This is a genomic window from Asanoa sp. NPDC049573 (assembly GCF_040676615.1).
Taxonomy (GTDB): domain Bacteria; phylum Actinomycetota; class Actinomycetes; order Mycobacteriales; family Micromonosporaceae; genus Asanoa.
On record NZ_JBFAPI010000009.1, the window covers coordinates 115,343 to 171,890 of the forward strand.

Sequence of the window (56,548 nt, forward strand, 5' to 3'; positions counted from 1 at the left end):
TGCGCACCCAGGTGGTGCCGGAGCTGGAGGGGATCGACGGCGTCCGCACGGTCAACGTCTCCGGCGCCCGCGACCCGATCGTCAAGATCACGCCGAACCCGGCGAAGCTGGCCGCGGCGAAGGTGAGCCCGGCTTCGATCCCGGCGGCGTTGCAGGCCAACGGCGTGACGATCCCGGCCGGCTCGATCACCGACGCCGGCAAGACCTACGCGGTGCAGACCGGCGGCCAGATCGACTCGCTCGACAAGCTCAAGGGCATCTACCTGCCCGCCGCGACCGGCACCCCGCCGGCGAAGCTCGGCGACGTCACCGACGTGGTCGAAGACCTGGCGCCGGCGACCTCGTTCACCCGCACCAACGGCACCGCGAGCCTGGGCATCGAGGTCTTCGGAACGCCCGACAGCAACGCCGTCGAGATCTCCCACCAGGTCAACGACAAGCTCGCCGACCTCGGCACCACGGTCAACTCGGATCTGACCGTCGTGTTCGACCAGGCGCCGTTCGTCGAGAAGTCGATCGACAGCCTGACCACCGAGGGCCTGCTCGGCCTCTTGATGGCCGTGATCGTGATCCTGGTCTTCCTGCTCTCGGTGCGCTCCACACTGGTCACCGCGGTGTCGATCCCGCTGTCGGTGCTGGTCGCGCTGATCGTGCTCTACCTGGGCGACTACTCGCTCAACCTGCTCACGCTCGGCGCGCTGACGATCGCCGTGGGCCGGGTGGTCGACGACTCGATCGTCGTGCTGGAAAACATCAAACGACATCTCGGGTACGGCGAGAACAAGCGCACCGCGATCCTCACCGGCGTACGCGAGGTCGCCGGCGCCGTGACGGCCTCCACGCTGACCACGGTCGCCGTGTTCGCGCCGATCGCGCTGGTCGGCGGCTTCGTCGGGCAGCTCTTCGCGCCGTTCGCCATCACCGTCACGGTCGCGCTGCTCGCCTCGCTGCTGGTCTCGCTGACCGTGATCCCGGTGCTGGCCTACTGGTTCCTGCGGCCGGCCGGCACCGGCGCCGACGAGGAGCGGGTCCGCGCCGAGGCCGAGGCCAAGGAGCGCGACAACAAGCTGCAGAAGGCCTACCTGCCGGTGATCCGGTTCGCGACGGCCCGCCGCTGGACCACGGTGGCCATCGGCCTGCTGGTGCTGATCGGCACGTTCGCGCTCGGCACCCGACTGGAAACCAACTTCCTGGACGACAGCGGCGGCAACAGCCTGGCGATCCAGCAGGAGCTGCCGGTCGGCAGCGGCCTCGCGCAGACCGACCAGGCCGCAGGCCAGGTCGAGGCGATCCTCGGCCGCACCGACGGCATCGAGTCCTACCAGGTCAGCGCCGGCGGTTCGGGGCTGCCGTGGGAAGGCGCGGCCGGCGGTCGCACGGCCAGCTACTCGCTGACCCTGCGCGAGGGCGTCGAGTCCAAGGACGTGGAAGCGACCCTGCGCGACGAGTTCGGCAAGCTGAGCAACGCCGGCGAGTTCACCTTCGGCCAGGGCAACTCGGATACCAACCAGCTCGCGGTCGTGGTCCGGGCCGCCGACCAGGACGCCCTCGCGGCGGCCGCCGAGCAGGTGCGCGCCGCGATGGCGGACACGCCCGACGTGGCCGACGTGCAGAGCGGGCTGGCCGACAGCTCCACCCGCTTCGACGTCACGCTCGACCGGTCGATGGCCGCCGCCTACGGGCTGACGGACCAGTCGGTGGGCCAGATCGTCGCCGCCGCGATGCGGGGCGCGCCGCTCGGCCAGGTCACCGTCGACGGCCAGCGGGTCGACGTCGTGCTGCAGACCGGCACCCCGCCGACCACCGTGGAGGAACTGCGCGCGCTGCCGGTCGGCCCGATGAAGTGGAACGGGCCGCTGACGCTGGGCCAGGTCGCGCAGGTGCAGACCGTCGAGGGCCCGCTGGCGATCGACCGGATCGACGGCGACCGCAGCGTCACGGTGACCGGCACGGCCACCGGGTCCAACCTCGGCGCGACGACCAAGGCGCTCAAGGCGAAGCTCGGCGGGCTGACCCTCAAGGACGGCGCGACCTGGGAGGTCGGCGGTGTCAGCGCCGACCAGGCCGACGCGTTCCGCAAGCTGATCATGGCGGTGCTGGCGGCCATCGCGATCGTCTTCGTGATCATGGTGGCCACCTTCCGCAGCCTGGTGCAGCCGCTGATCCTGTTGGTCTCGGTGCCGTTCGCGGCGACCGGCGCGCTCGGCCTGCTGCTGCTGACCGGCACCCCGCTGGGCGTGCCGGCGCTGATCGGCATGCTGATGCTGGTCGGCATCGTGGTCACCAACGCGATCGTCCTGATGGACCTGATCAACCAATACCGCGACCAGGGTATGAGCGTCCGGGACGCGGTGGTCGAGGGCGGCCGGCGCCGGCTGCGGCCGATCCTGATGACCGCGGTGGCGACGATCTTCGCGCTGCTGCCGATGGCGCTCGGCCTGACCGGCGAGGGCGGGTTCATCTCGCAGCCGCTGGCCGTGGTCGTGATCGGCGGCCTGGTCACCTCGACGCTGCTGACGCTGGTGCTGGTGCCGACGCTCTACACGATGGTCGAGGGCACCAAGGAGCGGTTCCGGCTGCGCCGGGCCGGTGTGGCCCCGGCACCGAGCCCGTCGTCCAACGGCCACAAGACCTTCGACGACATCGCACCCAACCAGGTCGCGACGCCGGCCGGCTCGCCGTTGCAGCGCACCGCCGACCCGGACCCGAGCCGGCCGTCGGCGGCGCTGCTGGAGGGCACCGACCAGTTCGAGGTGTTGCGGCTCCCGCGCAACCGGCCCCGCCCGCCCAGCGAGGACTGAGCACAACGGGAGTCGGGGGTAACGTCTGGCGGTGCCCCGGCTCCTTGCCCTGTTGTTGCGCAACCCCGACTTCCGCCGGCTGTTCGTCGCCGAGTTGGTGGTCTTCGGCTCCGACTGGTTCGTCATGGTGCCGTTGCTGGTGCTCCTCCCGGAGCTGACCGGCAGCGGCACCTGGGGTGCCTTCGTGCTGGCCGCCGACACCGGCATCACCGCGCTGGTGCTGCCCTACGCCGGCACGGTCGCCGACCGGCTCGACCGCAAGAAAGTCATGGTCACCGCCAACCTGGCCTGTCTCGCCGTGCTGCTGCTCCTGTTGCTGGTGCGCACCCCCGGCACCGCCTGGCTGGCTGTCGTAGTCGTCGGCGGGATGGCGGTGGCCAAGGGCTTCTACTCGCCGGCGGCCTCGGCGTCGCTGCCCAATGTGGTCACGCCCGAGGAGTTGGGCCTGGCGACCACGCTCGCCGGCGCGGCCTGGGGGACCATGGCGGTGCTCGGCGCCTCCCTGGGCGGGATCCTGAGCGCGGTGCTCAGCCCGTACGCCTGCTTCTGGATCGCGGCCGGCGCGCTGGCCGGCGCGGCGGTGCTGGCGGGGCGGATCCGCCGGCCGCTGCAGGCGCCGCGCGACGCGGCGGAGCCGGCGGCCCGGGCGTTCGCGGCCATCGGCGAGGCGCTCGGCTACATCGCCGGGCGCCCGAGCGTGCGGGCGCTGGTCACCGTGAAGTCGGCGGTCGGCCTGGGCAACGGGGTGCTGACCGTCTTCCCGCTGCTGGCCGCCGTTTACGGTGTCGGGCCGATCGGCGCCGGCCTGCTGTTCGCGGTGCGCGGGCTGGGCGCGCTGGTCGGCCCGTTCGCGCTGCGGCCGTTGCTGACCCGGCGGGCGCTGCTGCTGCCGGGGCTGGCGCTGTCGATGTCGACCTACGGGCTCGCGTACCTCGGCGTCTCGGTCCTGACCTGGTTCCCGCTCGTGCTCGTGCTGGTCTTCCTGGCCCACTTCGCGGCCGGCAGCAACTGGACGATGTCCAACTACGCGCTGCAGACCGAGGTGCCGGACCGGCTGCGCGGCCGGGTGTTCGCCACCGACCTGATGCTGGCGACGCTGGCGATCTCGGTCAGCCAACTCGGCGTCGCCGCCGTCGTCGACAGCCTCGACGAACGGGTCATCCTGGCCGGCTGTGGCGCCGTCACGCTGCTCTACGCGGTGGGCTGGTGGCTGTCGACCCGGCGGCTTTCGCTGACGAGAGCGTCCGCGGTATCGTAGTGATATCACTTTGATACTGGGAGGCTATCGATGGAGAAGCGAGCGTTCCGGATCCCCGGATTCGTCGCCCTGTTGCTGGTGGTGGTGCTGGCCGCCGTCGCGGTGGTGATCGGTCTCGTGGTGCCCGGCCCGGCCACGGCCGCCGTCGCCAGCGTCCTGGGCGTGATCGTGGTCCTCGGCGCCACCGGCTTCGTCGTGGTCAACCCCAACGACGCGCAGGTCGTGCAGTTCTTCGGCCGCTACGTCGGCTCGATCCGGGAGGCGGGTTTTCACTGGACCTGGCCGCTGACCGGGCGCCGCCGGATCACGCTGCGGGTGCGCAACTTCGAGACCGCCAAGCTCAAGGTCTCCGACGCCGACGGCAACCCCGTCGAGATCGCGGCGCGGCAGCAGGCCTCGGCCATCGTCGCGGCCCGATTCAAGATCGTCGACGGTGCTGTCGGCATGGTCTCCAGCGCCCTGGAGAAGCTGCGCGAGCAGCACGTCGTCGAGCTCGACGAGGAGCGCAAGGCCCAGATGGTGGCCAACCTGCTGGTCGTGCTCTGCGGCGACCGGTCGGTGTCGCCGGTGGTCAACGCCGGAACGCTCTACTGACGGCATGGCCGAGCGTAAGAAGCTGCTGCTGCGCCTCGATCCACACGTCTACGACGCGCTGGCCCGATGGGCGGCCGACGACCTGCGCAGCGTCAACGCACAGATCGAGTACGCGCTGCGGCAGGCGTTGCGCGCGGCCGGCCGCCCGGTCCGGGCGTCGCCGGAGGCCGAGCCCGAGTTCCGCTCTGTGGACGATTCCTGACCCGCCGAAACCTGTCGGTCCGTGGCTTTAGAGTGCGGGCATGGGAGTGACCTTCGTCGAAGGTGCCGCGCGGGTGCGGGTGCCGGCGACCAGCGCCAACCTCGGCCCGGGCTTCGACTCGCTCGGGCTGGCCCTCGGCCTGCACGACGACGTGGCTGCCTGGGCGACCGATCGGGGCTGGCATGTCGACGTCTTCGGTGAGGGTGCCGGCGAGCTGCCGACCGGCGCCGACCACCTGGTGGCCAAGGCGATGGCGGCGACGTTCGAGCGGCTCGGCGGCGCGCCACCGGGCGTGGCCGTCGAGTGTGTCAACCGCATCCCGCAGGCCCGCGGCCTGGGCTCGTCGTCGGCGGCGATCGTGGCCGGCGTGCAACTCGCCCGTGCGCTGGTCCGCGACGGCACCACGATCCTCGACGACGCGGCCGCGCTCGCCCTGGCCGCCGAGCTCGAAGGCCATCCCGACAACGTGGCGCCCTGCCTGTTGGGCGGTTTCGTGATCGCGTGGACCGACGCCGGCGTCGCGCGGGCGGTGCGGCTGGAGCCGGCAGCACGGGTCCGGCCGACCGTCTTCATCCCCACCGACCGCGGGCTGACGGCCGAGGCCCGGGCGGCCCTGCCGGCGACGGTGCCGCACCACGACGCGGCCTTCACGGCCGGCCGCGCGGCCCTGCTCGTGCACGCCCTGACCAGGGCGCCTGACCTGCTGTTTCCGGCCACGGCCGACCGGTTGCACCAGCACTACCGGGCGCCGGCGATGCCAGCGGCCGCGGCCCTCGTCGACGAGCTGCGTGGTCGAGGCGTGGCCGCCGTGGTCAGTGGGGCCGGGCCGGCCGTTCTGGCGCTGACCAGGCCCCCCGACGACCTCGACGTGGGAATAGATTGGCGCCAGGTCGAGTTGGCGATAGACGTAGCCGGCGCCAGGATTGGTTCAGGTAGACTCGGACACGCCGAGCGGGCCCCTGTTGCCGCAGGTCGGAAGAGTTGATTACGCTCTAGACCTAGCACAGCCGCGAAGCATGCGATCTGCGGGGCGGCGCATCCCCGAAGCTATCGACGGTCGATCCGTCAATCTCCTGCCTCGGCTTACGCCGCACCACATGTCACGCACCGCGATGAGTTGGCGTGCGAAAACCCGTGACGTGTCAAGCGAGGCGGGTTGCACCGAGGCCGCCCGGCCACCTGATCTACCCAACCCGGGCAGCCCCGGCCTATCGAGGGAAGGAATCCATTGAGCGACACCACCGACGTGACGTCGGATGTCACCAACGTCGCTGACGACGCCACGACCACCGGCACCCGACGCCGGCGCGGCAGCGGGCTGTCTGCGATGCTCCTGCCGGAGCTGCAGAGCCTGGCCGCGTCCCTCGGCATTTCCGGCACCGCCCGGATGCGCAAGGGCGAGCTGATCACGGCGATTTCCGAGAAGCAGAACGGTTCCGCGACGACCGGCAGCACCCCTCGGCCGCGCGCCGAGTCCGAGAAGGCCGCCGCGCCCGAGAGCGCGCCGGCGGGCTCGTCCGCCCCGACTCCGGCGGGTGTGGCCGCCGCGCCGGCCGCAGCGAGTTCCGCGCAGACCGCCAGCGCGCCGTCCGCCGTCGCGACCATCGACGACGCCGGTGCCGCGGTGGTCGAGGGCGGCCAGCGCACCCGGCGCAGCCGCACGACGGCCGCCGCTTCAGCTTCCGCCTCGGCTCCGCCCGAGCCGCGGGTCGACGAGCGCGACGACCGGGAGTCCCGGGGCGACCGTGACTCCAGGGGTGATCGTGACACCCGCGACCGTGGCGACCGCCACGAGCGCGGCGACGAGCGGTCCAGCCGCAACGACCGGGGCGACCGCGCGGAGCGCGGCGACCGTGGCGACCGGTCCGACCGCGGCGACCGCGGCAACGACCGGTCAGACCGCGGCAACGAGCGTGGCCAGCGCGACGGTGGCCAGCGCGACGGTCGCCGGGGCGAGAGCCAGGGCGACAGCCGCCGCGACGGTGGCCAGCCCGACGGTCAGCGCGACGGCGGCCACCGTGACATCGACGGTGACGACGACGGCGAGGGCGGCGGCCGGCGGAGCCGGCGCAGCCGTTTCCGCGACCGGCGCCGGGGCCGGGGCGACCGCCCGGAGGGCGGCGAGACCCGCGACGGCGGCGGTGAGCGCGGTCGGGAGACCCGCGAGCCCCAGGTCAGCGACGACGACGTGCTCGTGCCCGTGGCCGGCATCGTCGACGTGCTCGACAACTACGCGTTCGTCCGCACCACCGGCTACCTGTCCGGCCCCAACGACGTCTACGTCTCCATGTCCCAGGTCAAGAAATACGGCCTGCGGCGCGGCGACGCCGTCACCGGTGCCGTCCGGGCGGCCCGCGAGGGCGAGCAGCGGCGCGACAAGTACAACCCGCTGGTCCGGCTCGACACGGTCAACGGCATGGACCCGGAGGAGGCCAAGCGCCGCCCCGAGTTCTACAAGCTGACCCCGCTCTACCCGCAGGAGCGCCTGCGGCTGGAGACCGAGCCGCACATCCTGACCACCCGGGTGATCGACCTGATCATGCCGATCGGCAAGGGTCAGCGGGCGCTCATCGTGTCGCCGCCGAAGGCCGGCAAGACGATGATCCAGCAGGCGGTCGCCAACGCGATCACCCGCAACCACCCCGAGGTGCACCTCATGGTCGTGCTCATCGACGAGCGCCCCGAAGAGGTCACCGACATGCAGCGCTCGGTCAAGGGCGAGGTCATCTCGTCCACGTTCGACCGGCCGCCGCAAGACCACACCACGGTCGCCGAGCTCGCCATCGAGCGGGCCAAGCGGCTGGTCGAGCTCGGCCACGACGTGGTCGTGCTGCTCGACTCGATCACCCGCCTCGGCCGCGCCTACAACCTGGCGGCCCCGGCGAGCGGCCGGATCCTCTCCGGCGGTATCGACTCGACAGCGCTCTACCCGCCGAAGCGCTTCCTCGGCGCGGCCCGCAACATCGAAAACGGCGGGTCGCTGACCATCATCGCCAACGCGCTGGTGGAGACCGGTTCCATGATGGACACGGTCATCTTCGAGGAGTTCAAGGGCACCGGCAACGCCGAGCTCAAGCTGGATCGGAAGATCGCCGACAAGCGGGTGTTCCCCGCGATCGACATCCACCCGTCCAGCACCCGCAAGGAGGAGATCCTGCTCGCGCCCGACGAGCTGGCGATCACGCACAAGCTCCGCAAGGTGCTGCACTCGCTCGAGTCGCAGGCCGCGCTCGATCTCCTGCTCGACCGGCTCAAGCAGAGCCGCACCAACATCGAGTTCCTGCGTCAGATCGCGAAGTCGACCCCGGGAGAGTGACCCCGGTCGCCGACCAGCGACATCGAAACCGGCCCCACCCGCCCAGGGTGGGGCCGGTTTCATGTTTTCCCAGGCCACTGCGGTCGCACAAAATGTCCGCTTCCTCAATGACCCCAGGTGAAACTCTCCTCACACTGTGCTCCCGGGAGCTGCCCCTGGCTGCGGCGGCATCACCGTGCGCGCAGTGGCAACGACGTCATCAATCTGGGAGGCGAGATGACGACACCTGGTTACCGTGACATGCCCCCCGAGGCATGGGACCCACAGGCGCCGGTCGACTTCGCGGAGGCGGAGGAGTTCCTCCGGATGTGCTACGCCGACAACAGCAAGCTGGGCCCGGTGGAGCCCAGGCTGGCCGTGGTCCGGGCGCAGATCGCGGCGACGGGCACCTACGTGCACACACCCGACGAGCTCGCCTACGGCGCCCGGATCGCCTGGCGCAACTCCAGCCGCTGCATCGGCCGGCTCTACTGGCGCAGCCTGGTGGTGCTCGACCGGCGCCGTGCGCGTACCCCCGAGGAGATCTTCGCCCTGGTCGTGCGGCACCTGTGCATGGCCGGCGGCACGGCCGCGGCCAACCGCGAGCCCGGCGCGATCCGCCCGGTGATCTCGGTGTTCCCGCAGGCGCAGCCCGGCCGCCCCTACGCCCGCATCTGGAACGACCAGCTGATCCGCTACGCCGGCTACCGCGACGTCAACGGCGGCGTGACCGGCGACCCGCGCTCGGTCGGCTTCACCGAGTCGATGCGCGACCTGGGTTGGCGCGGCAAGGGCGACGCGTTCGACGTGTTGCCGATCGCGATCGAGACCCCGAGCGAGGGGGTACGCCTCTTCGAGCTCCCGGAGCGGGCCGTGCTCGAGGTGCCGCTGGCCCATCCGGAGTTCGGCTGGTTCGCCGAACTGGGGCTGCGCTGGCACGCGGTGCCGGCGATCTCCAACATGCGGCTGACGATCGGCGGCGTGCACTACCCGCTGGCGCCGTTCAACGGTTGGTACATGGGCACCGAGATCGGCGCCCGCAACCTCGCCGACCCGGAGCGCTACAACATGGTGCCGGTGGTGGCCCGGATGATGGGCCTCGACACCAGCAAGCCCAACACGCTCTGGCGCGACCGGGTGCTGGTCGAGCTCAACCGCGCGGTGCTCTGGTCGTTCGAGCGGGCCGGCGTGAAGATCACCGACCACCACACCGAGTCCGACCGCTTCCTGGCCCACATCCGCAACGAGACCCGAGCGGGCCGCGAGGTCCCCGCCGACTGGAGCTGGATCGTCCCACCCATGTCCGGCGCGGCGACGGGCGTCTTCCACCGCTACTACCACGAGGCCGACCAACGCCCGAACTTCTACCTCGACGCCGACGCCCGCGAACTCGCCACCAAGGGCCACCGCGCCCACCCGGCCAGCCTCCCGGTTCCGCAAGACCGGGCCGCCGTCGCCGCGGAGCGACCGCTGGCGTCACATGGCGCACGCCGGATGCCGGACCCGCCGGCGCCGGCCCAGCGCTCCGGGTCGACGGTATCCACCCAGCCCAGGACGATCCCGTCACCGACCCTGCGCCCCGCTTGCCCGGTCCGCCACTGACGGCCGGTGCTCAGTTCCTTTCCGGTTGCCGAGCCCGACGGCGCGCGGGCGTCATGGGTGCAACGAGGTGGACCATGTCGCCGCGGCGTACATGACAAAACGTGTAGCTACATGTTTTGGCATGTACGCCCGTGTGGACATACCCGCCGGTGGCGAGACCCGCGGGGGAGGGGCGTAGGCCCGAGCCGGCGGCGCGGCGCCGCCTCGGTCGGCCACCGCGGGCCTGGCAGCGAAGCGGTCCCTCGCGGGAGGAGCGGTCCGGACCACCGCGGACCCGAGTAACAGGCTAAAAATCGCCTTCGGCGACTTGAAAGACCGTGAGCCCGAGGTCGCGCCACATGCGGACGACGTGTTGGCGGTCGTCGAAGACGCCGATGACGTGGTACGCCGGCGCGATCTCGCGCTGAAAGATCTCGCGTTTGACGACCGCGTCGCGGCGGGGGTCGCCGTAGTCGCGCATGTGCAGCGCCAGGTAGGGGACGCCGACGTGCTCGGCCAGCCACTGCTCGGTGTCGGCCCGGGCCGTGTCTTCGCGGCCGGTGCAGTAGATGACGCCGTAGCCGGCCGAGTGCATGGCCCGGACCGCGGCGATCACCGCGTGGTTGGGTTCGTCGTCGGCCACCCGGTCGAAGTCGAGGTGGTGGCGGTCGCCGAGCAGGGCGACCGTGCCGTCGATGTCGACCAGCACCACCTCGGGGGCGTCGGCGGGCGGCTCGTAGCGGTGGGTCGGCGGTGCGGCGGCCACCGCCGGCACCGGCAGCGGCAGCGTGCGGCCCTCCAGGTAGCGGTGGTGCATCGAGCGGATCGCGGCCTCGCCGACCCGTTCCTCCTTGGGCCGGGTGGCGTCGCGGCGGACGCACTCCTCCAGCGGCACGTCGGTGAAGTCGTGCACCTCGAAGCTGGCGCCGTGCCGGGTGGCCAGGCCCGCCCAGTCGCGCACCACGCGACCGCGCAGGTTGGTGTCGTCGACGCAGACGTCGACCCCGGCCTGGAGCAGGCTGTCGACCAGGGCGAACGAGGCGATCGTGACCTGGCGTTCGGCCCGGTCGGTGAGCAGCGGCTCGCCGTGCAGCATCCGGCGCAGGTCGTCGCGGTTGACCCGGACCACCCAGGGCTGCAGGCCCCGCGCGAAGGTGGTCTTTCCCGAGGCCGGCAGGCCGCGAGTGATGATCAACCGGGGCGCTCGCGGTGACATGAGCTCAATGATGGCGCACGGGAATGCGCACCATGGGGGTCGCGTTACACCCGTCGGACCAGTGCATGGCAGACTGGTCAATCGGCCAAGGTTCCGGTTCACGTCCCGATGGACGACCCGGCGACCATCGACGAAAGGACCGAGGCGGCATGAAGCCCGACATCCACCCGCAGTACGTGACTACTGAGGTCACCTGTTCCTGCGGCAACACTTTCACCACCCGTAGCACGGCGAAGAGTGGTCAGATCCACGTCGAGACCTGCAGCGCGTGCCACCCGTTCTACACGGGCAAGCAGCGCGTTCTCGACACCGCCGGCCGCGTGGCGAAGTTCCAGCAGAAGTACGCCAAGGTTCAGGCCCAGGCCAAGAAGAAGTAGCTGCGCTGACGGCGCCCCCCTCGCGACCGCGGGGGTGGGCGCCGTCGTCTGTTCAGGGCCGGATCGACCGAAGGACAGGTTCAAATGAGCGTGGATCGACTCGCGGGGCTGCTCGACGAGTACGGCGAGCTGGAGAAGCGGCTGGCCGACCCGGCGATCCACGCTGACCAGAACACGGCCCGCCGGGTCGGTCGCCGGTTCGCCGAGCTGACCCCGATCCGCAAGGCCAACGACGAGCTCGAGCAGGCCCGCGCCGATCTGATAGCGGCGCGTGAACTGGCCGCCGAGGACCCGTCGTTCGCCGGCGAGGTGGACGCACTGGCGGGCACCATCCCGGCGCTCGAGGAGCGCCTCGCCGAGCTGCTCGCGCCGCGTGATCCGCACGACGCCAAGGACGTGATCCTGGAGATCAAGGCCGGCGAGGGCGGTGAGGAGTCGGCGCTGTTCGCCGGCGACCTCCTGCGGATGTACAGCCGTTACGCCGAGCGGCACGGCTGGGTCACCGAGGTGATCGACGCGCAGGACTCCGACCTCGGCGGCGTCAAGGACGTCTCGCTGGCGATCAAGACCAAGGGCGTGCCCGAGGGCGGCAACGGCGTCTGGTCGCGACTCAAGTGGGAGGGCGGCGTCCACCGCGTGCAGCGGGTGCCGGTCACCGAGTCGCAGGGCCGGATCCACACGTCGGCCGCGGGCGTGCTGGTGCTCCCCGAGGCCGAAGACGTCGACGTGAGCATCGACCCGGGCGACATCCGGGTCGACGTGTTCCGCTCGTCCGGCCCCGGCGGGCAGTCGGTCAACACCACGGACTCGGCGGTACGCATCACCCACCTGCCCACCGGCATCGTGGTGAGCTGCCAGAACGAGAAGAGCCAGCTGCAGAACCGGGAGCAGGCGATGCGGATCCTGCGCGCCCGGCTGCTGGCCGCGGCGCAGGAGCAGGCCGACGCGGCCGCCTCCGACGCCCGCAAGGCGCAGGTGCGCACCGTCGACCGCTCCGAGCGGATCCGCACCTACAACTTCCCGCAGAACCGGATCAGCGACCACCGGATCGGCTACACCGCCTACAACCTCGACCTGGCCCTGGCCGGTGACCTCGACGGCGTGCTCGACGCGCTCAGCGAGGCCGACCGGGCCGCGCGGCTGGCGGGGGAGACCGAACTATCCCGGCACTGACCGGGCCAACCGGTCGACCCGGCGCAGTGCGTCGGGAATCCGGTGCGGCCCCGCCATGGCGCTGACCAGGGCGGCCGCGTCGCCGACCGGGAGACCCGCCGCGGTCACGTAGAGCGGCCGGGCACCGGTGCCGCGGACGACCGGCACCGCGTGCGTCGCCGACCGGAACGCGGTCTTGGCGACACCGATCACCGGCTTGCCGATCTCGGCGTGCACGCGGGCGCCCAGCCCGGGCCGACCCGCCGGGTCCAGGTCGACGTAGCCGTCGATCACGAGCAGGTCGACCGGCGCCAGCACCGCTCGGATCGCCGGCAGTTCCCGCTCGAAGAAGAAGCCCGGGCGGTAGGCCGGCACCGCGTCGACGACCGCCACCCGCTCCTCGACGATCGTGGCGAAGAGCGGGTCGTCGGCCACGACGAGCGCGGCCCGGGCGCCGCCCTCGTCGGGATAGTGCACGTCGACCGCACCGTAGCGGACGGTGCTCACCCCTTGATGCGGTGCTGGAGACCGGCCAGGGCGGCCTGCGTGGTCTTCTTGGTGTCGTCGTAGGTGAAGCCCGCATCGGTCAGCAGCCGGCCGGCCACGCTGTCGGGCATCCGCAGCAGGCCGAGCAGCAGGTGCTCGGTGCCGACGTAGTTGTGGCCCAGGTCGAGGGCGGCCTGGGTGGTCTCTTCCAGCAACTGCTTCGAGCCGCTGGAGAACGGCACGTGCTCGGGCACGCTGTCGGCCGGCTGCGGCAGCCGGGCCCTGGCGGTCTCGGCCAGGGCGTCGGGATGGCCGAGCACGCCGATCAGCTTGGCGGCCAGCGCCTCGCGTGCTTCGAGCAGCGCCACCAACACGTGCTCAGGCTCGACCGACGGGTTGCCGCGGTCACGCGCCAGGGCCTGCGCGGCGCTGACGACGCCCGCCGCGCGAGCGGTGAAGCGCGCGAACCGGCCCGTGCCGCGTTGCTGCGCGGCCTGTTTCGAGACGCCCATGGCGTCGCCGATCTGGCTCCAGGAAGCGCCGTTCGCCCGGGCCGCACGGATGAAGTGGTCGATGAGTTGGTCGCCGAGGTCGCCGAGGGCCCGCGCGCGGGAGCGGGCCTCGCCGACGCGGGCCACCGGGTCGGCGTCGGGAAGGTCCTGCTCCAACTGGGCGATCAGGTCGTCGACGCTGAGGTTGAAGGGTGCCATGCGTCAAGCATGGGTTGACGTCTGGCATTCGTCAAGGGCGAGTTGACGATCAAACCTGAGATTCTTGTCCGGTTATGTGGCTAATGTGGCAGGCGTGAGGTGGTTTCGGTTCGCTGCCGCTTCCTTGCTCGTGGGCCTGCTGCTCGTGCTGCCCGCGCCGGCGTTGGCGGTGCCGCTGCCGGCCACCGCGAACATCGCGGTGACCGGCCACGTGACGCCGGCCGTGGTGAAACCCGGCCGGGACGCCACGCTCACCGTCACGGCCCGCAACGCGGGCTTCCTACCGGCTACCGGCGTACGCGTCGCGGTGCCGCTGCCCTCCCGCCTGACGGTGACCAGGGCGACCGCCGACCACGGCGCCTTCGACGGTCTCGTGTGGACCGTCGGGGCGCTGCCGGTCGGCGCTGCCGCGAAGCTGACGCTGCTGACCCGGGGCGCCGAGCCGACGACCGTCACGGCCGCGGCCGCGCTGGTCGCCTCGACACCAGTGGACGGCGACCAGCGCGACGACCTGGCCACCGCGCCGCTGCGGATCGACGGCAAGCGGGGCCGGGCCGACCTGGCCCTCGCGGCGCGCGTCGAACCCGCGGCGGTGCCGGTCGGCACCCCGGTCAGCTACGCAGTGACGATCACCAACAAGGGCCCCGACCCGGCGGCCGGCGTGGAGGTCGCCGACCCGGTGCTCACCGGCAGCGTGCTGACCTCCGCGACGTCCGCCGGCACCGTGACCGGGCCGGCCCCGGGCGGCGGGCCGGTCGCCACCGCGGCCCGGTGGCGGGTGGGCACCCTCGCGGCCGGCGCGAGTGCGACGTGGACGGTCCACGCGCCGGCGACCCTCGGTTGGAGCGGCAGCCCCCGCCTGCTGGTCACCCAGAGCAGCGCCGACGACCCGGTGGCGGGCGACAACGTCGCGCGGGTCGCGCCGACGGTGGCGGGGGCCGACCTCACGCTGACCCGCGACGTCAGCAACCTGACCCCGGTGCTGGGCGGCGAGGTCGAGGTCACGCTGACCGCCAGCAACGCCGGGCCGGACCCGGCCCACCAGGTGATCGTCGCCGACCCGCCCGGCCGGGGGTTGGAGTTCGTCTCGGCGCGTTACGACGCGGGCCGCTACGACGAGGAGAGCGGCCGGTGGGAGATCGGCGACCTGGCGGCCGGCGCCGAGGCCACGCTGAGGCTGCTGGCCCGCGTCGCGGCGACCGGGCGGCTGCCCAGCCGGGCGACGATCCAGGGTACGCCCGCCGACCCGGACGGCGCCGGCAACGCCGTCGAGACCGTGCTGACGGCCAGCGGCGACCCGCCGGCACCGGCACCGGTCTTCCGGTCGGGCTTCCCCCTGCCGTACACCCAGATCCGGCTCTCCACGATGGAGGCATCGATCGTGGGCGGCCTGCTGATCGCGGGCGGCCTCGTGCTGTTGTTCCTCAGGACGCCGCCTTCGGGCGGCGCTTGGAGCGCAGCATCTCCCGGTCGGCGATCTCGAAGGCCTGGCCCAGGGCGTCACGCAGCGCCGGCCCGGAGCCGTTGACCTCGGCGAAGCCGACGCTGACGCCGACCGGCGTGCCGGGGACGAGGGCGTGCCAGTCTTCGGCGGCCACCGCGATCGCGATGCGGCGGGCCACGTCGGCCGCCTCGGCCATACCTGCCCCGGGGAGCACCACGACGAACTCGTCGCCGCCGTAGCGGGCCACGAAATCGCCGCGCCGCATCACCCGGTGGATCACCCCGGCGATGCGTTGCAGCACCAGGTCGCCGGAGTGGTGGCCGTGCTCGGTGTTGACCGCCTTGAAGCCGTCGAGGTCGCAGACGCCGATCACGGCCTGCTCGCCGCGCGCCACCATCGCCGCGACGTAGCGCTCGAGTTGGCGCCGGTTGGGCAGGCCGGTCAGCGGGTCGGTGAGCGCCTCGCCGGCGTATTGCGCGGCCGTGCGGCGCAACTCCTCGCGCTCGATCTGGGCGGCGATGCCGTCGACGTAGACCGTCTGCAGGCGGTCGCTGCGCTGCGCCGCGAGCCGGAACGCGTGCCGGTCGGCCCGGTGGGCGGCGGCGTGGTCGCCGGCCCGGGCGAAGGTCAGGCTGCGCAACCGCTCCGGCTCGGCCGGGCCGAGCGTCTGCGGCGAGACGGCGACCGTGCTGAGCCGGGCCAGCGCCTCGATCGGCCGGCCGGCGGCGATGGCCACGCAGACGTCGCCGAGTTGGCGCAGGTCGCGGGCGCGGGCCCCGTCGCCGCCCGCGGCCAGCAGGGCGTGCACGTCGACACCGGGGTCGACGTCTTCACCGAGCGCGGCGCGGCGCGCGGCCGCGTAGCCGTAGGCCGTCACCGTTGACGGTCGCAACCGGACACCGCCGTCGGCGTTGAGGAACCGGTCGAGGTCGGCGCCGATGTCGCGGAGCACCCGCAGGCAGCCGTCGGAGTCGCCGGAATGGTCGAGCGCGACGGCGTTGCGCAGCCGGATGCCCGGCGCGGCGAACATCTCCTCGCGCAACCCGGCGGCGGTGCCGATCTGCCGGGCCCGCTCGATCGCGCCCAGCGCGTACCCGTGGAAGCTCAGATATGAATAGGCCATCGCCAGGTCGTGCCAGCCCCACGCCGTGTCGCCGTCTGGGTCCTGCACCCGGCCCAGATAGCTGGCGCTCTGCACGAAGTGGGTGACGCACCGGTCGAGCGCGCCCTGGTGGTGTGCCGCCAGCGCGGCCAGCGCGTGGGCATGCCCGAGGACGTAGGGTTCGCCGGCCTCGCGGGCGGCCTCCAGGGCCCGGTCGACCGCGTTCGCGTATTCGGCGGTGCGGCCCAGGTTGAGCACCGCGGACAGCCGCTGGATCAGCGCGTCGGCGCGGGTGTGCGGCTCGTCGCTGGCGTCGAGCACCCGGTCGAGCACCAGGCAGGCGTCAGCCGAGCGACTCTGCATCATCAGCGCGCGCGCCTGACGCAGCGCGTCAACCTGGTCGGGGACCCGGTCGAGCCAACCCACCAGGTGACCCCCTTCTGCAACCGTCGAGTGGTGGAGCGTCAATGATTATCGCGTGACGGGCCGCCGACAACAGCCGACCGAAGGTACGACGATCCGCATCGCACCAATGATCGCCGATGCGGCCGAGACGTTGGAGTCCGCGGGGGTCGAATCGGCCCGAAACGACGCGGAACTGCTCGCCGCCCACGCGCTCGGTGTGTCGCGCGGGCGCCTGGCGCTGCTCGACCGGGCCACCTCAGCGCAGCGCGATGCCTTCCAGGCGCTGGTGGCCCGCCGCCGCGACCGCGAACCCCTCCAATACGTCCTTGGTACGGCGGCCTTCCGCTACCTGGACCTCGCGGTCGGCCCCGGCGCGTTCGTGCCCCGGCCGGAAACCGAACTTCTCGCCGGCTGGGGCATCGACCTGGCCCGCGAGTCGCCGGCGCCGGTGGTGGTCGACCTGTGCGCCGGGCCCGGCCCGATCGCGCTGTCGGTCGCGCACGAGGTGCCGGCCGCGACCGTATGGGCGGTGGAGAAGTCGCCGGCCGCGCTGGCCTGGCTGCGCCGCAACGCCGCCGACCTGGCACCGCGAACCCATGTGGTGGCCGGCGACGTCACCGATCCCGCGCTGCTGGCCGACCTTCGCGGCCGGGTCGACGTGCTGCTGAGCAACCCGCCCTACGTCCCGGAGGGCACGCCGGTGCCGCCCGAGGTGGCCCGGTTCGACCCGGCGACCGCGGTGTTCGGTGGGCCGGACGGGCTCGCCGTGGTACGCCCGGTGATCGAACGGGCGGCCGAGTTGTTGCGCGCCGGTGGCGGGCTGGCCATCGAGCACGACGAGGAGCACGCGGCGGCGCTACCGGAACTGCTGCGCGCCGACGGCCGGTTTGACCGGATTGAGGGGCATCTGGACCTCACCGGCCGTCCTCGATTCACCACTGGTCGGCGCCGCGCCAGCGGTGCCGCATCGCGGACTGGCCGGAATGTCGACGGCGTCGCGTGGCAGACTGGCTCCTCGTGATGCTCTATGACTGCCGGTCGATCGCCGACCGCGACCGGGGGATCGCCGCGGCGATCGAGGCGGTCAAATCCGGTGAGCTGGTGGTAATGCCCACCGACACGGTCTACGGGCTGGGCGCCGACGCGTTCACGCCGCACGCGGTGTCGCAGTTGCAGACCACCAAGGGGCGTGACCGCGGTGCCGCGCCGCCGGTGATGGTCGGCTCCCGGCACACCCTCGACGGCCTGGTCTTCTCGTTGCCGCAGGCGGCGCGCGACCTGGTCGAGGCGTTCTGGCCGGGCCCGCTGACGATCATCATCGAGCACTCGCCCACCCTGCAGTGGGACCTCGGCGAGACCGGCGGCCAGATCGCGGTGCGGATGCCGCTGCACCCGGTCGCCCTGGAGGTGCTCCGCGAGACCGGCCCGATGGCGGTGCTGGCGGCCAACAAGGCGGGCCGGCCCGCGCCGACGACCGCCGAGGAAGCGCGCGAACAACTCGACTACGCCGTCCGGGTCTACCTCGAGGCCGGCCCGAGCGCCGACCCGGTGCCGAGTGCGATGGTCGACGTGACCGGTGACGTGCCGCGCCTGCTGCGCGAGGGCGGCATCCCGATCGAGAAACTGCGCGACGTGGTGCCCGGCCTGGCCGGTCCGGGGATGTGACCGTGCCGCCGTTCACCGTCCTGCACGTGTGCATGGGCAACATCTGCCGGTCGCCGATGGCCGAGCGGCTGCTCGCCCTGGCCGTCCGGCAGCGGTTGGCGCGCGCCGGGGCGGAGGCCGCCGACCCGCAGGCGCTGGTGCTCAGCCACAGCGCCGGCACCGGCGGCTGGCACGACGGCGAGGAGATGAACCCGCCGGCGGCCCGGCAGGTGCGCGCCCGCGGAGGCGACCCGACCGGCTTCGCCGCCCGCAAGTTGCTCTCGGAGCACATCGACGCGGCCGACCTGGTGCTCACCGCGACCGCCGACCAGCAGGACTACGTCGTGGCCCTGCGCGGCGACGCCGACCGGCGCACGTTCGTCCTCGGCGAGTTCGGCCGGCTGCTGCCGATGGTCGACCCGGCCGCGCTGCCCGGCGACGGAAACACACCCGACGCGGTGTACGCCCGGGGCGTCGCCCTGGTCGGCGCCGTCGACGCGGCCCGCCGGGGCGCCGCACCCCTGGCCGCCGACGACCTCGACGACCCGTGGGGGCGCGGCGACCAGACGTTCAGCCGGGTGGCCGACGAGATCGAGGAGACCGTCGTGCCGCTCGCCCGCCTGCTCATCGCGGTTTAGGGGATACTCATGGTCAACGCCCGCTGGCTGGCGCCGGGGTCGCCGTCCGGCCTGCTCAGGCTCGCCGACGCGGAGATGGTCGCGCAGGTGCTCACCGGGGGTGGGCTCGCCGTGCTGCCCACCGAGACCGGCTACATGCTCGCCGCCGCCGCGACCATCGAGGCGTCGGTCGAGCGGGTCTTCCGGGCCAAGCGCCGCGACTTCGCCCACCCGATGCACATCGCCTGCGCGTCGCTCGACATGGCCGCGCACTACGGCGTGCTGACGCCGACCGCCCGGAAGGTGATCGGCGCGTTCACGCCCGGCCCGCTGACCGTCGTCGTCGAGCAGACCAGCGAGCTGCCCGACCGGCTGGTGACGCACGAGGGCACGGTCGGCATCCGGGTGCCCGACCACCCGGCCACCCTCCAGGTGATCTCCGCGGCCGGAGTGCCGGTGACCGCGACCAGCCTCAACCCGTCGGGCGCCGAGTCCCGCCCGGTCGACGCCGACGTGCTCGCCGAACTCGAGTGGGCGCAGGACGAGGCCGTGCCGGTGGTGGTCGACCACGCCGCGATCCGGCACACCCTCGCCTCGACGCTGGTCTCGCTCACCGGTCCGGACGGTCCGCGGGTGCTGCGGGAAGGTCCGGTCTCTGCGGCGCAGGTGCGGGCGACCCTGGATCAGTAGGGTGCTCGGCGCCGCGCGCGATGTTGCGGGCCATCCCACCGAAGATCAGTGCGTGGAACGGGGAGACCGCCGCCCAGTAGGCGTGCCCGGCCAAGCCGTGCGGCAGGAACACCGCCCGCTGCCGGTAGTGGGACGCGCCGGCGCCGTCGGGTTCGGCACGTAACTCCAGCCAGGCCCGGCCGGGCAGCTTCATCTCGGCGCGCAGCCGCAGCAGCTCGCCCGGCACGACCTCCTCGACCCGCCAGAAGTCGAGCGCGTCGCCGACATGGAGCCGGTTGGGGTCGCGCCGGCCGCGGCGCAGCCCGACGCCGCCGACCAGCCGGTCGAGCCAGCCCCGCACCTCCCAGGCCAGCGGGAACGAATACCAGCCGTTGTCGCCGCCGACCCCCTCGATCACCCGCCACAGCATCGACGCGTCGGCCGCGACCGCACGCTCGCGCACGTCGGTGTAGACGCTGCCACCGGCCCAACCCGGGTCGCTGGGCAGCGGGTCGGCCGGCGAGCCGGCACCGGACCACCGGGTCTCGACGTCGAAGTCGCGCACCCTGGTGAGCGCCAGCTGGACCGCGCGGTCGAAACCGATCAGACCGTCGGGCGGGTCGGGTACGTACTCGGCGATGTCGTGTTCGTGCGCCACCGCCTCGTGGATCAGGCTCTCGACCAGCGGCCGGGCGATCGAGTTGGGCACCGGGGTGACGAAGCCGACCCAGAGCGACGAGAGCCCCGGGGTCAGCGGGCGGACCGGGAGGATCAGCCGGCGGGGCAGGCCGGCCACGGCGGCGTACCGCTGCATCATCTCGCTGAAGGTCAGCACGTCGGGGCCGGCGACGTCGAAGCCCCGGTTGACCGAGGCCGGCAGCGTGGCCGCGCCGACCAGATAGCGCAGCACGTCGCGCACGGCGATCGGCTGGATCCGGTTGCGTACCCAGCGCGGCGTGACCATCGCCGGGAGCCGTTCGGTGAGATAGCGCAGCATCTCGAAAGACGCCGAGCCGGAGCCCAGGATGATCGGTGCCCGTAGCACCGCCGTCGGCGTGCCGCTGTCCAGCAGGATCCGGGCCACCTCGGCGCGCGAGCGCAGGTGCGCCGAGCTGCGGCCCTCGGGTGGGGGTTCCGGACCGCCGAGGTAGACGATCCGCCGTACGCCGGCGTCGCGGGCGGCCCGGGCGAAGGCCTCGGCGTTGGCCCGGTCGAGGGCCTCGAAGTCGGGGCGGCCGAGCGAGTGCACCAGGAAGTAGGCGACCTGGACGCCGTCGAACGCGGCCGGCAGCGAACTCGGATCACCGAGGTCGCCCTTGGCCACCTCGACCCGGTCGGCCCAGGGCACGTCGCGCAGCCTTTCCGGAGATCGGCTCAGGCAGCGCACCTCGTGGCCGGCGTCGAGCAGCCGGGGGACCAGCCGGCCGCCGATGTAGCCGGTCGCGCCGGTGACGAGAGACTTCATGTATTGATAGTCGCCCAGAGTTCGCCCGGAGTTTTCCAGACGCGCCGGTTTTGTCCGACTCTACGCGAATGAAAGCCGCGTTCCGGGCAGGTTTTCCGGCGCACGTAGACTGCGACGCGATGTCGACGACCTCTGCACCCACCCCCGACGCGTCCGCCGTGGCCGACGCGGACCGCAACTGGCGGCTGCGGCACCTGCCGCCCATCCTCATCGCCGCCGGCGTCATGACGGTCGGCGCGGCCGTTCTCGGCGCCGTGTTCGCGGGTGGTGTCGGCGCGTTCGCGGCAGCACTCGGTGTAGTTATCGCTACGGTGAGTTACCTGGCCTCCACATTGGCCATCGCCTGGGCCGATAAGCTCGACCCGAAGCTGGTCATGCCGTTCGGCATGGGCGTCTACGTGGCCAAGCTGAGCGTGCTCGGCGGTCTGATGCTGGTCGTCGCGTCGACCGGATGGGCGGGGCTAAAGCCACTGTCCGTAGGCATCGTGGCCGGCGTGTTGGCGTGGACAGCGACCCAGATCTGGTGGATCGTGACCGTGCACGCGCCGAGATTTCGTCGTTAACGCGACCCTCGGGTGACCCCACTTCGGGGGTCGGAGGAGTAGCGTGAGCGCAGAGGCAGATCCATCATCCCATTGCCCCCGCACAGCATGAGCGTGCGGGGGTCGAGTCTTCGCCTCCCTCTACCGGCTGATACGGTTCCCGCGTCATGGCCGGTGACCCACCCTCGCAAGACCCCGACAAGACCCCCGACGCCACGCCGACGGGGGCCGACCTCGGGTGGACCGCACTGTCCTACCTCATCGGTGGGATGGCGGTGTGGGGGTTCATCGGCTGGCTGGTTGACCGTTGGGTCCACAGCGGCGGCATCACCACCGGCATCGGTGTGGTGATCGGTTGCGCTGGCGGGATCTATCTGGTCATCAAGCGGATCGGGGCCCCACCACCGGGGTCCGGCAGTTCATGAGGGAAGGGACGCGGTGATCGGACAGGCGGTCGCTCTCCAGAGCGACGTTCCGTTTCCACCAGAGGTGGGCGACTTCTACCTGCCCTCCATCGTGCCGTGGGACGGCCTCAACTCGCTGTGGTTCACGAAGATCACGGCGCTGGTCTGGATCAGCACGGCGATCCTCATCATCTTCTTCCTGACCGCCTACCGGAAGCCGAAGATGGTTCCGGGCAAGGCGCAGTGGCTCGCCGAGTCGGCGTACGGCTTCGTGCGCGACAACATCTCCATCGAGATGCTCGGCGCCGAGCGCGGCCTGCGGTTCGCCCCCTACCTGGCGTCGCTGCTGCTGTTCATCGTCTTCAACAACCTGTGGAGCATCGTTCCGATCGCCCAGATCTCGCCGAACTCGCACATCGCGTTCCCGGCATTCCTGGCGCTGATCAGCTACGTGCTGTTCAACTACGTCGGCATCAAGAAGTTCGGGTTCCGCAAATACATGCGCAACTCGCTCATCCCGCCGGCGCCGTGGTTCGTGCTCCCGATCCTGATCCCGATCGAGTTCTTCTCGACCTTCCTGGTGCGGCCGTTCTCGCTGGCCGTCCGTTTGTTCGCCAACATGTTCGCCGGGCACATGCTGCTGCTCGTTTTCACCCTCGGCGGGTTCGCCATACTGCAGGCGAATGCCAAACTGGCGGCGTTCTCGGTGCTGTCCTGGTTGATGACCATCGCGCTGACGCTGCTCGAGCTGCTGGTGATCTTCCTGCAGGCCTACGTCTTCACCGTGCTTACCGCGAGCTACATCCAAGGCGCGGTCTCGGAGGAGCACTGATCCCCGGTGCAGCCGGGAGAAGTGGTCCCACCCCGCACCAACAGTTGTCCGTCCCGCGTGAACGTCACGCGTGATAATCAGGAGGAACCTCAGCAATGGACATCGCCGCAGGAGTTAGTGGCAGCCTCGCCGCTATCGGATATGGCCTCGCCGCCATCGGTCCGGGCATCGGCGTCGGGCTGATCTTCGCGTCCTACATCCAGTCGACCGCTCGCCAGCCCGAGTCGTCGCGCATGACCCTGCCGTTCGTCTGGATCGGCTTCGCCGTGGTCGAGGCACTCGCGCTGTTCGGCATCGCGTTCGGCTTCATCTGGGCCACCGGTTCTTAGTCCGCACCTTCGAACGGGAGGTTTCCCCATGTTGCTCTCCGAGGCGGTCGAGCACAGCCCGATCCTGCCGCTCTGGCAGGAGATCCTGGTCGGTGGCATCGCGTTCGCGGTGCTCTGCTTCGTGCTGATGAAGTTCGTCTTTCCGCGCATGGAGGAGACCTTCAAGGCCCGGGTCGACGCGATCGAGGGCGGCCTGAAGCGGGCCGAAGAGGCCCAGGCCGAAGCCAACAAGCTGCTGGAGCAATACAAGACACAGCTCGCCGAGGCGCGCACCGACGCCGCGAAGATCCGCGACGACGCGCGGGCCGACGGTGAGCAGATCCGCCAGGAGATCCAGGCCCGGGCCCGCGAGGAGTCCGACCGGATCATCGCGGCGGGGCGCGAGCAGCTCAACGCCGAGCGCCAGCAGATCGTTCGCGAGCTGCGGGCCGAGGTGGGCACGCTGGCCGTCGACCTGGCCGGCCGGATCGTCGGCGAGTCGCTCGCTGACGAGGCGCGCCGGCGCGGGACCGTCGACCGGTTCCTGTCCGAGCTCGAGTCGACCGGGAGTCGTTGATGCAGGGCGTCAGCCGGGAGTCCTACCGCACGGCCGCGGAGCGGCTGGACTCCTTCGCGACCTCGGCGCCCGCCGCTGACGTCGCGAAGACCGGTGACGAACTGCTGTCGGTTGCCGACGTGCTGCGCCGGCAACCGACGCTGCGCCGGGCGTTGTCCGACCCGGGCCGCGCCGGCGCCGACCGGGCCGAGCTGTTCCGCTCGCTGCTGACCGGCAAGGTCGGCGACGAGACGCTCGAGCTGGCCGGTCTGCTGGGCGGTGGCGGCTGGTCGGCCGCGTCCGAGCTGCTCGACGCGACCGAGCGGTTGGGCGTCGAGGCACTGCTGGCCAGCGCCGAACGCGCGGGCGACCTGGCGGAGATCGAAGACGAGCTGTTCCGTTTCGGGCAGGTCGTCGACGGGTCGCCGGAACTGTCCGGTGCGCTCTCCGACGTCGTCGCGCCTCCCGCGCAGCGGGTCGAACTGGTCAAGACGCTGCTGGAAGGCAAGGCCAAGCCGGCGACACTGCGGCTGGCCGAGGTGGCGCTCGGCGGGTTCGGTGGCCGGTCGTTCCAGTCCGGTTTGACTCGCATGGTGGAAATGTCCGCAGAACGGCGCGATCGCCAGGTCGCTTATGTCACCGTCGCCGCACCCCTGTCCGATGACGAGGAGCGCCGGCTGGGCACGAAGCTGTCACAACTGTACGGTCGAGACGTCACGGTCAAGCAGACGGTCGATCCGCAGGTGCTGGGCGGCATGAGCGTGCTGGTCGGCTCCGACCTCTATGACGGCACGGTCCTGCGCCGGCTCAATGACACCCGTAAGGCGCTCTCGCAGCGCTGAGACACCCCCGCTGAAACCCTGACACCGCACCGGTAACACCCGGGCCTGAATAGAGGAAGCAGAGGATGGCCGAGCTGACCATCTCGTCGGAGGAAATCCGCGGCGCCCTGGAGCGCTACGTCTCCTCCTACACGCCCGACATTTCCCGCGAGGAAGTCGGCACCGTCGCCGACGCCGGTGACGGCATCGCCCACGTCGAGGGCCTGCCCTCGACGATGGCCAACGAACTGCTCGAATTCGAAGACGGCACGCTCGGCGTGGCGCTCAACCTCGACGCCCGCGAGATCGGTGTCGTCGTCCTGGGCGACTTCACCGGTATCGACGAGGGTCAGCGCGTCAAGCGCACCGGCCGCGTCCTGTCGGTGCCGGTCGGGGACAAGTTCCTCGGCCGCGTCGTCGACGCCCTCGGCACCCCCGTCGACGGCCTCGGTGAGATCGAGAACGAAGGGTTCCGCGAGCTCGAGCTCCAGGCGCCCAACGTGGTCTCCCGCCAGTCGGTGAGCGAGCCGCTGCAGACCGGCATCAAGGCGATCGACGCCATGATTCCGATCGGCCGCGGCCAGCGGGAGCTGATCATCGGCGACCGCAAGACCGGCAAGACGACGATCGCGCTCGACACGATCCTCAACCAGAAGGCCAACTGGGAGTCCGGCGACCCGAAGAAGCAGGTCCGCTGCATCTACGTCGCCATCGGCCAGAAGGCGTCCACCGTCGCGTCGATCAAGGCCATCCTCGATCAGGCCGGCGCGATGGAATACACCACCATCGTCACCGCGCCCGCGTCCGACCCGGCCGGCTTCAAATACATCGCGCCCTACACCGGGTCGTCGATCGGCCAGCACTGGATGTACGCCGGCAAGCACGTCCTGATCGTCTTCGACGACCTGTCGAAGCAGGCCGAGGCCTACCGCGCCGTGTCGCTGCTGCTGCGCCGCCCGCCGGGCCGCGAAGCCTACCCCGGTGACGTCTTCTACCTGCACTCCCGGCTGCTGGAGCGCTGCGCGAAGCTCTCCGACGAGCTGGGCGGCGGTTCGATGACCGGTCTGCCGATCATCGAGACCAAGGCCAACGACATCTCGGCGTTCATCCCCACCAACGTCATCTCGATCACCGACGGCCAGATCTTCGTCGAGCCCGACCTGTTCAACCAGGGCGTGCGACCGGCGATCAACGTCGGCACCTCGGTCTCCCGCGTCGGCGGTGCCGCCCAGGTGAAGCCGATCCGCAAGGTGTCCGGCTCGCTGCGGCTCAACCTCGCGCAGTACCGCGAGCTGGAGGCGTTCGCCGCGTTCGCGTCCGACCTCGACCGCGCGTCCCGCGCCCAGCTTGAGCGTGGTGCCCGCCTGGTCGAGCTGCTCAAGCAGCCCAACTACTCGCCCTACCCGGTCGAGGAAGAGGCGGTCGTGGTCTGGGCGGGTGTCGAGGGCAAGCTCGACGACATCGCGGTCGGCGACGTGCGGCGGTTCGAGGCCGACTTCCTCGACCACGTGCGGCGGCACGACTCGGCGACGCTGCAGGCGATCGCCGACGGCCAGTGGGACGACGACATCATCGGCGCGCTCGACAAGTCGATCGGGAACTTCAAGCAGAACTTCCTGGCCCGCGACGACACCAAGACGGTCAAGGACGTCCCGGCCGAGCCCACCGAGGGTGAGCTCGAGAGCGAGTCGGTGACGCGCTACACCGACCAGCCGGCAGAGAAGGCGTAGGCACCGCATGGCGGCCCAGGTACGCGTTCTTCGCCAGCGCATCCGCTCCGCGAAGGGCATGAAGAAGATCACCAAGGCGATGGAGCTCGTCGCGACGAGCCGCATCGCCAAGGCGCAGGCGCGGGTCGAGGCTTCGCTGCCCTACGCCCAGGCGATCACCGGGGTGCTGACGGCGCTGGCGTCCAACGCCAGCGTCGACCACCCGCTGCTCACCCCGCGCCCGCAGGTGCGGCGCGCGGGGGTGCTGGTCGTCACGAGCGACCGGGGCCTGGCCGGCGGTTACAGCACCAACGCGATCCGCGCGGCGGAGTCGTTGGTCGCGCGCCTGCGCGAAGACGGCAAGGAGCCCGTGCTCTACGTGATCGGCCGCAAGGGAGTCGGCTACTACCGGTTCCGGCAGCGGCCGATGGCGGCGAGCTGGACGGGTTTCTCGGAGCAGCCGACGTTCGAAGACGCCCAGACGGTGGGTGAGACGCTGATCGAGGCGTTCACCCAGGGTGCCGACGACACCGACGACGGGCCCGGCTCAGACGCGGTGACCGGTGTCGACGAGCTGCACATCGTCTACACGCAGTTCAAGTCGCTGCTGACGCAGACGCCGGTGACCCGCATCATCGGTCCGATGCAGGTCGAGGAGCGGCCCAAATCCGAGGGCCTGCTGCCGGCGTACGAGTTCGAGCCCGAGGCGGAGGCGCTGCTCGACGCGTTGCTCCCGCGCTACGTCAACACCCGCATTTACGCGGCGCTGCTCGACTCGGCGGCCAGTGAGTCGGCGGCGCGCCGGCGCGCGATGAAGAGCGCGACGGACAACGCGGAAGACATCATCCAGACCTACACACGCCAGATGAACGCGGCGCGGCAGGCCGGGATCACCCAGGAGATCAGCGAAATTGTCGGCGGCGCGAACGCGCTGGCCGCGTCGGGAAGTGATGCGTGATGACTGCGACTGTTGAAACTGAGACCACCACGGCTGTGGGCCGTGTCGTCCGGGTCATCGGCCCGGTCGTCGACGCGGAGTTCCCGCGCGACGCCATGCCCGAGATCTACAACGCGCTGCACGTGCGGGTCAACCTGGCCGAGGGCGACAAGACGCTGACCCTCGAGGTCGCGCAGCACCTGGGCGACAACATGGTGCGGGCGATCTCGATGCAGCCGACCGACGGCCTGGTCCGTGGCGCCGAGGTCGAAAACACCGGCGAGGGCATCTCGGTGCCGGTCGGCGACATCACCAAGGGCCACGTCTTCAACACCATCGGCGAGGTGCTCAACCTCAAAGAGGGCGAGAAGTTCGAGGTGACCGAGCGGTGGCCGATCCACCGCAAGCCCCCGGCGTTCGCGGACCTCGAGCCGAAGACCGAGATGCTGGAGACCGGCATCAAGGTCATCGACCTGCTGACCCCCTACGTCAAGGGCGGGAAGATCGGCCTGTTCGGTGGCGCGGGTGTGGGCAAGACGGTGCTCATCCAGGAGATGATCACCCGTGTCGCCCGCAACTTCGGTGGCACCTCGGTGTTCGCCGGCGTCGGCGAGCGCACCCGTGAGGGCAACGACCTCATCACCGAAATGACCGAGTCCGGTGTGCTCTCGCAGACCGCGCTGGTGTTCGGTCAGATGGACGAGCCGCCGGGCACCCGTCTTCGGGTCGCGCTGTCGGCGCTGACGATGGCGGAATACTTCCGCGACGTGCAGAAGCAGGAGGTGCTGCTCTTCATCGACAACATCTTCCGCTTCACCCAGGCCGGTTCCGAGGTCTCCACGCTGCTCGGCCGCATGCCGTCCGCGGTGGGCTACCAGCCCACCCTGGCCGACGAGATGGGCCAGTTGCAGGAGCGGATCACCTCGGTCCGTGGTCAGGCGATCACCTCGATGCAGGCGATCTACGTGCCCGCCGACGACTACACCGACCCGGCGCCGGCCACCACGTTCGCCCACCTCGACGCGACCACCAACCTGGAGCGGTCGATCTCCGACAAGGGCATCTACCCGGCGGTCGACCCGCTGGCCTCGTCGTCGACGCTGCTCGCGCCGCAGTTCGTCGGCCAGGAGCACTACAACGTCGCCTCCGAGGTCAAGCGGATCCTGCAGCGCTACAAGGACCTGCAGGACATCATCGCCATCCTCGGCATGGAGGAACTCTCCGAAGACGACAAGGTGACGGTGCAGCGGGCCCGCCGGATCGAGCGGTTCCTCTCGCAGAACACCTACGCCGCCGAGCAGTTCACCGGCGTGCCGGGCTCGACGGTGCCGATCAAGGAGACCATCGAGGCGTTCAAGAAGATCTCCGAAGGGGAGTACGACCACTTCCCCGAGCAGGCGTTCTTCATGTGCGGTGGCCTCGAGGACCTCGAGCGCAAGGCCGCGGAGCTGATGAAGGACTGAGCTCCTTCTTTACGGACAGCGATCCAGGCACCCACCGTGGGTGCCTGGATCGTTGGTTTTTACCAGGATTTTTCATCGCGGTGGCCCAGGGCCGCCGTATTCAGCCATGAGATATAAGCTCTCGGGCGCAACGGCGGGCCCCCTTGCGGACGTCTCCATAACGGAACGCCGGCACACGGGCGTCGACGACAAGGAGTTCTGATGGCGAGAAGGTCGGGCAGCGGTTCATCGGGCCGCTCGACCGGGCGCGGTGCGACCGGCAGGGCCACTGGCGCCACACCACCGGACTTCGGAGCGCCCACCGGCGCCACGAAGAAGGCGCGCAAGCGGTCGGGCATCCCGCGCTGGGCCCGTTGGTGCACGATCCTCGGTGCGATCCTGATGGTCGCCAGCGGCGGTCTGCTGGTCACCTCCGAGGCGCTGCTGGCCCGCTACGAGGGCGCGGTCACCACCGAAGACCTGTTCGGCGACGGCGCCGCCGTCGAGGCCAAGAGCGACATCAAGGGTCCGCTCAACATCCTGCTGGTCGGCATCGACCCCCGCAACGCGACCACCTTGCCGCTGGCCGACTCCATCATGATCATGCACATCCCGGCCGGCCTCGACCGCGGCTACCTGTTCTCCCTGCCCCGCGACCTCCTGGTCGACATCCCGCCGTTCCCCAAGTCCGGCTACCCCGGCGGCCGGGAGAAGCTCAACGCCGCGATGTCACACGGTGCGCGGGTGTCCGGCGGCGGCCTGCCCGACCGGGCCAAGGGCTTCGAGTTGCTGTCGAAGACGGTCAGCAACTACACCGGCATCCAGCGGTTCGACGCGGGCGCGATCGTCAACTTCGCCGGCTTCAAGAAGATCGTCGACGCGATGGGCGGCGTGACGATGTACGTCGACGAGGACGAGGTGCTCTCCGAGCACCTGCAGCCCAACGGCAAGGCGCGGCCGATGAAGGCGTGCCAGTGCGGCGCACACCCCTACATCGGCCCGCAGGCCCGCTACACCAAGGGCACGCACACCTTCAAGGGCTGGCAGGCGCTCGACTACGTGCGGCAGCGCTACACCGTCGAGGGCGGCGACTACGGGCGCCAGCGCCACCAGCAGCAGTTCGTCAAGGCGATGGTCTCGCAGGTGCTCAGCAAGAACGTGATGACCGACCTGCCCAAGCTCGACAAGGTGATCCGGGCGGCTGGCGAGGCGCTCGTCTTCAACGGCCGCGGCCACAGCGTCGCCGAGTTCGGCTTCGCCCTGAAGGGCATGCGGCAAGACTCGATCACGATGATCAAGCTCGCCGGCGGCGGGGTCAACAACTCGGCCGGCAAGTACGCGGGTGAGGCACTGCAACAGCCGGTGGCTCAGCAGTTCTTCAATGCCATCAAGACCGACAAGGCCGACGCGTTCGTGGCTGCCCACCCAGAGATGATCAACAGAGACAAGTGATCCCTCCCACCGGGGGTGCCGCCTGACACAGGAGGCACCCCTGGTCCTATCCGGGCCGGTGTGCCGACTAGACTCGGTTCCAATTCCACCGCGACACCGGGCGACCCCCTCGCCCCGGTCCGGCGTCGAAGAGGAGCCATAGTGGCAAATCAGCTCCATGTCGAGCTCGTATCCGTCGAACAGAAGGTGTGGACCGGCGACGCAGAGATGCTCGTGGCCCGCACCACCGAGGGTGAGCTTGGTGTGCTGCCGGGCCATGCCCCGCTCCTCGGCCAGCTGGCTGAGCCCAGCCAGGTCCGGATCAAGCTCGGCGGCGGCGAGCAGCTCGCCTACGACGTCGCGGGTGGCTTCCTCTCCGTCACCGAGACCGGCGTAACGGTCCTCGCCGAGAGCGCCACGCCAGCCGAACCCGCCGCGCGCTGACGGAGCAGGCCGATGCTGATCATTGAATGGATCGCCATCGGCCTCCTGTTACTGCTGGCCACGATCGTCCTGCTGTTCGCCCGCCGGGCCTACTACGCCCGCGCCGGCGGCACGATCCGCTGTGACCTGCGCGTCACGACGCTGCTCGACGGCCGCGGCTGGTCACCCGGCTTCGCCCGTTTCGTCGACGACGAAATGCGCTGGTACCGGCTCTTCAGCTTCGCCATCCGCCCCAAGCGGGTGCTCTCCCGCCGCGGCCTGACCGTGCAGAGCCGCCGCCTGCCCGAGGGCCAGGAACGCCTCACCATGCCGACCGACTGGATCATCCTGCGCTGCATGGGCCACCAGGCGCCGGTCGAGATCGCGATGGCCCTGTCCACGGTCACCGGCTTCTCGTCGTGGATCGAGGCGGGGCCTCCCGACTACCAGAGCCCCCGCCTCTCCGTGCCCGATTGGCCCGCGGCCTAGCTCTCGTAGTCGTAGAACCCCTTGCCGGTCTTCCGCCCCAGGTCGCCGGCGATCACCATGCGCTGCAGCAACTCCGGCGGGAAGAACTTCTCGTCGGCGGTGTCGGTGTAGATGTTGCGGGCCGCGTGCAGCATCACGTCGACACCGGTGAGGTCGACGGTGGCCAGCGGCCCCATGGCGTGCCCGAAGCCGAGCCGGCAGGCGGTGTCGAGGTCTTCGGCGGAAACCACCCCCGACTCGACCAGCTTGACCGCCTCCAATGCCAGCGCCGCGATCAGCCGGGTGGTGACGAACCCGGCCACGTCGCGGTTGACCACCACGACGGTCTTCCCGATCTCCTCGGCGAAGCTCTTGGCCTTCTCCAGCGTCGCGTCAGAGGTCTTGAACCCCCGGACCAGTTCGCAAAGCTGCATCATCGGTACGGGCGAGAAGAAGTGCGTCCCCACCACCTGCTCCGGCCGCTGCGTGGCCGCGGCGATCTGGGTCACCGGAATGGCCGAGGTGTTCGTCGCCAGCACGGCGTCGGCCCTGCAGATCTTGTCGAGCTCGCGGAACACGTCCTGCTTCACATCGAGCCGCTCGAACACGGCTTCGACCACGATGTCGGCGTCGCCGGCCGCGCCGAGGTCGGTCGTGGTGGTGATCCGCCCGAGCGCCGCCTCGACGTCGTCGCTCTGGATCGTCCCCTTGGCCGCGAACCGCTCCAGCGATTTGCGGATGCCGGCCACCCCGCGCCCGACAGACGCGTCGTCGAGATCACGCAGCGTCACCTCCCACCCGGCCCGCGCCGCCACCTGGGCGATGCCCGACCCCATCAGTCCGGCCCCGATGACCGCCAGCCGACCCGCCATGCCGCACGCTCCCTCTGTTCGTTTCGCTTGCCAAGCAACATAGCGGGCCGGGTGAACGATCGGTCAGCCCATCGCTGTGTCACCGACTCCCCGCCGCGCGGGGGTGCGGGCTGACAGACTGTGGCCATGCCAGTTGGCGCCTGGATTCCCCGCGTCGCGTCGCGACCCGCCCCGTCCCAGGACGGCCGGAGGTCGGGCGCGCCGGTGCCCGGGCCCGCATTTCGGGCGTGGGTCGCGCCGGTCGGTGAACTGAGCTGAGCGGCGGGGGGCCGGCGATGGGCGGAAAACCGAGAAACGACGGCCCCGACTTCGGGCTGCTGGTAACGGTCGCCCTGGTGGCCGCCGAGTCCGATGCCGGCGAGATCCGCAAGCGCCTGACCGCCAACGGCATCCGTTCGACAGTGTCGCCCGGACCGGACGGCCGGACCCGGATCCTGGTCTTCCGCGAGAACGCCGCCCACGCCCGACGACTGGTCGGCGGCGGCGCCCTGGACACCAGCGCCGACTGAGGCCCGACTTGTCGGTGATCGCCCTGCCGGTCGAGCGCCGGTCACGGCCGCCCGAGCAGGCGCTCGATGAGGCGCGGCGCGCCCGGCGAGGCCGCGGTTGCGCTCGCCGCCAAGGCCCTGCTGCAACTGCTCCCGCCGGGGGCAGCCTGATCCAACTCGCCACGACGTTCGCGGCCGCAGATGCCCCCGAACCGGAGCCGCGCGCCGGGGCGGGTCGGGTAGGTGTCTCCCGTGCGCACATGTTCTGGCGCGTAGGTACATGTCAAAACATGTGCGCTCGGGGCGAGGGGACCTGACTGCGGCGCACATGTTCTGGCGCGTAGGTACATGTCAAAACATGTGGGCTCGGGGCGAGGGGACCTGACTGCGGCGCACATGTCCTGGCGCGTAGGTACATGCCAAACCATGTGGGCTCGGGGCGAGGGGAACCTGACTGCGGCGCACATGTTCTGGCGCGTAGGTACATGCCAAACCATGTGGGCTCGGGGCGAGGGGAACCTGACTGCGGCGCACATGTTCTGACGCGTAGGTACATGCCAAACCATGTGGGCTCGGGGCGAGGGGAACCTGACTGCGGCGCACATGTTCTGGCGCGTAGGTACATGCCAAAACACGTGCGCTCGGGGCGAGGCGAGCCTGACCGCGGCGCACGTGGTCGGGCGCGTAGGTGTCGGTCGGGAGACACGGGCTCGGGCCGAGGTAGGCCCCGACCCGGGCCCCGACCCGGGCCGCGGTCGGGCGCGGTGCGGGGTTGGCGGCCGCTAACTGGTGGGTTGTCGCCGTGGGGTCAGAAGGAGAAGTGTGGGTCTTCTGGGGCGGCGGTGCGCTGGACGATGACGCCCAGGGCGGCCAGGTCGCCGACGAAGTCGGGGTAGCCGCGGTCGATGTGGTGGACGTGGGAGATCTCGGTGACGCCGTCGGAGCAGAGGGCGGCGATCACCAGGCCCGCGCCGGCGCGGATGTCGGTGGCTCGGACGGGGGCGCTGGAGAGGCGCTCGCGGCCGCGTACAACGGCGTGGTGGCCGTCGGTTTTGATGTCCGCGCCCAAGCGGGCCATCTCGTTGATGAACATGAAGCGGCCGTCGAAGATGTTCTCCGTGACGAGCGAGGCGCCGTCGCTGACCGCGGCCAGGCCGATGGCCATCGGGAGGAGATCGGTCGCGAAGCCGGGGAACGGCAGGGTGACGATGTCGACGGCTTTGGGGCGGTCGTCCATGCGTACCCGGAATGCCGTTTCGTGGGTCTCGACCATGCCGCCGGCGTTGGTCAGCTTGTCGAGCGCGACCTCAAGGAACGCCGGGTTGACGCCGCTGACCAGCACGTCGCCGCGGGTCATGGCGGCGCCGAAGGCCCAGGTGCCGGCGACGATGCGGTCGCCGACGGTGGCGTGGCGCACGGGGGAGAGCGACTCGACACCCTCGATCCGCAACGTCGAACTGCCGACGCCCTCGATCCGGGCGCCCATCGCGATCAGCATCTGGCAGATGTCGACGATCTCCGGCTCGCGCGCGGCGTTGTCGATCTCGGTGCTGCCTTTGGCCAGGACGGCGGCCATGACCAGGTTCTCGGTCGCGCCGACGCTGGGGAAGTCGAGCCAGATGGTTGCGCCCTGCAGGCCCTGCGGAGCCGACGCGATCACGAAGCCGTGCTCGCCGGATATCTCGGCGCCCATCCGGGCCAGGCCCGCGACGTGCATGTCGAGCCCGCGCGAACCGATCGCGTCGCCGCCCGGGTGTGCGACCCGCACGTAACCGCGGCGGGCGAGCAGCGGGCCGAGCACCGCGATCGAGGCGCGCAGGCGCCGCACCAGGTCGTAGTCGGCCTCCGTACCCGGCTCGTCCGGCACGTCGATGGTCACCGCGACCGACGGCGGCGGCCCCTCGCGCCCCTCCGGCACCGCTTCCGGGGTGATCTCCACCTGACACCCGAGCCGGCGCAGCACCTCCGCCATGATCGCGATGTCGGTGATCCGGGGCACGTTGGTGATCTCACTTCGCCCCGGCGCGAGCAGCGCCGCGGCCATCAGCTTGAGCGCGGAGTTCTTGGCGCCGACTACGGCGACCTCGCCGGCCAGCCGCGCGCCGCCTTCGACCCGGATCAGATCCACGTCGGCAATGGTAGGAGTGACCGTCGGTACCCCGGCCTCGAGGTCGTTCAGTGGGGGCGTCCGTAGGCTGTTTGTCATGGCCGTCCACCTCACCCGCATCTACACGAAGGCCGGCGACACCGGCTCGACCCGACTGGTCAACAACGAGGAAGTCCCGAAGACCCACCCGCGCATCACCGCGTACGCCGACGTCGACGAGTGCAACGCCGCGCTCGGCGTGGCGCTCGCGCTCGGCGATCTTGACCCGTCGGTACGTGAGGTGTTGGCGCAGATCCAGAACGACCTGTTCGACGTGGGCGCCGACCTCGGCAACCCGGTGGATCCAGACCCGGCGTACCCGCCACTGCGAGTGACCGAGGAGTACGTGGAGCGGTTGGAGGGCTGGTGCGACGAGTTCAACGGCCGGCTGTCCAAGCTCGACTCCTTCGTCCTCCCGGGCGGCACCGCGGGAGCCGCGCTGCTGCACGTAGCGCGCACGGTCGCCCGCCGCGCGGAACGTGCCGCCTGGTCGCTGATCGCGGAGGATCCCGATCGAACCAGCACGCTCCCGGCAAAGTATCTCAACCGGCTCTCCGACTTGCTGTTCATCCTGTCAAGAACGGCCAATCCCGACGGCGATGTGCTGTGGGTCCCTGGCGGCGGTCGCAAGCGCTAGATCGGTTCGCCGGCCGGCGGCTGAGATCGGCGTTCGGGTCGCATCGCGGCCGGCTCCTGGCGGAGATGGCTGGCGCCAGGCCCGCCCGATGGCGCCGCCGGTGCGGTGAGCCCGAAACGCGAAGCATTTCTTGCTACGGTAACGATGGATAGGCTGGTCGGTGGCAGTGCCCTGCGTGGTGCCTGGCGCTGCGTGGTGCCTGCCGCTGCGGCGGCGCGAACCGGGGTGTCAGCCGTCGCGCTTGGTTGTCCATTTGAAGGTCGTGATGCAGAGGATCAGGCCGATCACGCACCAGGCGCCCAGGACCAGGGCGACCCGGCCGAGTTCCCAGGAGCCGCCGGGCTCCTGCGCCGCGAAGGAGTCGGGGAGGAAAACCGAGCGCAGGCCCTGGCACATCCATTTGAGCGGGAAGATCGCGGCGACGTGTTGCATCCACGCGGGTAGGTCGGTGAAGACGAAGAAGACGCCCGAGATGAACTGCAGGATCAGGGCGACCGGGGTGACGACCGCGGGGGCGCTGCGGGCGGTGCGGGCCACGGACGAGAAGGCGATGCCGCACAGGGTGCATGCGGAGATGCCGAGCAGGCCTACCCACAGGAAGGTCAGCCAGCGGGCACCCGAGGACGGCAGGTCGAGGTCGAAGAAGAGCGTCGAGACCGCGAGCAGGATCGCCGTTTCGACGACGCCGATGATCAGAACCATGATCACTTTGCCGGCGAAGTAGACCCACTTCGGCATCGGGGTGCCGCGGAGGCGCTTCAGCACGCCGCGGTCGCGTTCGGCCGGGATCTGGATCGCCAGGCTCTGGAAGCCGACCGACAGGAGGCCGGTCGCGATCATGCCGGTGATGAAGTATTGGGTGAACTTGACGCCGCCGCCGATCTCGCCGCCGAAGATCGAAGCGAAAATCACGATCATGATGGCGGGGAAGGCCATCGTGAAGACCACGGCCTCGCGGCTGCGGCTGAACTGCCTGACCTCGAGGCCGCCCTGCCGGAGGCCGAGCTTCAGCGGACCCGGCGCGGTCGGCGCCTGCGTAGTGGCGGTCATCGGTGTCCGATCATCGTCAGGTAGACGTCTTCGAGGGTCGGCCGGGTCACGGTGAGCCCCGGTATCTCCCCGCCGTAGCCGGTGGCGATCTCGGCGATCACCGCCGTCGGGGTGGTGGTCTCCTTGCGCTCGACGGTGCCGTCGGGTGTGCGCCACGAGACCGTCGCCGGCGCGTTCTGCCGGTCGCCGAGCGCCTGCGGCGTGGAGACGGCGATCAGCGACCCTGCGGCGATCACCGCGAGCCGGTCGGCCAGCGCCTCGGCCTCTTCGAGGTAGTGGGTGGTCAGCACGATGGTCGTGCCGGCCGCGGACAGGTCGCGGATGAGCTCCCAGAACTCGCGCCGCGCCTCCGGGTCGAAGCCGGTCGTCGGCTCGTCGAGGAACAGCAGCTCCGGCCGGCCGATGATGCCGAGCGCCACGTCGAGCCGGCGCTTCTGCCCGCCGGAGAGCGTGTGGGTGCGGGCCCGCTCCTTGTCGGCCAGGCCGACCCGGCCGATCACGGTGGTCGGGTCGTCGGGATGGGGGTAGAAGCCCGCGAAGTGGCGGACCACCTCGCCGACGGTCAGGTCGTCGAACTCGCCGGTGCCCTGCAGGACGATGCCGACCCGGGCCCGCCAGCTCTTGTCGGCGTGTTGCGGGTCGGCGCCGAGCACGCTGACCGTGCCGCCGTCACGGTGCCGGTAGCCCTCGAGGATCTCGACGGTGGTCGTCTTGCCGGCGCCGTTGGGCCCGAGCAGCGCGAACACCTCGCCGCGACGCACCTCCAGGTCGACACCGGCCACGGCGACGTTCTCGCCGTAGGCCTTGCGCAAACCACTCACTGCGATCGCGGGCTCGTCCTGCGTCATGACAGAGATGATGCCTGTCGCGTACGCGAAGGGCTCTGTCGGGTCCCCGCACTTGTGGATAACTTTTCTGCCTGTGGACAAGCGCATTTGACCATTGCGCGAGGGCCAGACTTCCTTCTATGCGAAGCCGACCCGACCAAACACCCGAAAACCATCGAAAAGGCCACCTAGACTGCGCCCATGGAGGGCCGCCTGCCGGAACGCGACCGCCCCTGGGTGATGCGGACCTACGCGGGCCACTCGTCGGCAACCGCGACCAACGCGCTGTTCAGACGCAATCTCGACAAGGGCCAGACCGGCCTGTCGGTGGCGTTCGACCTGCCGACGCAGACCGGCTACGACCCCGACCACCCACTCGCGGCCGGCGAGGTCGGCCGGGTCGGCGTGCCGATCTCGCACGTCGGCGACATGCGGGCGCTCTTCGACGGCATCCCGCTCGCCGCCGCCAACACCTCGATGACCATCAACGCGACCGCGATGTGGCTGCTGTCGCTCTACGTCGTCGTGGCCGAGGAGCAGGGCGCCGCCGCCCGGGAGTTGGCCGGCACGACCCAGAACGACATCGTCAAGGAATACCTGTCGCGCGGCACCCACATCTTCCCGCCAGGCCCGTCGCTGCGGCTGACCACCGACATGATCGCGTGGACGGTCGAAAACGCGCCCCGGTGGAACCCGATCAACGTCTGCTCCTACCACCTGCAGGAGGCCGGCGCGACGCCGGTGCAGGAGGTCGGCTTCGCCCTGGCGACGGCGGTGGCCGTGCTCGACTCGGTGCGCGACTCGGGTCAGGTGGCCGCCGAGCGGATGGGCGACGTCGTCGCGCGGATGTCGTTCTTCGTCAACTCCGGCGTGCGGTTCGTCGAGGAGATGGCGAAGATGCGCGCGTTCGGGCGGCTGTGGGACGAGATCACCGCGAGCAGATACCGGATCGAAGATCCCAGACAGCGACGCCTGCGCTACGGGGTGCAGGTCAACTCCCTCGGCCTCACCGAGGCCCAGCCGGAGAACAACGTGCAGCGCATCGTGCTGGAGATGCTCGGCGTGACGTTGTCGCGCTCCGCCCGCGCCCGGGCGGTGCAACTGCCGGCCTGGAACGAGGCGCTCGGCCTGCCGCGCCCGTGGGACCAGCAGTGGTCGCTGCGCATGCAGCAGGTGCTGGCCCTCGAGTCCGATCTGCTCGACTATCCGGACCTCTTCGACGGCTCACCGGTCGTCGAGGCGCTGGTGGGTTCGATCGTCGAGGGCGCCCGGCGGGAGCTCGACCAGATCCTGGAGCTGGGCGGGGTCGTCGCGGCCGTCGACTCGGGCTACCTCAAGACGGCCTTGGTCGCGTCGCTGGCCGAGCGCCGCCGGCGGATCGAGGCGGGCGACGAGGTGGTGGTCGGGGTCAACCGCTACGTCGACACGGAGCCCTCGCCGCTGACCACGACCGCCGCCGACCATGTCGAGCAGGTCGACCCGGGGGTCGAGGCCGACGCGACGGCGGCGATCCGCGAGTGGCGGGCGGCCCGCGACCCGGCCGCCGTCCAGGCCGCGCTCGACCGGCTGCGGGAGGACGCGGCCAGCACCGGCAACCTGATGGCGGCCACGATCGCGTGCGCGCGGGCGGGCGCCACCACCGGCGAATGGGCGGGCGCGCTGCGTGAGGTGTTCGGCGAATATCGGGCACCGACCGGGCTGTCGGCGACGAGCGGGGCAAGCGCGGACCATTCGCTCACCGCCGTGCGCGAGCGGGTGCTGCAGACGGCGTCAGACCTGGGCGGCGGCCGGCTGCGGCTGCTGGTCGGCAAGCCCGGCCTCGACGGTCACTCCAACGGCGCCGAGCAGATCGCCGTACGCGCGCGCGATGCCGGATTCGAGGTGATCTACCAGGGCATCCGGCTGACACCGGACGAGATCGTGGCCGCGGCCGTCGAGGAAGACGTCGATCTCGTCGGCTTGAGCGTCCTCTCGGGGTCACACCTGGCCGCGGTGCCGGCCGTGCTCGATGGCCTGCGGGCGGCCGGGCGCTCCGACCTGCCCGTGGTCGTCGGCGGCATCATCCCGGCGCCCGACGCCGACAAGCTCCGCGCGGCCGGCGTCGCCCGCGTCTTCACGCCGAAGGATTTCGCCCTGACCCAGATCGTCGACGACCTGGTCGACGTCATCCGCGCCGCGAACGCCCTGACCTGAGGCAAGGGTCACGCAAGCGTGATGATGACCGCGCACCAGGCGAACAGACCGCCCAGCACGGTAAGGGCTACCGCTCCCGTGTCGAGGCGGGCCGCCCAGCGGCGGCGGGCCCAACCCGCGGCGACGGGGATCCCTGCGAACGGGGAAGCGAAGTAGGCCAGGCCGCCGACCAGGCGTAGGAAGCCGACGCCGGGTGGGTCGAGGTTCGCCAGGGCCAGCAGGGCGCTCGCCGCCAGCGCCGTGATCGCGCTTGTGGCGGCGCCGAGCAGGGGGAGGAGCGGGGGGACCAGCACGGGGAGTTTTCCGCTCAGGCCGATACCGATGCGCGGTGGACCGCCGTGGATCTGGTGCGCGACGCGCGCGAGGACGGCAGTGCTGGCGTCGTCGTCGACGTCCAGCGCCGGCTGGGCGGTGGCCGGCGCCGGTTCAGGGACCGTGCCGGGTCGGTGGCCTGGCCAGGCCCGGGTGCGTTGCAGGTCGGACCAGAGGCGTTCGGCCTCGCGGTCGACCTCGACCACCGCGGACGCGGCGGCGGCCGCTCGGCGGTCAGACTCCTCCGCTTCCTTCTCCGCGCGGCGGAGTTCGGCCGCCGCGGCGGCCATGCCCTCGTGGTAGGCCCGTTCGGCAGCCGCCAGGGCGGTGGCCCGGCGGGTCACCGTGCCGGCCAGGTCCGCCATCAGGGCGCGGTAGTCGGTCACCGTGGGTCATCCAGGAACTCGGCGTCCACTCGACCGCCGCCGCGGCTCTGTGCCGGCAGGGCGGTCGGGCCCGCGGCGAGGCGGTCGGCGGGGATCTCGTAGGGAACGATCACCTGCGGGGCGCGGTCGGTGCCGCGGTCGAAGAAGAGGGCTCGGCGTTCGCGGGGATACCAGGCGGGGCCGCCCGGTTGGGGAGCCAGCGACGACAGGTCAGGGCCGTGTACGTCGAGAGCCACCCAGCCGCCGATCGGGTCCGTCCGGGCGCCGGGGCCGCCGAGGTCGTCACGGAGCCGGGCCACCGTGCGCCACCAGCCGACCAGGTGGATGCCGTGCTCCGGGCCGCGGCTCAGCACGGCCCTGAGGTCGATGCCGGGTGGGCGGGCGTCCCAGGCGAACCCGACCACCACGTGCGGCCCGCTGCCGGGGGCCCGCTCGTCGAGCGCGGCATCAAGCTCCGCCAGAAGATCGGCCACGGTGGAGCGGTCGAAGAAACGCGCTCCGGGCAGCGCCGCACAGAGGGTGCTCGCGTCCGCGAGCGCGCTGTCGTCAAGGCACACCACGCTCAACCGCGGTGCGGATGGTCGGACCGCGTCGGGGGCCAGAGACAACGCCGCCGCCGTCAGGATGGCGCAGGCGTCGGCGGTGCGGGTGCCCAGGACGGCCAGGTTGCGGCCGGGGACGCGGGTCAGTGCGAACACCGCCGGCCGCGCACCCACGTCGATCGTTTCGCCCAGCAGCGCGACCGGCTCCGGGCCCGCGGGCGGCGACACCGGCAGCGACGGCACGGCATCGCCGTCGAAGAGGCGGGGGGACGCAGCGTCGGGCCGGCGTCGCTGCCACAGCTCTGTCTGGAGAGTGCGCCACAGGGAGCGGTCGCTGGCGTCCGGGATGCGGACCACCTGGTTGGCGGGTGTCACGCCGGAGTCGGCGTTCACCACCGCGGTGTGGCGCGGGATCGTCTCGGCCGCCAGGTTGGTCTCGGCCAGGATGCGGCGGGCCTTCGGCAGCGCCACGCGCAGGGTGAACTGGGCCACCAGGCCGGCCCGGCCCCACAGCGCCTCGATGCCGGACACGTCCTGCGATGCCAGCACCAGGTGGATGCCCTGGGAGCGGCCGCGGCGGGCCAAATCTTCGAGCAGTGCCACCGACTCCGTCGTCACCGCGTCGCGGCCGGTCAGCAGGACCTGGAACTCGTCGATCACGGCGACGATGCGGGGCCACCGCGAACCAGGGTCCTCGGCGCGCAGCTCCGACAGCTTGGTCGCGTCGAAGCGCTTCGCCGCGGCCGCGCGGCGGCGTAACTCGGAGGCCAGGTGCCGCAAGAGGGCCAGGCCGAACTCGCGGTCGTTGTTTATGTTGACGCCGACCAGGCGTACGTGCGGCAGCCAACTCGGATCGCGCGGGCTCGGTGCGAATCGCGCGAACGACACGCCCTCCTTGAAATCCAGCAGATACAGCGCCAGCTCGTCGGGGGAGTAGCGGGCGCACAGGGCGCCCAGCCAGGCGTAGATGAGGTTGGTCTTGCCCGAGCCCGACGGGCCGCCGATGAGAGCGTGGGGCGGGTCGTCACCCAACGAGAGCGACACCGGCGACGACGAACCGAGCAGCGTGCCCACCGGTGCCGACACACCGGACGTGGCCGCGGCCGTCCAGCGCGCCGCGGGCAGCAGATCAGCGAAAGACGGTGCCGGCGGGCCGGACACGGCAGCGGCCGCGATGTCACGGCAGGACGCGGCGATCGACGAGACCGGCGGCGCCGGATCCAGCGTGATCGGCAGGTCGGCCACCGCGGGACACCGGGCGACTCCCGCGGCGACCGTGACCGGACAGGCCACCGACGAAGACACCGGCAGGCCGCGACCCACCACGTGGATCCCGCAGGGCGGCCCCAGCCGCAGCACCCGGTCGAGCTGCGCCCGCACCGCCGGGGTCAGCTCCGCCTCCGTCGCCGCGTCAGCCAGCAGGACCACGACCTGCCACGGTGCCGGCCGCGGCGACAGCGAGGAAACCGAGGTGTGACCGGCGGCCAGCACCAGCGCGTTGAGGCGCTGAATCTCCGCGACCAGATCGTCCATCATGGACGCCAGCGAGCCGGGCCCGACGAACCGCACCAGTGACGCGGCACCCAGCGGCGCGAACCCGGAGAGGGTGCCGCCCAGCCGCTCCGGGTCGTAGACGGTCAACCGCACCGATCCCGGCGCGGCGGCCGACAGCACCCGCACCAGCACCGAGCGCACCACGTCGTCGACGGCCGACGGCGGGCCGGTGAACCACAGATGCCCACGGTCGAGCAGCGGCACCAGCGCCGGCAGGACCACGTCGCAGCCGGGCGCGGTCACCGTGCCGAGCCGGACCAGGGTGTGGTCGGGCGAGAACGACGCGAGCGATGCGGCCAACCGGCGGGCCGACGCGACGAACGAGGCCTCGATCGACCGCCGGGCCTGCTCCCGCTGCGCGCCCAACCCGTTGACGCACGCCAGATGCGCTTCCCGTACCGCACGCAGCACAGCATGCGCCGCCGCCCGCCGGGACTCCGCCGCCGCCGACGCCGCCCGGGCCTGACCGCGCGCCAGCGCCAGCGACTCGCGTACCTCGGCCACCAAGCGCGACCGCGCGCCGCCCACCTCAGGACCGCCCCGTCTGCCCGAACACCACCGAGACCAGCACCACCCCGACCGCCGCGACGTCGGCGGCATGGGCGCGGACCGATGGCGCCGGCAGCCGCAACGCCCGGCACACGAGCGCCGAACCGGCCGCCGCCGGCAGCCCGGGCAGCAACGCCGCCAACCGGTCGGCGGCACCCCGGCGGACCAGCTCGGGTGAGACGACCCCCAGCATCCCGGCGGCCCGTGCGCCCAGCGCCCACCCCACCGCCGGCGGCGCCGAAACCAACGCCTGCCGCAGCGCGACGGCCGAACCGCCCGCTGCCGCGCGCACCGCCGCGGCCAACACCGCGTCGACCGACAGGGAACCGACGACGGCCGGCCGCGCCGCACCCACCTGCCCGGTCAACACGTCGACCCGATCCGCCCACGGGCACGATCCCGACACGACCACCGCGGCCGCATCGGACACCAGCCCGACCGACGCCAGGTAGCGGTCCAACTCGTCGCCGGCCCGCCACAACGCCCCGGCCGCCGCGTCCAGATGCGACGTCGCCGAGGCCAGCAGGGGCGCCGCCGTGGAGGCCGCCGACGACTCCAGCGTCGCGGCCAGCAACGCGGTCGCCGACGACAGCCGGCCGCGAGCCACCGACACCTCCGCCATCGGCAGGCCGGTGCGCACCGTCTCCACCCGGGACGCCAGCGCGTGCAGCAGGCTCACAGCGCCGCGGCGTAGGTCTGTGCCTGCTCCATCGCGCCCAGCGTCGCGGTCATGCAGTCGTCGAGTTCCGTGGCCGCCTGTGCGAGCGCCGACCGGGCCGCCGCCACCGACTCGTGCGCGCTGCCGTCGACCGCCGCCGCGAGGCTGGCCCGCGCGGCGTCGAGCTTGTCGTTGGCGGCCCGTACGGCCTCCTGGCCCTCCTGGACATGCGCCATCGCGACGTCGATAGCGGCCTTGACCTCGGCAACGCTCGCCACGGTTCCCCCTCACCTGGCCGATGACGCTACGTTATCGCCGGAATGCGAGAGGTGAGCGCGACGCGCCGTCACACCGCGGCGCGCCGCCGTTTGCGGGCTCCCCGCCGCCGCAGTGCCCAGACGAACAGCGCGACCAGTCCGACCAGGAACACCACGATCAGCACCGGGAGCAGCAGCGCGACCACCGACATCACGACGCTCGCGAGGTCTTCCAGCGTGCTGGCCACCGGCGCACCGAAGCCCGCCGTGCCAACGTTGATCACCGGCCGCGCGGTCGCCTTGACGGCGTGCACACCCAGCGCGAGCAGCACTCCGACAGCGACCGGCACCCACTGGTGTGACCCGAAGAAGCTGCCCGGGTCGGCAACCGTCGTGGAAGAGGAGGTGCCCGCGCCGAACGCGAGACCACCCGCGGTCGGGCGGACCAGCGTCTGCACCACGTCGTTGGCCGAGTCGAGCACCGGCACCTTGTCGGCGACGACCTCGATCGCGAGCAGCACGGCGAGGATCAGCATCACCCAGCCGTTGCCGAGCCAACCCCAGCCAGCCGGCAACTGCACGACGTCGGTGAAGCGGGACAGCACCCCGATGGCGAGCAGCGGGATGTAGGCGTTGAGGCCGGCCGAGGTCGCGAGGCCCGCGCCGGTGAGGGCTTCCAGCACGACCTCAGCATGGCACCACCGCACCACCCGCATAGGGTGGTGCGGTGCGTCTCGTCATCGCCCGCTGCTCCGTCGACTACGTCGGGCGGCTCTCGGCCCACCTGCCCCCGGCCACAAGGCTGCTGATGGTCAAGGCCGACGGCTCCGTCTCGGTGCATGCCGACGACCGGGCCTACAAGCCGCTCAACTGGATGAGCCCGCCGTGCCGGATCAAAGAGGAGCCCGGGGTCTGGCGGGTGGTCAACAAGGCCGGCGAGGAACTGCGGATCACCCTCGAGGAGATCTTCCAGGACACGTCGTACGAGTTGGGCGTCGACCCGGGCCTCGTCAAGGACGGCGTCGAAGCGCACCTGCAGGAGTTGCTGGCCGCCAACCCGACCACGTTCGGCGAGGGCTACACGCTGGTCCGCCGCGAATACATGACCGCGATCGGCCCGGTCGACCTGCTCTGCCGTGACGCGGGCGGCAAGAGCGTGGCCGTCGAGGTGAAGCGGCGCGGCGAGATCGACGGCGTCGAGCAGCTCACCCGCTACCTCGAACTGATGAACCGCGACCCGCTGCTCGCACCGGTCGCCGGCATCTTCGCCGCACAGGAGATCAAACCGCAGGCCCGGGTTCTCGCGGAAGACCGCGGCATCCGCTGCGTGGTCGTCGACTACGACAAGCTGCGCGGCATCGAGCGCGACGAACTGACATTGTTCTGATCCAGGCCCGGTGCCAGGCTGTACGCGTGGACGACGTCGAGTTCGCAGACGTACACCAGGCTGGTCGTGATCTTCAAGCCGCGATAGCGGCAGGCCAGGGGTACGCCGAAGCCGAGGAGCGGCTGGTCGCGGCGATCGAGAGTGGACTGGGCCGAGCGGAAACCCGGCGCGCGGCGGTGCCCGACGACCCGGAGGCCGTGCTCGCGACGGTCGCCGGCCAACTCCGGCTCAGCGAGGTCGCCCTCGCGGCGAGCGGCGCCACCCGGGCGCCGCAACCCCTCGACACCGCCCTGGCCGGCCTGCGCCGCACCGCCCCGGAACCACCGCACCGGGCCACGCCCGAACGGGTCGCCTCGCACGACCTCGTCGAAGCCGTCGCGGCCCTGCGCACCAGACTCGCCGCCACCCTCGACGCGATCGCCACCGGCACCGCCGACGTCGTCGCCGGCCCGCTGAAGAACATCGCCGGCAAGGCGCCGGCCCAGTGGAAGGAAGCCTGGGAGAAGGTCAGCAAGCAACTCTTCCTCGACAACATCGGCGGCCGCCTGGTCCGCCTCGGGCTGCGCGCGCTGTCGGCCGCCTTCGGCGCGCTACACCGGCTGGTCGACGCGGCCTGGCTGGAAACGGCCCGCGACCGGCTGGTCGCGCTGGCCGACCGGGCCGGCGAGACCGGCGCGGGCGCGGCGATGCTCGGTGGGGTGATCGGCGCCGAACGGGCTCGGGTCGAGGCCGACGGCCTGCTCGCGGCGACCGGGCTCGACCTCGGGAGGCTCGACGGCGGCACCGAGGCGCTCGCGGCGCTGGCCGACCGCTTTGACAGCGTGATCAGCAAGCTGGCGATCGCCCAGGCCGCGGTCGGCGGCATCCTCGTGGTGCAGGGCCACCTGGGCCTGGCCGTGCCCTGGTTGCCGTTGGCCCTGCTCGGCGCCGAGTTGCTGGTCGGCGCGGTCGCGGTGGCGCTGGCGATCGACTACGTCGACACCACCGTCAACGTCGGGCGGGTCCGCGGCGCCCGGCTGATCATCCAGGACGCCACCCGAAGCTAGCGGCGCGGCCGGCCGTAGAACATCTTGATCGCCTTGGTGATCCGGGCGACCTGCGCCGGGGTGCGTTCGAAGGTCGTCGACTTGAGTGCCGACGGCCCGCGCCGGGTGGTGATCGCCTTGGCGCGGGAGAACTCGCGCAGCCCGTCGTCGCCGTGGGTGCGGCCGAAGCCGGAGTCGCCGACGCCGCCGAACGGCAGTGACGACATGCCGATGAAGGTGATCACCGAGTTGACCGAGGCCATGCCGGTGCGTAGCCGCCGGGCCGCCGCGACCGCGCGTCGCTTGCCGAACACCGCGGCTCCGAGCCCGTAGCTGGTGGCGTTGGTGAGCCGGACGGCCTCGTCGAGGTCGGCGACCTTGGTGATGGTCAGCGTCGGGCCGAACGTCTCCTCGCGCACGGCCGCCGACTCTTCCGGCACGTCGACCAGGATCGTGGGCCGCACGTAGGGTGGCTCGACCGCTTCGCGGCCACCCAGCACCGCCCGACCGCCGCGGGTCAGCGCGTCGTCGATGTGCCGGCGGATCACGTCGATCTGCTTGGGCATGGTGATCGGGCCGATGTCGTAGCCCTCGCCGTAGCCGACCTTGAGCGCCGACGCCCGGCGCACCACCTCGTCGACGAACGCGTCGTAGACCGGCGCGACCGCGTAGACCCGCTCGATCGCCAGGCAGGTCTGGCCAGCGTTGGTCAGCGCGCCCCACACGCACGCTTCGGCCGCGGCGGCGATGTCGGCGTCGTCGTCGACGATCAGCGCGTCCTTGCCACCGGCCTCGATCAGCACCGGGGTGAGCGTCTCGGCGCAGGTGGCCATCACCTTCTTACCCGTGGCGGTCGAACCGGTGAAGGCGACCTTGTCGACGCCCGCGTGGCAGAGCGCGGCGCCGACCTCGCCCATGCCCTGCACGACCTGGAAGACGGGTTGCTCGGGCACGATCTCGGCGAACGTGTCGGCCAGCCACTGGCCGACGGCCGGGGTGTATTCGCTGGGCTTGAGCACGACCGTGTTGCCGGCCGCGAGCGCGTAGGCGACCGAGCCGAGCGGGGTGACCACCGGGTAGTTCCACGGCCCGATCACGCCGACCACGCCCATCGGCTGGTATTCGAGGTGCGCCGAGAACTCGGCGAGGGTCAGCCGGCCGCGCACCCGGCGCGGGCCGAGCACCCGCTTGGCGTTGCGGGCGGCCCAGTCGATGTGGTCGATGGCGGCCGCGGTCTCCACGATGGCCTCGGCGACCGGCTTGCCGCCCTCGCGGCTGACCAGGGCGGCGACCTCTTCGACGCGCTGGGCGAGCAGCGCCCGCCAGCGCAGCAGCCGGGCCTTGCGGCCGGCGTGGCCGAGCCCGACCCACCACTGCGCCGCGTCGCGGGCCCGGGCCACGGCGCGCGCCACGTCGTCGGCGTCGGCGACCGGGAACCGGCCCACCTCTTCGCCGGTGGCCGGGTTGGTGGAGACCAGCGCGCCGTCTTCGACGACCGGCACGCCGGCAGCCCGAGTAGCCGTCATGCGGCGAAGCCTACCCGTGCGGGTTACCCACGGGTAGGCACAGATCGAGCACAGCGAACGCCGCCGCGTTATGTGGGCGGCCCACACAGCGGGCCCGGAAGGACGGCGGCAGGATGTGGTGCCATGGAACAGGTGCGCGTGCACGCCCGCGGAATCGAGCAGAACGTTCTCGTGTCCGGCCCGGCCGACGGCCCGCCGGTGCTGATGATCCATGGCAACTGTTCCTCGGCCGACTTCTGGCGCCCGCTGCTCGGCCACCTGCCGCCCAACCTGCGGATCGTGGCGCCCGACCTGCGCGGTTACGGCGCGACCGACGCGGCGCCCGTCGACGCCACCCGCGGCCTGCGCGACTTCGCCGACGACGTGGCCGCCCTGCTGGAGCGCCCCGAGTTGTTCCCGGCCGGCGCCAGGCCCCTGGTGGTCGCGCACTCGATGGGCTGCGGCGTGGCCATGCAACTGCTGGTCGACCGGCCCGACCGGATCAACGCCCTGCTGCTGGAGGCGCCGCTGTCGCCCTACGGCTTCGGCGGCACCCGCGACCTGGTCGGCACGCCCACGACCGACGACTTCGCGGGCACCGGCGCGGGCACGGCCAACCCCGACTTCGTCGCCCGCCTGCGGGCCAAGGACCGTGGCGGCGACGAGCCGACCAGCCCGCGCAGCGTCATGCGGACGGCCTACGTCGCCGATCCGGCCTCGCTCGGCGCCGACGAGGAACTGTTGCTCGACACCGTGCTGTCGACGGCCATCGGCGACGACAACTACCCGGGCACCTCGGTGACCAGCCCGCACTGGCCCGGCGTGGGGCCCGGCGACCGGGGCGTGCTCAACACCATGGCGCCCAACAACTTCCGGATCGCCGACGCGCTGGTCGCCGTCACCCCCAAACCGCACATCACGTGGGTACGCGGCGACCGCGACGCGATCGTCTCGGACACCTCGTTCTTCGACCTGTCCTACCTCGGCTCGATCGGCGTGGTGCCGGGCTGGCCGGGCGCGGAGGCCAGCCCGCCGCAGCCGATGGTCGGACAGACCCGGGCGGTGTTCGACCGCTACGCGCAGGCCGGCGGCGCCTACCGCGAGGTGGTCTACGCCGGATGTGGGCACTCGCCGCACATCGAGCGGCCCGCCGAGTTCGTGGCCGAACTGCTCGACCTGGTGGGCGCCGCGTGACGGGCTACCGGACGCAGACCGTCCCGGTCGACGGGGGCGAACTGACCGTCGGGGTGTGGGGCGACGAGGGTCCGCTGGTGGTCGCCGCGCACGGGATCACCTCGCACCACCTGGCCTGGGCGCTGGTCGGTGCCGACCTGGCCGCCGACCACCGGTTCGTCGCGCCCGACCTGCGCGGCCGGGGACACAGCCGCGACCTGCCGGGGCCCTACGGGATGGCCCGGCACGCCGAGGACCTGGCCGCGGTCATCCAGGCGTACGGCGGCACGGCAACAGTGGTCGGCCACTCGATGGGCGGCTGGGCGGTCGTGGAACTGGCCCGGGCGTACCCGATGCTGGTCGATCGGTTGGTCCTGGTCGACGGCGGCCCGGCGCTGCCGCCGCTGCCGGGTGTGCCGGCCGAGCCGACCGAGGAGGAGATCACCGCTGTCGTCGCGGAGACGATCGGTCAGGCCTACCGGCGGCTGACGCTGACCTTCCCGGACCACGAGGCCTACCGGGCGACCTGGCGGGCCCACCCGTCGTTCGCCGACTGGACCGAGACCGCGGCCGCCTATGCCGACTACGACCTGGTCGAGGTCGAGGGTGGCTGGCGGCCGGCCTGCCGGGTGGAGGCGGCCCTGGCGGACGCCCGCGACCTCTACGCCTGGCGCCCGGTCGCCCCGGCGCCGCTGCCGGTGCCGGCCGTCTTCCTGCGGGCCGAGCGCGGCATGTTCGACCAGCCGGAAGGGATGATCGCGCCCGGCGCCGCCACCCGGGCCTTCCCGGGCATCGCGGAGACCGACGTGACCGGCACCAACCACTACACGATCGTGCTGGGCGCCAAGGGTGCGGCCGAGGTCGCGGGCGCGGTGCGACGGTTGTCCTGACCAGCGCTCCGGCTCCCGCGCGACATGACAGACTGGCCCTGACCTGATGGATCGTTAGGGGAGCGCTGCGTGTCGCGGGAGATCAACACCGTCGGAGTGGTCGGGCTCGGCACGATGGGTGCCGGGATCGTCGAGGTCTTCGCCCGCAGCGGCATCGACGTGGTCGCGGTCGAGATCACCGATGCGGCGCTGGAGCGGGGCCAGGCCACCATGGTCGGCTCGATCGACCGCGCGGTGGCCAAGGGCAAGCTGACCGCCGCCGAGCGCGACGAGATCTTCGCCCGGATCGGGTTCGCCGTCGGCCTGGCCGCGCTGCACGACGTCGACCTGGTCATCGAGGCGGTGCCCGAGCAACTCGCGCTGAAGCAGGCGATCTTCGCCGAGCTCGACCGGGTCTGCAAGCCCGACGCGATCCTGGCCACCAACACCTCGTCGCTGTCGGTCACCGAGATCTCGGTCGCCACGACCCGGCCCAACGCGGTCATCGGCGTGCACTTCTTCAACCCGGCGCCGGTGATGAAGCTGGTCGAGATCGTCCGCACGGTCGTCACCGCGCCCGACGTGGTCGCCGATGTGGAGGCGCTCTGCGCCCGGCTCGGCAAGGTCGACGTGACGATCAACGACCGGGCCGGCTTCATCGCCAACGCGCTGCTGTTCGGCTATCTCAACCAGGCCGTCTCGATGCTCGAGGCGCACTACGCGACCCGGGAAGACATCGACGCGGCGATGCGGCTCGGCTGCGGGCTGCCGATGGGCCCGCTCGCGCTGATGGACCTGATCGGGATCGACACGGCGTACGAGATCCTCGACACGATGTATCGCCGGGGTGGCCGCGACCGCCGGCACGCGCCGGTGCCGCTGATCAAGCAGATGGTCACGGCCGGGCTGCTCGGCCGCAAGACCGGGCGGGGCTTCTACACCTACGAGGGGCCGGGCTCGCCCAAGGTGGTCCCGGACGAGCTGACCGCGCCCCCGGCGGCCGAGGCGTTGGAAGATGGCCGCGCGATCGAGACGATCGGCGTGGTCGGCTCGGGCGTGATGGCGCCGGGGATCATCGAGGTGGTGGCCCGGGCCGGGTTCGACGTGGTCTCGGTCACCCGCGGCGCGGAGAAATCGGCGGTGGTCGCCGGCGCGGTCGAGGCGTCGCTGGCCAAGGCGGTGGCCCGGGGCAAGCTCAGCGAGGCCGACCAGGCCGCGGCGCTGGCCCGGATCACCTGGTCGAGCCGGCTCGACGACCTCGACGACGTCGACCTGGTGATCGAGTCGGTGGTCGAGGAGATCTCGGTCAAGAAGGCCGTCTTCGCCGCGCTCGACGAGATCTGCAAGCCGGGTGTCGTGCTGGCCACCACCACCTCGTCGCTGCCGGTGATCGAGATCGCGATGGCGACCCAGCGCCCGGCCGACGTGATCGGCCTGCACCTGTTCAACCCGGCGCCGGTGATGAAGCTGGTCGAGATCGTGCGCACCATCCGCACCTCGCCGGAGACCACCGCGGCGGCCGCGGCTCTGGTCGAGGCCCTGGGCAAGACCGGGGTGCACTGCGCCGACCGGTCCGGCTTCATCGTCAACGCGCTGCTGTTCCCGTACCTCAACGACGCGGTCCGGATGCTCGAGGCGTCCTACGCGACCGCCGACGACATCGACCACGCGATGAAGCTCGGCTGCGGCTACCCGATGGGCCCGTTCGAGCTGCTCGACACCGTCGGCCTCGACGTGGCGCTGGCCATCCAGCGCGAGCTCTACCTGGAGCTGCGCGAGCCCGGCTTCGCGCCCGCACCGCTGCTGGAGCACCTGGTCACCGCGGGCTACGTGGGCCGCAAGGCAGGTCGTGGCTTCCGCGACCACACGTAGGGGCTGTCTCGGTGTGGCGACCGGGCTGCGGCGGACCCAGACGCCGGCTGGACCCACGGCGGTCGCGGTCGGATACAACACCGGTATCCGGCCGCGCCCGCCGCGGCCCCAGCCGACGTCTGGGCCTCGCTTCGCTCCGGCCTCCACACCGAGACAGCCCCTCACTAACCTTGAGGTGTGAGTCCGCGTCGCAACCGACCCAAGCCCGATGACGGGCGGCCGCTCGACGACGAGGCGCTGCGGCGCGGTGTCGGGTCGGTCGAGGGCGACCGGCACGGCGACTGGATGGTGCGGTTGGTGCCGGGTGGGGCCAGCGCGAAGGTCTACCGTTGCCCGGGCTGCGACCAGGAGATCCGGCCGGGCACGGCACACGTGGTGGTCTGGCCGGCCGACGAGCGCGGCGACCTGACCGACCGCCGGCACTGGCACAGCGGCTGCTGGCGGGCCCGCGACCGGCGGGCACCCGGCGTGCTGCGGTCGCGCAGCGCCCCGCGCTACGGCTGAGCGAACTCCGCGAGCACCGCGTCGGAGAGGGCCGGCCAGAGGGGGATGGCCCAGTCGCCGAAGTCACGGTCGGTGAGGCAGGCGCAGGCCAGGCCGGCGACGGGGTCGACCCAGAGGAACGTGCCCGTCTGTCCGAAGTGTCCGAAGGTGGCGGGTGAGTTGGCGCTGCCGGTCCAGTGCGGGCTCTTGGTGGACCGGATCTCGAAGCCCAGGCCCCAGTCGTTGGGGTCCTGCCGGCCATAGCCGGGCAGCACGCCGGACAGGCCGGGGAACGCGACCTTCGCCGCCTCCCGGGTCAGCGCCGGTGCGATCGTCGGGTCGAGCAGTTCGCGGGCCAGCGTCGCGAGGTCGCCGATCGGGCCGGTCACCTTCGACGCCGGCGAGCCGTCGAGCACCGTGCTCGGCATGTCGATCTGGTCCAGCACCAGGTCGATCATCAGGTCGGCGAAGCTGCCCTCGGCCCGCTCGGCGACGAACTCGCCCAGCACCTCGAAGCCGCGGTTGGAGTAGATCCGGCGCTGGCCCGGCCGGCCCATCACCCGGTCGTCGCCGAGGTTGAGGCCGGAGGCGTGTGCCAGCAGGTGGCGCACCGTCGAGCCGGGCGGCCCGGCCGGGTCGTCGAGCGACACCAGGCCGTCGTCGACGGCGGCCAGCACGGTCAGTGCGGTCAGCGGCTTGGTCACCGACGCCCAGGGCAGGTTGGTGTCGGGCCCGGTACGGGCAACGATCCCGTCCTTGTTGACCACGGCGACGGCGACGGTGTCGACCGGCCAGGAGTTGACCAGGGCGAGCGCTTGCGATTCGACCACGCGGCCACGGTAGCCGCCGCGCCGGCGCCAACCGGTCGCGGGCTGACCGGCCGCCCCCGTCCATGGAGCTTTGCAAAGCTTTGCAAAGCTCCATGGACGGAGACCGCGTCTCCGGCCGGCGTCCGGTCAGGCGCGGGTCGACTCGTCTCGGGCCCAGGCGGCCCCGGCGGGGGTGCGTCGGGCGCGGCGCTCGGCCAGCAGCGTCAGCGTGGCGTAGCAGGCGCCGGCCGGCCACAGCCAGGGCCGCGGCAGCACGACGTCGACCAGCCAGGACGCCTTGCGCGACGGGCGGACCGCGACCGCGGCACCGGCGGCCGCGGCCGCCTCGCGGAGCGAGGTGTTGGCGCCGCGCACCCGGCCGAGCCGGCGGAGCAGGTCTTCGGTGCGGGTCGGGGTGGCCACCACCGACGGGACCTCGCCGACCTCACGCTTCTCGCTCGGCGTGAACAGGGCGTCGAGGAAGAGGTCGTCGGCGAAGAGGTCGGGAAACTGGTCGAAGCGGGCCCGGGCGTCCTTGGACAGCACGATCGCGCCGCGGCCGAAGAGCGCGTCGCGGAATGCCGGCAGCCGGCCGTTCACCGCGAAGTAGGCGCGGACCAGCAATGGCCGGCCGGCCGTGTCGAGCACCCGACGCGGTGCCGCGGCGATCACGCCGGAGGGGCCGGACACCGCCGCGGCCAGCGCGCGCGCCCCGGCGGCGTCGAGGGTGATGTCGGCGTCGAGGTAGATCCGCGGGAAGCTGGTGGCCGCCGCGTCGCCCGCGTTGAGGGCGGCCGGCTTCGAGGCCTTCGCGACCTCGATCACCCGTACGCCGGGAACCGCCCGGGCCACCGCGGCGGTGTCGTCGGTGCAGCCGTTGGCCGCGACCACCACGTCGAACTCGCCCGGCTCGGCGCCCGCGAGCAGGTGGCGCAGGGTGCGCCCGATGACCGTCGCCTCGTTGTGGGCGGCGACCACGACGCTCACCACGTCGCCCGCCCGGTGATCACGCGGCGGACCCGCTTCGACAGCGACCTGCCGCGTTTGCGCCAGCCGGAGTAGTCGCGCAGGTCGAGCGAGGCGGCCTGGACGACGTACGCCGATCGGCGCATCTGCTCGGTCCACTCGGCGACCGTGCGGACGCCGGTCTTCTGCGCGGACAGCGGCCGGCGGGCCATGAACTCCTCGTCGGTGTGGTAGATCGTGCGCGGGCTGCGCGGGTCGTCGAGATGGTCTTCGGGCAGGAACGGGTAGATCCAGCCGTTGACGAAGCCGAGCCGGGCCGCCTTGAGGCACCAACTGGTGAACGAGTCGTCGTCGGCCAGCGGGCCGGTGCGCTCGACCATCGCGCGCTTGAGCAGATAGCCGCTGCCCTGCACCCAGTGGTTGCGCATGAGCTGGTGCCCGCCGGCATAGCTGGCCAGCTTGCGGTCGACCAGGTCCTGGCGCACGTCGGAGTCGGGGAACCGCCAGGTGCCGATCACCCCGAACTCGGGCACGTCGTCGTGTGCCCGGCGGAGCACGTCGAGCCAGGACTTGTCGGGCAGGCAGTCGTCGTCGACCTTGCTCAGGTAGGCGCCGGTCGACTCGGCCCAGAGCCAGTTGGTCGGCTCGCGCAGCCCGGCGTTGGTCGGGCTGTGGTGGAAGCGGTGCACCCGCGGGTCGTGCCGGAACTCCTCGACCGCGGCCAGCGTCGCCGCGTCGGTCCCGTTGTGCCAGAGCCAGACCCGGGCGTCGTCGGTGCAGGTGTCGAGCAGGTGGGGGAGCGACAGCCGGACGTACTCCGGTCGGTCGTACGTGATCATCAGGATGTCGATGCCGCTCAAGTCACTCCCTCAGTTGAGCCGCTGGGCCCGGGTGAGCCGCCACATCGCGCCGGCCAGGCCGAGCAGCAGGTGCATCGTGAACAGGTAGGTGGAGAAGAAGAGCGCGTCGAAGGTGAACGCGGTCACCGCCATCACGCCGATCGCGACGGCGAGCACCGCGGCCAGGTCGCGGTCGCTGTCGGTCTTGGCGAAGCGGCGGACCCGCGCGGCGACGACGATGCCGGTCGCGAACAGCGCGGCCAGGCCGATGACGCCGACGATGCCGGTGGTCACCAGCGTGCCCAGCCACTGGTTGTCGAGCAGTTGGTAGAGCGAGGGCAGCCAGGTGCCCACGCCGCGGCCGAACCAGGGGCGTTCCTTGATGAACGGCGCGACGTATTCGTAGTCTTCCAGCCGGCCCTGCACGCTCGGGTCGCTCTCGCCGGCGAACAGCAGGGCCTTGAGCGCGCCGAGCAGGCCGGGCTTGCCGACCTGGATGATCGCGGTCAGGAAGACGCCGGCCACCAGCACGTTGAACGTGGTGCGCAACGGCCAGACCAGGATCAGCAGCAGGATCGCGGCCGCCAGGGCGAGGACGCCGGTGCGCGACAGCGAGATCGGGATGACGCTGGCGACGATCATCGCGATGCCGGCGAAGATCTGCCGCTCGCGCCGGGTCGCCGCGAACCGGGCGTAGTGGATCGCGATCACCAGCGCGACCACCATCAGCACGCTGAACTCGATGTAGTGCCCGGCGGTGCCGGCCACCCGGACCAGGCCGCCGCCGCCCCGGTCGTCGAAACCGACGAGGTCGCGTTGGAACTGCAGGATCGGCGGCAGCTTCAGATAGCCGGTGAAGTCCTGCCGGAACGCGAACTGGGTCAACGCGAACAGCGCCATCACCACGGAGCCGTAGCAGAGCCAGCGCAGCACCGTGTCGATCCGCTCGCGGGTGAGCACGCCGTCGCAGGCGGCCAGCATGATGCCGCCGGCGGCGAACGCCAGCAGCACCGTGCGGTCGGCCTGGTTGGCCTCCAGCGGGTCGAGGCCGCGGGTCTGGCCGGCGATGTAGGACGTGGCCAGGGTGACGAAGTAGAACGCCAGCGCCCAGCGCATCGGCTGTTGGCCGCGGGTCACCAGAGCCGGGTGGAAGCGGGTCAGCCCCCACCAGACGAACAGCAGCAACCCGACCACGACGCCGGGCCGGCCCAGCGTGGTGAGCGGGGGGAAGATCAGCCGCGCCGGGAAGAAGTACATCGCGAAGATGGTCAGGCTGATCCACGCGGTGGCGTCGCGGAACTCGATGACGCTGGGCGTAACGCCGTCGTAGACGGTCGCGGTGCGGCGAGCGGAGAGGTAGGTCTGCACTATTACTGATCGTTGTCGTCAGGCCTGGGCGTCCGCACAGCGGTGAGCAGGATGGTGTCGTCAGTCTCGGGCGCCCGCACGAAATCGGCCGAGACCTGCTGCGGGTTGCCCGCGGCGTGGCCGTTGGCGGTGACCGGGGTGCTGTTGATCCGGATGATCTGGGTGGCGTCGGCCGGCTCTTCGTCGTCGGCCAGGTCGCGCGGCTTGTTGACCGGGCCCATCTGCTTGGCCAGCGGCGGCTGCGGGCGGCGTGGCTCGACGGTGGCCGAGCCGGCGGTGGCGTTGCCGCGCAGCCCGGCGCGGGCGTTGACCTGCTTCGTGAGCTTGCGGCGGGCGATCGCGTCGTAGGCGACGACGGCGGCGGCCATGAAGAGCAGGCCGATGGCGAGCACGACGATCTGGGCACGGAGCACGTTGGACCGCGACGGGGTCACGTTGAGGCCCGCGTCGAGCACCTGGGTGGAGATCTCCTCGCCCGCCTTGGGCTTGTATTTGGCCTGCTGCGCGACGACCTCTTCGCTGATCAGCTTGGTGACGGCCTCGACCGTGGCGAGCGCCTTCGCGCTGGTGTCGCTGGAGATCTCGACGGTCATGATCGAGCTGCGGGTGACCAGCGTGATCTCGTAGGCGCTGTCGCCGCCGGCGGCGACGACCTTCTGCCGGGACTCGCCGGAGGACGCCGAGATCTGCACCGCCTGTGCCATCGCGGTCTCGCCGATGCGCAGCCACGGGTTGCCGGGCGCCGGGGTGGCGCCGTTGGCGGTCGGCGCCTGTGAGGTGGTCGGCGGAACCAGGATGACGGTCGCCGCGGTCTTGTATTCGGGCTGGATCGCGCTGCCGAGAGCAACCGCGGCGGCCAGCGTCACGATGACGACCGGGACCGCGACGTA

At 71.5% G+C, this 56,548-nt stretch carries 55 protein-coding genes (2 of these 55 cut by a window edge); 35 read left to right on the forward strand and 20 right to left on the reverse strand.

Annotated features, from left to right (window positions below):
- From AB0J74_RS21265 to AB0J74_RS21295, 7 genes are all read left to right on the forward strand, one after another.
- On the forward strand, positions 1 to 2,801 hold the 3' portion of the coding sequence (locus AB0J74_RS21265) for an efflux RND transporter permease subunit (protein WP_363450399.1). It extends 466 nt beyond the left edge of the window; only the last 2,801 of its 3,267 coding nucleotides appear in the window; its start codon lies beyond the left edge, outside the window; it ends in the stop codon at positions 2,799 to 2,801.
- A gap of 31 nt (positions 2,802 to 2,832) precedes the next feature.
- A complete protein-coding gene (locus AB0J74_RS21270) occupies positions 2,833 to 4,059 on the forward strand; it encodes an MFS transporter (protein WP_363450401.1) in 1,227 nt (408 codons plus the stop codon).
- A gap of 30 nt (positions 4,060 to 4,089) precedes the next feature.
- Positions 4,090 to 4,653 (forward strand): SPFH domain-containing protein, encoded by a 564-nt coding sequence (locus AB0J74_RS21275; protein ID WP_363450403.1) that lies wholly within the window; start codon positions 4,090 to 4,092, stop codon positions 4,651 to 4,653.
- A 4-nt stretch (positions 4,654 to 4,657) separates the two neighbouring features.
- Positions 4,658 to 4,855 (forward strand): hypothetical protein, encoded by a 198-nt coding sequence (locus AB0J74_RS21280; protein ID WP_363450405.1) that lies wholly within the window; start codon positions 4,658 to 4,660, stop codon positions 4,853 to 4,855.
- A 40-nt stretch (positions 4,856 to 4,895) separates the two neighbouring features.
- Positions 4,896 to 5,840, forward strand: coding sequence for a homoserine kinase (gene thrB, locus AB0J74_RS21285; RefSeq protein WP_363450407.1), 945 nt, complete (start codon positions 4,896 to 4,898; stop codon positions 5,838 to 5,840).
- Between the two features lie 243 nt (positions 5,841 to 6,083).
- A complete protein-coding gene (gene rho / locus AB0J74_RS21290; protein ID WP_363450409.1) occupies positions 6,084 to 8,171 on the forward strand; it encodes a transcription termination factor Rho in 2,088 nt (695 codons plus the stop codon).
- A gap of 216 nt (positions 8,172 to 8,387) precedes the next feature.
- Complete coding sequence (locus AB0J74_RS21295; protein ID WP_363450411.1) at positions 8,388 to 9,752, forward strand: nitric oxide synthase oxygenase; 1,365 nt, start codon at positions 8,388 to 8,390, stop codon at positions 9,750 to 9,752.
- Positions 9,753 to 10,038: 286 nt separating this feature from the next.
- On the opposite strand, the gene AB0J74_RS21300 is transcribed toward AB0J74_RS21295, so the two are convergent.
- On the reverse strand, positions 10,039 to 10,947 hold the full coding sequence (locus AB0J74_RS21300; RefSeq protein WP_363450413.1) for an AAA family ATPase: 909 nt from the start codon (positions 10,945 to 10,947) through the stop codon (positions 10,039 to 10,041).
- Positions 10,948 to 11,096: 149 nt separating this feature from the next.
- Here AB0J74_RS21300 and rpmE point away from each other — a divergent pair, with 149 nt between their 5' ends.
- Both rpmE and prfA read left to right on the forward strand, forming a co-directional pair.
- Complete coding sequence (rpmE, locus tag AB0J74_RS21305; RefSeq protein WP_116068977.1) at positions 11,097 to 11,324, forward strand: 50S ribosomal protein L31; 228 nt, start codon at positions 11,097 to 11,099, stop codon at positions 11,322 to 11,324.
- Between the two features lie 84 nt (positions 11,325 to 11,408).
- Positions 11,409 to 12,497, forward strand: a complete 1,089-nt coding sequence (prfA, locus tag AB0J74_RS21310) for a peptide chain release factor 1 (protein ID WP_363450416.1) — start codon at positions 11,409 to 11,411, stop codon at positions 12,495 to 12,497.
- On the opposite strand, the gene AB0J74_RS21315 is transcribed toward prfA, so the two are convergent.
- Together AB0J74_RS21315 and AB0J74_RS21320 are read right to left on the reverse strand one after the other, a co-directional pair.
- Entirely contained in the window at positions 12,483 to 12,983 is a 501-nt protein-coding gene (locus AB0J74_RS21315; protein WP_363450418.1) for an endonuclease V, read from the reverse strand. The genes prfA and AB0J74_RS21315 overlap by 15 nt on opposite strands.
- On the reverse strand, positions 12,980 to 13,672 hold the full coding sequence (locus tag AB0J74_RS21320; RefSeq protein WP_363450420.1) for a Clp protease N-terminal domain-containing protein: 693 nt from the start codon (positions 13,670 to 13,672) through the stop codon (positions 12,980 to 12,982). The genes AB0J74_RS21315 and AB0J74_RS21320 overlap by 4 nt, the downstream gene beginning before the upstream one ends.
- Positions 13,673 to 13,766: 94 nt before the next feature.
- Here AB0J74_RS21320 and AB0J74_RS21325 point away from each other — a divergent pair, with 94 nt between their 5' ends.
- Complete coding sequence (locus AB0J74_RS21325) at positions 13,767 to 15,200, forward strand: DUF11 domain-containing protein (protein ID WP_363450422.1); 1,434 nt, start codon at positions 13,767 to 13,769, stop codon at positions 15,198 to 15,200.
- Here AB0J74_RS21325 and AB0J74_RS21330 read toward each other — a convergent pair.
- Positions 15,097 to 16,644, reverse strand: a complete 1,548-nt coding sequence (locus AB0J74_RS21330; RefSeq protein ID WP_363450424.1) for a GGDEF domain-containing protein — start codon at positions 16,642 to 16,644, stop codon at positions 15,097 to 15,099. The two genes, AB0J74_RS21325 and AB0J74_RS21330, sit on opposite strands and share 104 nt — an antisense overlap.
- A gap of 106 nt (positions 16,645 to 16,750) precedes the next feature.
- Between AB0J74_RS21330 and prmC the strand changes: the two genes are divergently transcribed.
- Genes prmC through AB0J74_RS21350 form a run of 4 tightly spaced genes read left to right on the forward strand, consistent with a single transcriptional unit; the run spans position 16,751 to position 19,574 of the window.
- Positions 16,751 to 17,644: a peptide chain release factor N(5)-glutamine methyltransferase gene (gene prmC, locus AB0J74_RS21335; protein WP_363450426.1), complete on the forward strand. Its 894-nt coding sequence runs from the start codon at positions 16,751 to 16,753 to the stop codon at positions 17,642 to 17,644.
- Entirely contained in the window at positions 17,644 to 18,288 is a 645-nt protein-coding gene (locus tag AB0J74_RS21340; RefSeq protein ID WP_363450693.1) for an L-threonylcarbamoyladenylate synthase, read from the forward strand. Before prmC ends, AB0J74_RS21340 begins: the two co-directional genes overlap by 1 nt.
- Before the next feature lie 2 nt (positions 18,289 to 18,290).
- On the forward strand, positions 18,291 to 18,905 hold the full coding sequence (locus AB0J74_RS21345) for a phosphotyrosine protein phosphatase (RefSeq protein ID WP_363450428.1): 615 nt from the start codon (positions 18,291 to 18,293) through the stop codon (positions 18,903 to 18,905).
- A gap of 9 nt (positions 18,906 to 18,914) precedes the next feature.
- The gene (locus AB0J74_RS21350) at positions 18,915 to 19,574 is read left to right on the forward strand and encodes an L-threonylcarbamoyladenylate synthase (protein ID WP_363450430.1); all 660 of its coding nucleotides are present in this window, start codon (positions 18,915 to 18,917) and stop codon (positions 19,572 to 19,574) included.
- Here AB0J74_RS21350 and AB0J74_RS21355 read toward each other — a convergent pair.
- Complete coding sequence (locus AB0J74_RS21355) at positions 19,495 to 21,018, reverse strand: SDR family oxidoreductase (protein WP_363450433.1); 1,524 nt, start codon at positions 21,016 to 21,018, stop codon at positions 19,495 to 19,497. The two genes, AB0J74_RS21350 and AB0J74_RS21355, sit on opposite strands and share 80 nt — an antisense overlap.
- A 119-nt stretch (positions 21,019 to 21,137) precedes the next feature.
- Here AB0J74_RS21355 and AB0J74_RS21360 point away from each other — a divergent pair, with 119 nt between their 5' ends.
- From AB0J74_RS21360 to AB0J74_RS21415, 12 genes are all read left to right on the forward strand, one after another.
- Positions 21,138 to 21,581 carry a hypothetical protein gene (locus AB0J74_RS21360; protein ID WP_363450435.1) on the forward strand — a complete coding sequence of 148 codons (444 nt, stop codon included), beginning with the start codon at positions 21,138 to 21,140 and terminating at the stop codon, positions 21,579 to 21,581.
- 146 nt (positions 21,582 to 21,727) lie between these two features.
- On the forward strand, positions 21,728 to 21,985 hold the full coding sequence (locus tag AB0J74_RS21365; protein ID WP_363450437.1) for a hypothetical protein: 258 nt from the start codon (positions 21,728 to 21,730) through the stop codon (positions 21,983 to 21,985).
- A 13-nt stretch (positions 21,986 to 21,998) separates the two neighbouring features.
- Positions 21,999 to 22,796 (forward strand): F0F1 ATP synthase subunit A, encoded by a 798-nt coding sequence (gene atpB, locus AB0J74_RS21370; RefSeq protein ID WP_363450439.1) that lies wholly within the window; start codon positions 21,999 to 22,001, stop codon positions 22,794 to 22,796.
- A gap of 95 nt (positions 22,797 to 22,891) precedes the next feature.
- The gene (locus tag AB0J74_RS21375; RefSeq protein WP_116068989.1) at positions 22,892 to 23,125 is read left to right on the forward strand and encodes an ATP synthase F0 subunit C; all 234 of its coding nucleotides are present in this window, start codon (positions 22,892 to 22,894) and stop codon (positions 23,123 to 23,125) included.
- Between the two features lie 28 nt (positions 23,126 to 23,153).
- The gene (locus AB0J74_RS21380) at positions 23,154 to 23,681 is read left to right on the forward strand and encodes a F0F1 ATP synthase subunit B (protein ID WP_363450441.1); all 528 of its coding nucleotides are present in this window, start codon (positions 23,154 to 23,156) and stop codon (positions 23,679 to 23,681) included.
- A complete protein-coding gene (locus AB0J74_RS21385; RefSeq protein ID WP_363450443.1) occupies positions 23,681 to 24,502 on the forward strand; it encodes a F0F1 ATP synthase subunit delta in 822 nt (273 codons plus the stop codon). The genes AB0J74_RS21380 and AB0J74_RS21385 overlap by 1 nt, the downstream gene beginning before the upstream one ends.
- Positions 24,503 to 24,567: 65 nt before the next feature.
- Positions 24,568 to 26,211 carry a F0F1 ATP synthase subunit alpha gene (gene atpA / locus AB0J74_RS21390; RefSeq protein WP_363450445.1) on the forward strand — a complete coding sequence of 548 codons (1,644 nt, stop codon included), beginning with the start codon at positions 24,568 to 24,570 and terminating at the stop codon, positions 26,209 to 26,211.
- A 7-nt stretch (positions 26,212 to 26,218) separates the two neighbouring features.
- Entirely contained in the window at positions 26,219 to 27,148 is a 930-nt protein-coding gene (locus AB0J74_RS21395; RefSeq protein WP_363450447.1) for a F0F1 ATP synthase subunit gamma, read from the forward strand.
- The gene (atpD, locus tag AB0J74_RS21400; RefSeq protein WP_363450449.1) at positions 27,148 to 28,590 is read left to right on the forward strand and encodes a F0F1 ATP synthase subunit beta; all 1,443 of its coding nucleotides are present in this window, start codon (positions 27,148 to 27,150) and stop codon (positions 28,588 to 28,590) included. Before AB0J74_RS21395 ends, atpD begins: the two co-directional genes overlap by 1 nt.
- Before the next feature lie 201 nt (positions 28,591 to 28,791).
- Positions 28,792 to 30,021: an LCP family protein gene (locus tag AB0J74_RS21405; RefSeq protein WP_363450451.1), complete on the forward strand. Its 1,230-nt coding sequence runs from the start codon at positions 28,792 to 28,794 to the stop codon at positions 30,019 to 30,021.
- Positions 30,022 to 30,162: 141 nt separating this feature from the next.
- Positions 30,163 to 30,444 (forward strand): F0F1 ATP synthase subunit epsilon, encoded by a 282-nt coding sequence (locus tag AB0J74_RS21410; protein WP_363450453.1) that lies wholly within the window; start codon positions 30,163 to 30,165, stop codon positions 30,442 to 30,444.
- 12 nt (positions 30,445 to 30,456) lie between these two features.
- Complete coding sequence (locus tag AB0J74_RS21415) at positions 30,457 to 30,912, forward strand: DUF2550 domain-containing protein (RefSeq protein WP_116068997.1); 456 nt, start codon at positions 30,457 to 30,459, stop codon at positions 30,910 to 30,912.
- Here the strand turns inward: AB0J74_RS21415 and AB0J74_RS21420 are convergent.
- Entirely contained in the window at positions 30,909 to 31,763 is an 855-nt protein-coding gene (locus AB0J74_RS21420) for a 3-hydroxyacyl-CoA dehydrogenase family protein (RefSeq protein WP_363450455.1), read from the reverse strand. The genes AB0J74_RS21415 and AB0J74_RS21420 overlap by 4 nt on opposite strands.
- 275 nt (positions 31,764 to 32,038) lie before the next feature.
- Here AB0J74_RS21420 and AB0J74_RS21425 point away from each other — a divergent pair, with 275 nt between their 5' ends.
- A complete protein-coding gene (locus AB0J74_RS21425) occupies positions 32,039 to 32,272 on the forward strand; it encodes a hypothetical protein (RefSeq protein ID WP_363450457.1) in 234 nt (77 codons plus the stop codon).
- Positions 32,273 to 33,059: 787 nt separating this feature from the next.
- On the opposite strand, the gene murA is transcribed toward AB0J74_RS21425, so the two are convergent.
- Entirely contained in the window at positions 33,060 to 34,457 is a 1,398-nt protein-coding gene (gene murA / locus AB0J74_RS21430; RefSeq protein WP_363450459.1) for a UDP-N-acetylglucosamine 1-carboxyvinyltransferase, read from the reverse strand.
- Here murA and AB0J74_RS21435 point away from each other — a divergent pair.
- Positions 34,456 to 35,034 (forward strand): cob(I)yrinic acid a,c-diamide adenosyltransferase, encoded by a 579-nt coding sequence (locus AB0J74_RS21435; protein ID WP_363450461.1) that lies wholly within the window; start codon positions 34,456 to 34,458, stop codon positions 35,032 to 35,034. The two genes, murA and AB0J74_RS21435, sit on opposite strands and share 2 nt — an antisense overlap.
- A 228-nt stretch (positions 35,035 to 35,262) precedes the next feature.
- Here AB0J74_RS21435 and AB0J74_RS21440 read toward each other — a convergent pair whose 3' ends face one another.
- Together AB0J74_RS21440 and AB0J74_RS21445 are read right to left on the reverse strand one after the other, a co-directional pair.
- Positions 35,263 to 36,084, reverse strand: a complete 822-nt coding sequence (locus AB0J74_RS21440; protein ID WP_363450463.1) for an ABC transporter permease — start codon at positions 36,082 to 36,084, stop codon at positions 35,263 to 35,265.
- Positions 36,081 to 36,932, reverse strand: a complete 852-nt coding sequence (locus AB0J74_RS21445) for an ABC transporter ATP-binding protein (protein WP_363450465.1) — start codon at positions 36,930 to 36,932, stop codon at positions 36,081 to 36,083. The genes AB0J74_RS21440 and AB0J74_RS21445 overlap by 4 nt, the downstream gene beginning before the upstream one ends.
- A gap of 180 nt (positions 36,933 to 37,112) precedes the next feature.
- Here AB0J74_RS21445 and AB0J74_RS21450 point away from each other — a divergent pair, with 180 nt between their 5' ends.
- Entirely contained in the window at positions 37,113 to 39,104 is a 1,992-nt protein-coding gene (locus AB0J74_RS21450) for a protein meaA (RefSeq protein WP_363450467.1), read from the forward strand.
- A gap of 8 nt (positions 39,105 to 39,112) precedes the next feature.
- Here the strand turns inward: AB0J74_RS21450 and AB0J74_RS21455 are convergent, their stop codons facing one another.
- From AB0J74_RS21455 to AB0J74_RS21475, 5 genes are all read right to left on the reverse strand, one after another.
- Complete coding sequence (locus AB0J74_RS21455; protein WP_363450469.1) at positions 39,113 to 39,802, reverse strand: hypothetical protein; 690 nt, start codon at positions 39,800 to 39,802, stop codon at positions 39,113 to 39,115.
- Complete coding sequence (locus AB0J74_RS21460; RefSeq protein WP_363450471.1) at positions 39,799 to 42,426, reverse strand: FtsK/SpoIIIE domain-containing protein; 2,628 nt, start codon at positions 42,424 to 42,426, stop codon at positions 39,799 to 39,801. The genes AB0J74_RS21455 and AB0J74_RS21460 overlap by 4 nt, the downstream gene beginning before the upstream one ends.
- A gap of 1 nt (position 42,427) precedes the next feature.
- Positions 42,428 to 43,126, reverse strand: a complete 699-nt coding sequence (locus AB0J74_RS21465) for a hypothetical protein (RefSeq protein WP_363450473.1) — start codon at positions 43,124 to 43,126, stop codon at positions 42,428 to 42,430.
- A complete protein-coding gene (locus AB0J74_RS21470; protein ID WP_360145653.1) occupies positions 43,123 to 43,383 on the reverse strand; it encodes a hypothetical protein in 261 nt (86 codons plus the stop codon). The genes AB0J74_RS21465 and AB0J74_RS21470 overlap by 4 nt, the downstream gene beginning before the upstream one ends.
- Positions 43,384 to 43,451: 68 nt before the next feature.
- A complete protein-coding gene (locus tag AB0J74_RS21475) occupies positions 43,452 to 44,045 on the reverse strand; it encodes a DUF4126 domain-containing protein (protein WP_363450475.1) in 594 nt (197 codons plus the stop codon).
- A 44-nt stretch (positions 44,046 to 44,089) separates the two neighbouring features.
- Here AB0J74_RS21475 and nucS point away from each other — a divergent pair, with 44 nt between their 5' ends.
- Both nucS and AB0J74_RS21485 read left to right on the forward strand, forming a co-directional pair.
- Positions 44,090 to 44,749: an endonuclease NucS gene (gene nucS / locus AB0J74_RS21480; protein ID WP_363450477.1), complete on the forward strand. Its 660-nt coding sequence runs from the start codon at positions 44,090 to 44,092 to the stop codon at positions 44,747 to 44,749.
- Between the two features lie 26 nt (positions 44,750 to 44,775).
- Positions 44,776 to 45,795, forward strand: a complete 1,020-nt coding sequence (locus AB0J74_RS21485) for a hypothetical protein (RefSeq protein ID WP_363450479.1) — start codon at positions 44,776 to 44,778, stop codon at positions 45,793 to 45,795.
- On the opposite strand, the gene AB0J74_RS21490 is transcribed toward AB0J74_RS21485, so the two are convergent.
- The gene (locus tag AB0J74_RS21490; RefSeq protein WP_363450481.1) at positions 45,792 to 47,300 is read right to left on the reverse strand and encodes an aldehyde dehydrogenase family protein; all 1,509 of its coding nucleotides are present in this window, start codon (positions 47,298 to 47,300) and stop codon (positions 45,792 to 45,794) included. The two genes, AB0J74_RS21485 and AB0J74_RS21490, sit on opposite strands and share 4 nt — an antisense overlap.
- A gap of 123 nt (positions 47,301 to 47,423) precedes the next feature.
- On the opposite strand from AB0J74_RS21490, the gene AB0J74_RS21495 reads away from it, so the two are divergent.
- The 4 genes from AB0J74_RS21495 (at position 47,424) to AB0J74_RS21510 (ending at position 51,697) form a co-directional block, all read left to right on the forward strand.
- Entirely contained in the window at positions 47,424 to 48,473 is a 1,050-nt protein-coding gene (locus AB0J74_RS21495) for an alpha/beta fold hydrolase (RefSeq protein WP_363450483.1), read from the forward strand.
- A complete protein-coding gene (locus AB0J74_RS21500; protein WP_363450485.1) occupies positions 48,470 to 49,342 on the forward strand; it encodes an alpha/beta hydrolase in 873 nt (290 codons plus the stop codon). The genes AB0J74_RS21495 and AB0J74_RS21500 overlap by 4 nt, the downstream gene beginning before the upstream one ends.
- 69 nt (positions 49,343 to 49,411) lie before the next feature.
- Positions 49,412 to 51,193, forward strand: coding sequence for a 3-hydroxybutyryl-CoA dehydrogenase (locus AB0J74_RS21505; RefSeq protein ID WP_363450487.1), 1,782 nt, complete (start codon positions 49,412 to 49,414; stop codon positions 51,191 to 51,193).
- Positions 51,194 to 51,370: 177 nt separating this feature from the next.
- Positions 51,371 to 51,697, forward strand: a complete 327-nt coding sequence (locus AB0J74_RS21510) for a hypothetical protein (protein ID WP_363450489.1) — start codon at positions 51,371 to 51,373, stop codon at positions 51,695 to 51,697.
- Here the strand turns inward: AB0J74_RS21510 and AB0J74_RS21515 are convergent.
- From AB0J74_RS21515 to AB0J74_RS21535, 5 genes are all read right to left on the reverse strand, one after another.
- Positions 51,688 to 52,506, reverse strand: a complete 819-nt coding sequence (locus AB0J74_RS21515; RefSeq protein ID WP_363450491.1) for a serine hydrolase domain-containing protein — start codon at positions 52,504 to 52,506, stop codon at positions 51,688 to 51,690. The genes AB0J74_RS21510 and AB0J74_RS21515 overlap by 10 nt on opposite strands.
- A 126-nt stretch (positions 52,507 to 52,632) precedes the next feature.
- Positions 52,633 to 53,472 carry a glycosyltransferase gene (locus AB0J74_RS21520; protein WP_363450493.1) on the reverse strand — a complete coding sequence of 280 codons (840 nt, stop codon included), beginning with the start codon at positions 53,470 to 53,472 and terminating at the stop codon, positions 52,633 to 52,635.
- Positions 53,469 to 54,311 (reverse strand): glycosyltransferase, encoded by an 843-nt coding sequence (locus tag AB0J74_RS21525; protein ID WP_363450495.1) that lies wholly within the window; start codon positions 54,309 to 54,311, stop codon positions 53,469 to 53,471. The genes AB0J74_RS21520 and AB0J74_RS21525 overlap by 4 nt, the downstream gene beginning before the upstream one ends.
- Positions 54,312 to 54,320: 9 nt before the next feature.
- A complete protein-coding gene (locus AB0J74_RS21530; protein WP_363450497.1) occupies positions 54,321 to 55,658 on the reverse strand; it encodes an O-antigen ligase family protein in 1,338 nt (445 codons plus the stop codon).
- A gap of 2 nt (positions 55,659 to 55,660) precedes the next feature.
- On the reverse strand, positions 55,661 to 56,548 hold the 3' portion of the coding sequence (locus AB0J74_RS21535) for a hypothetical protein (RefSeq protein WP_363450499.1). The gene runs 42 nt beyond the window's last position; only the last 888 of its 930 coding nucleotides appear in the window; the start codon falls outside the window, past its right edge; the stop codon is at positions 55,661 to 55,663.

Excerpts from the sequence above, each read along its gene's own strand:
- AB0J74_RS21385 (WP_363450443.1), top strand. The coding sequence starts at position 23,681 with ATGCAGGGCGTCAGCCGGGAGTCCTACCGCACGGCCGCGGAGCGGCTG.
- AB0J74_RS21320 (WP_363450420.1), bottom strand. The coding sequence starts at position 13,672 with ATGGCACCCTTCAACCTCAGCGTCGACGACCTGATCGCCCAGTTGGAG.
- AB0J74_RS21340 (WP_363450693.1), top strand. The coding sequence starts at position 17,644 with ATGCTCTATGACTGCCGGTCGATCGCCGACCGCGACCGGGGGATCGCC.
- AB0J74_RS21350 (WP_363450430.1), top strand. The coding sequence starts at position 18,915 with ATGGTCAACGCCCGCTGGCTGGCGCCGGGGTCGCCGTCCGGCCTGCTC.
- AB0J74_RS21405 (WP_363450451.1), top strand. The coding sequence starts at position 28,792 with ATGGCGAGAAGGTCGGGCAGCGGTTCATCGGGCCGCTCGACCGGGCGC.
- AB0J74_RS21395 (WP_363450447.1), top strand. The coding sequence starts at position 26,219 with ATGGCGGCCCAGGTACGCGTTCTTCGCCAGCGCATCCGCTCCGCGAAG.
- AB0J74_RS21365 (WP_363450437.1), top strand. The coding sequence starts at position 21,728 with ATGGCCGGTGACCCACCCTCGCAAGACCCCGACAAGACCCCCGACGCC.
- thrB (WP_363450407.1), top strand. The coding sequence starts at position 4,896 with ATGGGAGTGACCTTCGTCGAAGGTGCCGCGCGGGTGCGGGTGCCGGCG.
- AB0J74_RS21300 (WP_363450413.1), bottom strand. The coding sequence starts at position 10,947 with ATGTCACCGCGAGCGCCCCGGTTGATCATCACTCGCGGCCTGCCGGCC.
- AB0J74_RS21435 (WP_363450461.1), top strand. The coding sequence starts at position 34,456 with ATGGCCGTCCACCTCACCCGCATCTACACGAAGGCCGGCGACACCGGC.
- rpmE (WP_116068977.1), top strand. The coding sequence starts at position 11,097 with ATGAAGCCCGACATCCACCCGCAGTACGTGACTACTGAGGTCACCTGT.
- prfA (WP_363450416.1), top strand. The coding sequence starts at position 11,409 with ATGAGCGTGGATCGACTCGCGGGGCTGCTCGACGAGTACGGCGAGCTG.
- murA (WP_363450459.1), bottom strand. The coding sequence starts at position 34,457 with ATGACAAACAGCCTACGGACGCCCCCACTGAACGACCTCGAGGCCGGG.
- AB0J74_RS21375 (WP_116068989.1), top strand. The coding sequence starts at position 22,892 with ATGGACATCGCCGCAGGAGTTAGTGGCAGCCTCGCCGCTATCGGATAT.
- AB0J74_RS21440 (WP_363450463.1), bottom strand. The coding sequence starts at position 36,084 with ATGACCGCCACTACGCAGGCGCCGACCGCGCCGGGTCCGCTGAAGCTC.
- AB0J74_RS21450 (WP_363450467.1), top strand. The coding sequence starts at position 37,113 with ATGGAGGGCCGCCTGCCGGAACGCGACCGCCCCTGGGTGATGCGGACC.
- AB0J74_RS21490 (WP_363450481.1), bottom strand. The coding sequence starts at position 47,300 with ATGACGGCTACTCGGGCTGCCGGCGTGCCGGTCGTCGAAGACGGCGCG.
- AB0J74_RS21420 (WP_363450455.1), bottom strand. The coding sequence starts at position 31,763 with ATGGCGGGTCGGCTGGCGGTCATCGGGGCCGGACTGATGGGGTCGGGC.
- AB0J74_RS21415 (WP_116068997.1), top strand. The coding sequence starts at position 30,457 with ATGCTGATCATTGAATGGATCGCCATCGGCCTCCTGTTACTGCTGGCC.
- AB0J74_RS21495 (WP_363450483.1), top strand. The coding sequence starts at position 47,424 with ATGGAACAGGTGCGCGTGCACGCCCGCGGAATCGAGCAGAACGTTCTC.
- AB0J74_RS21275 (WP_363450403.1), top strand. The coding sequence starts at position 4,090 with ATGGAGAAGCGAGCGTTCCGGATCCCCGGATTCGTCGCCCTGTTGCTG.
- AB0J74_RS21380 (WP_363450441.1), top strand. The coding sequence starts at position 23,154 with ATGTTGCTCTCCGAGGCGGTCGAGCACAGCCCGATCCTGCCGCTCTGG.
- AB0J74_RS21295 (WP_363450411.1), top strand. The coding sequence starts at position 8,388 with ATGACGACACCTGGTTACCGTGACATGCCCCCCGAGGCATGGGACCCA.
- AB0J74_RS21425 (WP_363450457.1), top strand. The coding sequence starts at position 32,039 with ATGGGCGGAAAACCGAGAAACGACGGCCCCGACTTCGGGCTGCTGGTA.
- AB0J74_RS21355 (WP_363450433.1), bottom strand. The coding sequence starts at position 21,018 with ATGAAGTCTCTCGTCACCGGCGCGACCGGCTACATCGGCGGCCGGCTG.
- prmC (WP_363450426.1), top strand. The coding sequence starts at position 16,751 with ATGATCGCCGATGCGGCCGAGACGTTGGAGTCCGCGGGGGTCGAATCG.
- AB0J74_RS21445 (WP_363450465.1), bottom strand. The coding sequence starts at position 36,932 with ATGACGCAGGACGAGCCCGCGATCGCAGTGAGTGGTTTGCGCAAGGCC.
- atpD (WP_363450449.1), top strand. The coding sequence starts at position 27,148 with ATGACTGCGACTGTTGAAACTGAGACCACCACGGCTGTGGGCCGTGTC.
- AB0J74_RS21280 (WP_363450405.1), top strand. The coding sequence starts at position 4,658 with ATGGCCGAGCGTAAGAAGCTGCTGCTGCGCCTCGATCCACACGTCTAC.
- AB0J74_RS21360 (WP_363450435.1), top strand. The coding sequence starts at position 21,138 with ATGTCGACGACCTCTGCACCCACCCCCGACGCGTCCGCCGTGGCCGAC.
- atpA (WP_363450445.1), top strand. The coding sequence starts at position 24,568 with ATGGCCGAGCTGACCATCTCGTCGGAGGAAATCCGCGGCGCCCTGGAG.